This window comes from Nocardia sp. NPDC051990, assembly GCF_040680755.1.
In the GTDB taxonomy this organism is placed as follows: Bacteria; Actinomycetota; Actinomycetes; order Mycobacteriales; family Mycobacteriaceae; genus Nocardia.
Genome location: NZ_JBFAXH010000011.1, coordinates 111986 through 168479 on the forward strand (window position 1 = coordinate 111986; position 56494 = coordinate 168479).

Below are 56494 nucleotides of genomic sequence, written 5' to 3' on the forward strand. Positions count from 1 at the left end.
GGCTTCGCCTCGCGGACACAGATCGCTGCGTGGGCCAGCCGGAATCAGCTCTGACGCGTCAGTCGCCGGTCGCGCCGTCGATGCGTTCGCGCAGGAAGTCGGCGTGGCCGTTGTGCCACGTCACCAGCCGACTGTAACGCCGAACCCGCGGCCGGATCTCGTGAATTATCGCGACATCGGCCGGACATGATGTCTGTGTCGCCCCGGCACCGCCAGTTATAGGCTGGCGGCCGTGGCGGCGCGTCGGGAAGAAGTCCGGGTGATCGGAACAGTCGGAGGTAGGGGTTTATACCGCGTGCAGCAAATTCGAATCGGTGGTCGTCTCATACCGGTCCGGACCCCAGCGATAGCCGTAGCCGCGGATATTGGTGATCAATGCGGGGCGGTCCAATTTCGCGCGTAACGAAGCCATATGCACATAGAGTTTCCGCGATACGGCCTGCATCGAGTCGCCCCAGACGCAGTCCATCAATTGCTCACGGCTGACCGCGATTCCGGGCCGTTCGACCAGGACCCGCAGCAACTCGAATTCCAGCCGGGTGAGCGGAGCCAGTTCCCCGGCCACCTCTACCCGCCGCGCCGCGAGATCTATCCGGACGTCTTCGCTGGTCACCGTCTTACCCTGGGCGACACTGGCAACGCCGACCCGACGTGTGACCGCCTCCAGTCGCGCGACCAACTCTCCGATGCGCACGGGTTTGACGAGGTAGTCGTCGGCCCCGCTGTGCAGCCCGAGCACAATCGAACGCTCATCGTCGTCTTCGTCGAGAACCACCACCGGCACCGAGCTGACCTCGCGCAATTTGCGCAATACCTGCAACCCGTCCATATCCGGCAGGCCAACATCGAGGATAACGGCGTGATAGCCGTGATGCGCCAGCAGTAGGTCGGCCCCGCGATGCTTACGCTCCACCTGATGCCCGTGCAGTTCGAGCCCCTGTGCCAGGGTTGCACCGCCCTCGGCGTCATCGTCGATCATGATCAGCCGCATCCGTCTCACCTTCCCGCGCGATCCGCCGAATAGCAACGGACTTGCATGGTTGCCGCCGCCGCCCCAGCACGCAAAGTTATTCCATTGCCACCCTTGGGAAACGGCATTCCGAATGCTGACTGCCGAGGACCTGGTGGCCGCGGTACGTGACAATGTGAATCATCCGTGGAAGCCGGGTACGCGGGTGCGCTGAGCCACGATGTGATCCACGGTTTGGATATCACCGTCGCGCTCGGGCTCGACCGCATTGTCCCGGCCGATCGCATGCGGATGGTGCTCGGCGCGCTTTCGCCGAAGAATGTCAATTTCTTCGGCGTCGACCTGGACGGGATCGAACTGCGGGCCGACGATGTCGACTTCAGTTACGGCTCGGGATCGGTGCTCGCCGGGTCGGCCCAGGACTTACTGCTTGTGTTGTGTGGCCGGGCACTGCCCGCGGGAAGTCTGCGCGGCGATGCGGCCGAGAGATTCACCGTGCCGGTGTCACCATCGCGGTGACACCGGCATCGGCGGCATCTCACCTGTCGGTCAGCAGCTTCGCCTTCAGTGCGGAGAGCGTCGTGTCGTCGATGCCGAGCCCGTCGCTGAGGAAGCGGTCGAACGACCCGTAGGCCGCCTGGACCTGGTCGAAGGCCGCGTCCAGGAACTCGCGCTGCACAGTGAAGATCGGTTCGCGCAGCGTGCGATCGGTCACCAAGCCCTGGGCGACGCCACCTTCTGCGGTCGCAAAGCCGGCGCCACCGCCGCGCTACCACCGAGTGCTGATCCGATCAGCCCCGATTTGTCGCCATGGTTGCCACGTGAACGTCCATCGGCGTTTCCCGTCGCACCGTATTCATCGAGCGTAGAGGGCCTGGCGCGTGCTCTCGTATGTCGCTCGGATCCGTCGCCCGATCGCCCCACCGTCGCTCGGCGCACGGACCTCGGCGATGGTATGTGCGGGCCAACTCGGCGGCCGCCTGGTACCACTCAGGGCCCAGGCCGCCTGTCGGGCGGCCCCGAGTGCGGTGTACTCGTTCGGCTCCGGGACCGTGACTGTGAGCCCGAAGATCTGGGCGGTCAGTTCGGCGACCAAGGCGGAGCGGGCCGCACCGCCGATGAGCAGGACGCGCTGGATCGGGATTCCGGCGCTGCGCAGGTGGTCGAGCGCGTCGGCCACATTGCAGAGCATGCCCTCGATGGCGGCGCGTGCAATATGGCTGGGGCGCAAGGTTTCCGGTCGTAAACCGTGCAGACTGCCGGTGGCATTCGGCAGATTCGGGGTGCGTTCGCCGGATAGGTAGGGCAGCATGACGACGCCTTCGGAGCCCGGCGGTGCCTGGCGCGCAAGGGTTTCCAGGCCCGTGCTGTCGACGCCGAGCAGTGCGGCGGTCGCGTCCAGTACGCGCGCGGCGTTGAGCGTGCAGACCAAAGGTAGGAATGCGCCGGTCGCGTCGGCGAATCCGGCAATGGCCCCGGTGGCATCGGCACTGGGTGCGGCGGCGCGGAGGTAGACGGTGCCGCTGGTGCCGAGTGAGATGACGACATCGCCGTCCGCGATGTCCAAACCCAGTGCGGCACCGGCATTATCGCCGGTGCCCGCTGCGACGAGGGCGCCGCCGGGTGCGCGGCCGACCGCTTCGGCGGGGTCGGCGACCCGGGGAAGTTCCGGTGTTCGGCCCCGGAAGGCATGGGTGAGTACGTCTGTGCGATACCGGCCGGTCGCGGGCGACCAGTAGCCGGTGCCCGAGGCCTCGCCGCGATCGGTGGTCGGTTCGACGGTGGGATCCGACGGCCCACCCCGTAGTCGCCAGGTCAGATAGTCGTGCGGCAGCAGCACCCGGTGTGTGCGATCGGCGGCCTCGGGTTCGTGATCGGCCAGCCACCGCAGCTTGGTGACGGTGAATGCGGCCAGCGGCACACTGCCGACGGCATCGGCCCAGACCTGCGGACCGCCGAGTTCGGCGATCAACTCTTCGGCCGCGGCGGCGGATCGGATATCGTTCCACAGCAACGCATCCCGGACCGGCCGACCATCGGCGTCCAGCGTGACCAACCCATGCTGCTGGCCCGCGATCGCCACCGCATCGGCCCGATCCAGCAACCCGTCGCCCGCTGAACACAGTGCCTGCCACCAGGATTCGGCTGGTACCGCGGTGCCGTCCGGGTGTGGGGCGCGCGCCTGGTCCAGAATCTCGCCGGTATCCGCATCGCACAGTACGACCTTGCACGACTGGGTCGAGCTGTCGACTCCCGCGACGATGGCCATCAGGCACCCGGCCTGAGCTGGATCTTGCGGCCGGTGCCCGCGCGGAAAGTCTGTAGCGCTTTGCCGAATTCGGCCAATCCGAAGCCGTGGGTGATCATGGTGTCCGCATCGATCACGCCCTTGCCCATGAGCTCCACCGCGCGCCCGAAGCTGTGCAGCACTGCCATCGAACCCACTATGGTGATCTCGTCGTTGTAGATCCGGAACGGTGAGATCGATGCGGTCGCCGTGCCCGGCGCAACCCCGAACTGCTGGAACACTCCGCCCCGGCGCACCCGGCCGAGTCCGTCCTCGATGGCGGCGATCGCGCCCGTACAGTCGATGACCACCTCCCAACCCGGTGGGCGGTCGAATTCGTCGGCGGTGGTCGCAGTGGCATCCGCGCCGAGCTCGAGTGCCACCGCGAGTCGCGCGGTATTGATGTCGACCACCGACACCGACGCGGCCCCGGCGACCCGCGCCAGCTGCACCATGAGCAGACCCATGGTGCCCGCGCCGTACAGCAGATAGTGCGCGCCGAGCGCACCCGGCAGCACATCGAATGCGTGCACGGCACACGACAACGGCTCGACGAGCGCACCGTGCGTGGTCGACAGGGTCTCGGGCAGCCGATAGCAATTAGCGGCGGGCACCGCGACGTATTCGGCCATCGCGCCATCGACAGTGTCGCCGATCGCGCCCCACCGTTCGCACAGATTCCCGCGCCCGATCACGCAGTAATGACACGCGCCGCAGAACAGCGACGGGTCTACTGCGACGCTATCGCCGATCCGCACACCGTCGACGCCGGGGCCCAATGCCACCAACACACCGGCGAACTCGTGACCGGGCACGATCGGATACGGCGTCGGCGGGAATTCGCCGTCGGCAATATGCACATCGGTGCCGCATATCCCCACCGCATCCACCCGCACCACGACCTCGCCGGGGCCGGGCGTCGGATCCGGCACATTCTGGACGGCGAATTTCCCAGGCGTCTCGATAACGACTGCGCGCATAGCACTACTTTGCGCCCCGACACCGCCGACCCGTCGCATTTCGGCCCGCCATATCGCGAATTTCCGGATGAGGCAGACTGGCGCGGTGAACGACGACCCGGACCGGCACGCCGACGTGCACGTCCGCACGGGCGACGGAACCATACTGCCGGACCTGACGGATCCGCTGCTGGACGATCTGCTGCACGAACCACCCGACCCGAAGTATCCCGCCATCGTGCTGGAACGTGGCGAGCATGCCTACCTCCAGGCTCGTCTGCTCCCCGACGGCGTGTACGAACTCGAGCACCGCGCCGCCGGATCGGACGATTGCTTCCAGATGTACACCCCCGATGCCAAGCTCGTGCGCGATGTCATGTGGACGTGGATCGACGAAAACACTTGGTGGCGTGACAGTGTCGGGTGGTATCGCATCGATCCGGCGGTCGCGGAATTGGAAGCCGCCCGACGCGAATTGTCCGGTCTGTTGGACGGACTTTCGGTCATGGACGGCATCGAGTCGGCCATGGACGATGCATTGAACCGTGCGGACGAGCTGCTCGCCATGGAACTTCCGGGTGACGAGCTGGACCGAGGTTAGACATCCCAGGTCCGTAAGTTGTCGGGGCGAAGACCGGCCGGGGCACGATCCAACCCCGGGAATCGACACTCGTTCCAGGGTCGGGCAGTGCTCACCGGCTGGCGGCTCAGGCGATCAGCCTGCCGACCACCGACCACTACCGGCGGTAGGCTCGCCGATCGACTCCCATTAGGGTGGAGGTGTGAATGTCGATGTCACCGCCCTACCCGGGATCGGAGTACGCAAAGATTTCCAGCTGCGCTCGGGTCGCCGGGTCGGTGTGGTCGATCACCGAGACGGCGGTATCGACCTGATCGTCTCCAAAGCGGATGACCCGGATTCCTGCGCCGCGCAAGTGCCGCTGACGCCCGACGAGGCCGCGGTGCTCGCCAATCTGCTCGGGTCGCCACAGTTGGTGGCGAAGCTACATGAGGATCACCGCGACCTCCCCGGGATCACCACCCGCCAGCTACCCATCGGCGAGGATTCGCCGTACGAGGGCCGCACCCTCGGCGAGACCGGAATGCGCACGCGCACCAAGGCTTCCATCGTCGCGGTGATGCGCGCGGGGCAGCTGCATCCCTCGCCGGGACCGGATTTCACCTTCACCGGCGATGACATACTCGTAGTCGTCGGCACGCCCGACGGTCTGGACGCGGCCGCGAAGATCCTGACGCACGGGTGAGACCGTGAACGAAACCGCGCTGGCCTTTATCGAGCTCGGGGCGGTGTTATTTGTCCTCGGCATGCTCGGGAGGGTGGCGGCGCGCGTCGGTATGTCCCCGATTCCGCTGTATCTGCTCGGTGGGCTGGCCTTCGGCGAGGGCGGATTCGTCGAACTGGGCGCCGCGAACGAATTCAGCCATATGGCGGGCGAAATCGGCGTGGTGCTGTTGTTGCTATTGCTCGGCCTCGAATACACGGCGGCCGAATTGGTGACCGGATTGCGTCGCTCCTGGGCCGCGGGCCTGTTTGATCTCGTAGCGAACGCGACGCCCGGCGTGGTGGTCGCACTGTTGCTCGGCTGGGGGATGACCGGAGCCATCACCCTGGCCGGGGTCACCTACATTTCGTCATCGGGCATTGTCGCCAAGGTGCTGAATGATCTCGGCCGCCTCGGCAACCGAGAAACCCCGGTGATCTTGTCGATTCTGGTCTTCGAGGATCTCGCGATGGCGATGTACCTGCCGATCCTCACCGCGGTCCTGGCCGGTACGAGTCTGCTGAGCGGGCTGACCGTGCTCGGTCTGGCCCTGGCCACTGTCACCCTCGTCTTGGTCGTTGCGCTGCGATACGGCCGGTACGTCTCGGCGATCGTGGATAGCACCGACCGTGAGGTCTTCCTGTTGAAGCTGCTCGGCGCCGCGCTGCTGGTCGCCGGTCTGGCATCGGCGCTGAATGTTTCGGCAGCGGTCGGAGCATTCCTGCTCGGCATCGCGATCTCCGGTTCGACCGCCCGCGAGGCGACCAAACTGCTGGAACCGATCCGGGATCTGTTCGCGGCCATCTTTTTCGTGGCCTTCGGATTCAGCACCGATCCGCGGGCCATTCCGCCGGTACTCGGCTGGGCGATACTGCTCACGGTGGTCACCGTGCTGACCAAGGTCGCCACCGGCTGGTGGGCGGCAAGTCGGCAGGGCATCCGCCGGATGGGCCGGGCGCGCGCGGGCGTGGCACTGGTCGCGCACGGTGAATTCTCCATTGTCATTGCGGGTTTGGCTGTGGGCCTGGGTGCGGTCGACGGCCAGCTCGCCGCACTCGCCTCAGCCTATGTGCTACTGATGGCGGTGCTCGGCCCGATCGCGGCCCGCGCCGTCGAACCGCTCATCGGCATGGTGCGCCGCCACTCCAGACCCGCTGTCAGCACCGGATAGCGGCGGCGCCGTAGCGGAACTCGGTCCGGCAGCGTCACCGGCTACGGGAATCCGGTGCGCTGCAAGCGGATTCGTCGCCGAAACCGGCGTCGGCGCGCCGGACGTAGCCTCGCGTTCGGCACGGAGGCGTTCGATGCGCCGCCAGAAGATCGATGCGATGAATCCGACCAGCAAACCGATCAGGGCCGCGCACATATGCCCGTAGTCGGTGAAGGTCGGTCCGATCAGTAGCGCCGAGGTGAGGACCGCGACGATGACACCCGCCCACAGCACGCGGGCCACTCCGCGGAAGTGGAAGGCCATGGCCGCCAGCACCGCGGTGAATCCGTAGCTGGTGCCGACATCGGCCGCGTACTGCACGCGCACCGGGATGACGTGACGGTCGATGGCATGGCCGATCGCGGTGACGGTGAGCAGCGTCGCGCCGATATGTCCGGTGGCGAACAGCAGAATCCAGCGGCCGGTGCCGAGCCAGCGTTCGGCGAAGCCCATGACCACCAGAATCTCGGCGATGGTGACCCAGGGGAATTGCCCCTGAGTCCAGAATGCCGACGCCACCAGCACCTGCACCGGGTTGTGCTGCATGTTGTAGAGGTTGGTGGAGGCCGAGAAGATAAGCCTGCGCTCCACCGAATCGCCGACCCCGCGCAGCGTCCACCAGGTGACGAACAGGGTGAACGCGTAGGCCGTACTTGCCGGCGCCTCGGACAGGTGCTGGCGTAGTTCGGGCAGCAGTCGGCGCAGCAAGCGGGGCCGACGCAACCACGACCAGACCGTGCGCAACTCGTCACCGAGGTCGACGGTCTGCGTCCAGGGGGAGCGGATTCGGCGCAAAGTGGGGGCAACCACAATGTACAAGTCTGCCGGTTCCTGAGCGCTTCTGTTCGCAGACCCGCCACGTCTGTGTCCTGGCTCACCTGACCTGGTCGTTCCGCCGTAACGTCGATGCACACCCGGGCAATATCTGCTCCGCAGAATTGGTCTGCCGACCAAGAGGTCGACAGACCGGGGCCAGCAGCAAATATAACGGTCGACGAGCCCCGGATCACCCCACTGACCAGCGGCGAATCGCCGCACCCGATCGGCAGTGGGTGTTCGCGGCACTCACACGTGCGGCAGCGGAGCTCGGGTGACCCGCCACACCCTGGGCCTGCGCGGCACGCGATACGTTTTAGACGCGCCAGTGGAACTGCTCGCGAAGGTGACCCGATATTCGATCGCACCGCCGGTGATCATGGACAGCAATACGATTCGTCCGTCGTATTCGATGACCGCATCGGATTTCATCGCGTACATGCCGGAATAGTGCATGGCGCCCGGTGTACGCGGCCTCGCCGACATCCCGGTGCAGTGCGTGCCGCAGACCCGAATTGGTTGACGGGCCGGACACTGTCTCGGTTGCGGCCGCATCGCGGATCGGTTGCGTGGCAGAGTGCCGAAAGGGTCTGTCGCAGAATCTATTCGGTCAAAGACGATGGAAATTCCCGCGGGCACAGCCGGATTCGAGGGTAGCGGGACCGTACACGGATCGAATACCGGGCAGAGTTGCCGGTCGATGGGATGGCAAGAAGGGCCAGTCGGGTGCGAAAAGGAAGCGCCCGCGCTGTTGGGCGCGGGCGCTTCGGAATCGAACGAAACGAACTAGTCGAGGTAGTCGCGCAGGACCTGCGAGCGGCTCGGATGGCGCAGCTTGCTCATGGTCTTCGACTCGATCTGCCGGATGCGCTCGCGGGTGACCCCGTACACCTGTCCGATCTCGTCGAGGGTGCGCGGCTGGCCATCGGTCAGACCGAAGCGCAGCCGGACCACGCCCGCCTCACGCTCCGACAGCGTCTCCAGCACCGACTGCAGCTGATCCTGCAGCAGCGTGAAGCTCACCGCGTCCACCGCGACCACGGCCTCGGAGTCCTCGATGAAGTCGCCGAGCTGGCTGTCGCCCTCATCGCCGATGGTCTGGTCCAGCGAGATGGGTTCACGCGCGTACTGCTGGATCTCGAGGACCTTCTCCGGCGTGATGTCCATTTCCTTGGCCAGCTCCTCCGGGGTGGGCTCGCGGCCCAGGTCCTGGAGCAGCTCGCGCTGGATGCGGCCGAGCTTGTTGATGACCTCGACCATATGCACCGGAATGCGGATGGTGCGGGCCTGATCGGCCATGGCGCGGGTGATGGCCTGCCGGATCCACCACGTGGCGTACGTGGAGAACTTGTAGCCCTTGGTGTAGTCGAACTTCTCCACCGCGCGGATCAGACCGAGGTTGCCCTCCTGGATCAAGTCCAGGAATGCCATACCGCGGCCGGTGTAGCGCTTGGCCAGCGAGACCACCAGACGCAGGTTGGCTTCCAGCAGATGGTTCTTGGCGCGGTTGCCGTCGCGCACGATCCAGGTGTAGTCGCGGCGCATCGCGACCGGCAGTTTCTCACCCTGCTCGGCGAACTCGCGCACCTTCTCCGCCGCGTAGAGGCCGGCCTCGATCCGCTTGGCGAGTTCGACCTCCTCCTCGGCGTTGAGCAGTGCGACCTTGCCGATCTGCTTGAGGTAGGCACGCACCGAGTCAGCCGACGCGGTGAGCTCGGCATCCTTGCGGGCCTGGCGCAGCGCCTCGGATTCCTCCTCGTCCCAGACGAAGTCGCCGGAGGCCTTGTCCGCGGCGGATGGTTCGTCGGCCTCGCCCTCCTCGACCTCCTCGGCGACGTCCTCGACCAGTTCCTCGGCCTCGTCGGCGAGATCGTCCTCGGAAACCTCGAGATCGCCGAGATCCTCCAGATCCATATCCTCGGTCTCGAGGTTCTCGTCGCCGGGCTCGCCTTCCGGTCCGGCCTTCTTCGGTCCGGCCTTCTTGGCCGGGCTCTTCGTCGCCTTCGCGGCGGCCTTCTTGGCCGGAGCCTTCTTGGCGGCGGCCTTCTTGGCCGGAGCCTTCTTCGCGGCAGCCTTGCGGACCGGCCGTGCTTCGGTTACATCTGCGGAGTCGGCATCGGCTGATTCGGCGGTCTGACGGGTCGTGGCTACCACGTACGCCCTTTCGTGACGGTCTCGTGCGGCGTCACGCCAGAGTGGTGTTCCGGCGGAGCGGTCTGTCGGGTTACACCGGCTGAGCGCCGGGTCTGGGGTTTCCGGCTCGCGGCCGGAGTATGTTCCATTGTAACGATCGAACCAGGGTACCTACGGCACGATCCCAGCAACGACTAATGCCGTACCCTCCGCGCGTCTACGGTGCGATGCCCGCATCGATCGCCATGGCCGCTCCGACGATGCCCGCGGTGTTCTCCAGTCGGGCCGGAATCACCGGGGTTCGGTTGGTGAGTAACGGAATCCATTGCTCGGCATCTCGGCTGATGCCGCCACCTGCGACGAAGACCTTCGGCCAGAACAAATTCTCCAGGCCGTCGAGCACAATGCTGACCCGGCCGGCCCACTGCTCGTAGGTCAGGCCGTCGCGATCCTTGATCGAGGCGGCGGCGCGGTGTTCGGTCTCCATGCCGCCGATCTCGAGATGGCCGAGTTCGGTATTCGGCACCAGCGTGCCGTGGAACAGCAGTGCCGAGCCGATGCCGGTACCGAAGGTCAGCAACACCACCAGACCGTCGAAATCCTTTGCCGCGCCATAACGATCCTCGGCCAGACCGGCCGCGTCCGCGTCGTTGAGCACGGTGACGGTGCGGCCGTCGAGCGCCTGGGAGAACAGCGCCCGCGCGTCGGTGCCGATCCATGCCTCATCGATATTGGCGGCCGTCTGCGCGACACCGTCCAGCACCACCGAGGGCAGTGTGATTCCGACCGGGCCGTCCCAGCCGGCCTGGGCGACCAGTTTGGTGACCGCGTCGACGACCGCCTGCGGTGTCGAGGGATGCGGTGTCGGAATCTTGATCCGCTCGTGGACCAATGCGCCGGTGGCCAGATCCACCGCGGCGCCCTTGACGCCGCTGCCACCGATATCGATTCCGAATGCGTGCCCCCGAGCGGACATGACGTTCCCTCGTTCCTGTGCTGGCCGATGTGATGAACGCGCCGCCGCGCAGGAACTCACCACCGGCTGGTCGCGGAGCATGCGGTGATGTGCCCGACGACGGCGTTGTGTCGTGCACGACAAGAGTAATGGGCGGGCAGCGGTTCCCGTTCGCCGAGGATCTGTGATGGCATGGGGGTCATGCCGGAGACAACAGCGTCAGTTACCGCCCGACCGACCGCGACACCATCCGAGGATATTGCCGAATTGCGCCGGATCGCGGTCCAACTCGCCGAAACCGCGGCCGCGCATGTGCGCTCGCGCCGCCCCGAGGTATTCGGTCCGGAGGGTGCGCGCGATGGGGCCGTGCAGACCAAGGGACACCCCACCGATCCGGTGACGATTGTCGATACCGAGACCGAGGATCTGATCCGGCGCCTGCTCGACGAGACACGCCCCGGCGATCCGATCCTCGGTGAGGAGGGCGGCGGCAGCCTGGACGACGGTACCGGGGACACCGTGCAGTGGGTGGTCGACCCGATCGATGGCACTGTGAACTTCCTGTACGGCATTCCGGGCTATGCGGTTTCGGTGGCCGCAATGCGCGACGGACAACCCATTGCCGGTGCGGTGGTCGATGTCGCGCGGGCGGCGACCTACAGCGCCGCACTGCGGATGGGGGCCACGAAGGTTAGCGGTGACGGCACCGTGGAGCATCTGCGCTGCACGCCGGTGCGATCGGCGTCGATGGCCTTGGTAGCCACCGGATTCGCCTACGGCAAGCACCGCAGAGCCAGGCAGGCGGAGCTGGTCGCGCAGATCCTGCCGGAAATCCGGGATATCCGCCGCCTGGGCGCGGCGGCACTGGATCTATGCTTCGTCGCCGAGGGCCGCATCGACGCGTACTACGAGCACGGACTCAACGCGTGGGACTGGGCAGCGGGCGCTTTGATAGCCGCCGAGGCGGGTGCGCAGTTGCGCTTGCCCGCGGCGGTCAGCCCGGGTGCGGCGGGTGAGTTGGTCCTTGCCGCCGCACCGGGCGTGGCGAACGAGTTGACCGAACTGTTCGAACGTGTCGGCGCGACCGCCGCGATCCCGGACGCCTGAATAACGGATCGCCCCGGTCTGCCGAAGCGGCACACCGGGGCGATGAAGGTTGGTTCGGGGATGTCGGTCAGCAGCGCGCCACGCGCGCCGCGGACAGCAGTTTGGGATCGATCGACGGGGATCCGCCCGGAGCCGGATTCTTCAGCGATTTCAGCACTTCCTCGGCGTCCGGGCTCGGCCGCAGCGATTCGCCGAATACCGAGCCGAGCACCAAGTCCACGGTGTCGTCGTTGCGCTGATCCTCGATCAGCTCGGCGCACGGCGCGACCAACTGGACCGAGGCGGCGGCCGGTCGACCGTTCACACCGAAGCGGATCTGACCGGTGCAATTCAGGTCGCCGTTGACGAAGACCGTATCGTTACCGAACTGCTGCCCCGGCGCACCCGCGAAGCCCAGATCGCCGAGCGCCGACGCGATGTGAGAGGCCTGACCACTCTTGTTGTTCGCATTCAGCACGCGGACCTTCGAGGAAGCCAGCGGCGCCGGTTCGACATCGGTCAGCCGCGACTGGCCGACCCGCTGACCCAGCGGGGCCGGTTGGGGCGATTTCGCATCGGTGGCCGGGCCCGGCGAATTGCACGCCATCGCGGTTCCGCTGCTGTCCTCGGTGGTCAGGGCCTTGACCCACACCACGGTGCAGATCAGGAGTAGGACGCCGACCAGGATCAACCATGGCTGGTTGCGTCTCCGGACGAAAGGTTGACCCGCTCGATCCGTTGCGCTGCCTTCGGTGATGAGTGAAACCACGTGCACACTCTACGAAAGTGTTTCGGGGTCTGAGGGATGGCAGGTCGGTGGGTTCGGCCGGCGTGGGTAAAAGGCGTGGGTAAAAACAGTGCGTAAGGTCTCGGTGAGCTCACGGTTGGTGTCGATTACCCCTCAATTTCGAATCGTCTGTGTTTTGATTGCGACTTTTGCCGTGGCGTCCGCTATTGTCTGGCGGCCCAGATCGAATCATCGCAGCCTGAATCGGTGGTCGGTCGCGGGAACAAGAAGGGCATGTCCTGCGTTTACCGAGCGCTATCAAAGGTGGGTCCGCATGGTCCGCCCTGATAGGGGACCGGTGTACATGTGACGTGCACCACTGGCGGGGCGGTGCTGGTCATTCCGATTCGAGGGAATCGGGGTGAGTGGCCCGGTCCGGGATATACGGAGTAAGGACGAGGGGAAGACGACATGGCAACCGACTATGACGCACCGAGGCGCACTGAATCCGACGAAGTGTCGGAAGATTCGCTGGAGGAGCTGAAGGCTCGTCGCAACGAGGCACAGTCCGCCGTCGTGGATATCGACGAATCCGATACCGCGGAGTCGTTCGAGCTTCCCGGCGCGGACTTGTCCGAGGAGGTCCTGACAGTTCGGGTGATCCCGAAGCAGGCCGACGAGTTCACCTGTTCCAGCTGTTTCCTGGTCCATCACCGGAGCAGGCTGGCCAGTGACAGTGGCGGTCAGCTGATCTGCATGGACTGTGCAGCCTGATCTCCGGCGCGAGATCTGATCTCCAGACCGAGATCAACGGCCAGCCCGCGCTCGGCACGCCCGGCTTCAGCCAGGTATGCCAAGCGCGGCCAATACCCGGTCCGGCCGTCGCGTACTGATCAGCCAGTACGGCGTCGGATCGTCCGGGTCGTCGAGTACAAGTAGCACCATCGGCCCCACCCATGGCCGATGGTGGACATAGGCGGCGGGGTCGAGCTGGCGGCCCAACGCTGCGCTCTTGGCGGTGGGGGCCACCGTGGCCGATTTGGCCACGAAATTCACCGGCAGATGTGCGTGATCGGCGCGGAGTTCACGGATGCCGGAGGCATCCTCGGCGACCTCCACCCGATGGCGACTCAGCCACAACAACACCCACACCGGCATGGGAAACAACAACGCGTAGGGCAACCAGGCGCGCAGGCCCGGTGCGGCCATATGGATTTCGGCGGCTAGCAACCCCGTGATGCCGAACGCGATCGGCCACCACCACAGCGGCACCCACAGGCGCTCGCGGTAGGGCTCGAAGCTTCGGGGTTGTTGGTCCATAGTCACTGGGTTGGGCTGGTCCGACACGACTCAACACTAATTCACTGAGGTCGAGGGCATACGCGTAGGCTCGGGCAATGTGAGCGAGCGCAGCGAGCGATTAATCAACACAGCAACCTGGGCGGTTATGACGGAGCCGAGTGTTAGCGAGGCGCAGTCATGAGCGCCCTTGCACCGATACCTTTGCTGCGGCTTGATCCCGGCATCCCCGTGCCGACGCGTGCCCACCACGGCGACGCGGGCGTGGACCTGTGCACCACAGAGGACGTCATCATCGAACCGGGGGAACGTGTGCTGGTCGGCACCGGCGTCGCGGTCGCACTGCCGGTCGGCACGGTCGGCCTGATCCATCCCAGGTCCGGGCTGGCCGCGAAAACCGGTCTGTCCGTGGTGAATACGCCGGGCACCGTCGATGCGGGCTATCGGGGCGAAATCAAGGTGTGCCTGATCAATCACGATCCGCGCACCCCGATCGAATTGCGCCGCGGAGATAGGATCGCGCAGCTGCTGGTGCAGCGGGTGGAACTGGTCGATTTCGTGGAGGTCGATGTCCTCGACGACACCACACGGGGTGCGGGCGGATATGGGTCGAGCGGTGGCCATGCGAGTCTGGCCGCGCCGGCCGACGAGGCGGGCACGCTCGGCAAGGAGGCATGATGGGAATGTTCGGGAAGAGACACAAGTCCGGCGGACGTGACGAGTACGCCGAGGATCGCTACGACGACGATTACGCCGACGAATACCGCGAGTACGCCGCCTACGGCGACGCGGATTACGACGATGAGCCGATCACGGACGAGAACCCCATCATCGATCCGATCACGGACGAGAATCCCATTATCGATCCGATCACCGACGAGAATCCGATCGTCCCAGCCGATTACATCGCTGCGCACTACCGTGACGAACCCGATTACGACGACGGACCGGATGACGACTACGACGATGACAACGTCGCGGAGATGCCGAAATCTGGCCCGTACGACTACGACGAGGTCGCCGAGCTGCTGGACAACGTCTCCGATCAGCGCCTCGATCTGGGCTCGGTGATCCTGCCGGTGCCACCCGGCGGCCAATTGCAGGTCGAGATGACTCCGGACGGCACGCCGCAGGCGGTGCACCTGGCGACCGAACACGGTCGGATCACCGTCGCGGCCTATGCCGCGCCCAAGTCGGCGGGCCAATGGCGTTCGGTGGCAGCGGATCTCGCCGAATCGCTACGCAAGGACGGCGCCAGGGTCGCGGTGGAGACCGGACCGTGGGGCCGGGAAGTGCTCGCCATCACCGAGGGCGCGGATCTGCGCTTCATCGGGGTGGATGGTCCGCGATGGATGGTGCGACTGGTGGCCGCGGGTCCGCAGGGCGCGGCCGATGACGGCGCTCCGCTGGTGCGGGCCGCGCGTGCGATCTTGACCGAGACCGTGATTCGACGCGGTGAGAATCCGATGCCGGTGCGTGAACCGCTGGCCGTCGTGCTGCCACCGGAGCTGGCCGAGCAACTGGCCGCCGCGCATCAGGCGCAGGTGGAGGCCCAGCAGCAGGCATTGGCCGCACAGCAGGCCGCTGTCCAGCCCACACCCCAGCCGCTGATACCGCCGAGCATGCCGAATGAACCGCGCCGCGGCGCGGACGGCTCCGCCATGCAGCAGCTCGGTCTGAACTAGAACGCAGCGAGTCCCGCGGTTCCGAGAATCGCGGGATCCGCACCGAGCTCATCGAGGGTGATCCGGATCAACGCGGCACGCGGGATCAGCTCGGCCCATTCCTCGGCGACCGACAACGGATGCACCGGATCGTCGACGGCGGTGACGATCGCGACGGGCACCTCGACGGTGCCGAGGCGTTCGGCATCGGGCCACTTGTAGTCGGCCGCCTCCTGCAGCGCCGCCGGCAGTTGCGGCCATTGCGAATGCCAGGACTGGGTGAGCGCGTCGGCGAGCCAGCGCGGACTGCTCGCGCGCATCCGTGCCACGACCGTGTCGAGACCGTCCGCACGCAACTGGGCCGCGGTGGCGGCGGCGCTCAGCGCGGCCGGGCAGGCGGCGGTATCGGGTCCGGTCCAGGCCGGTAGCGCCGCCACGACGCCGGCTGCCGCCTCCGGATGTTCAGCCGCCCATTCGAGCGCGACCGCCGCACCGAGGGAGATCCCGGTGGCCAGGACCTTGCCGCGGCCGGCGGCTGCGTCGAGCGCCGCCCGGTAGCTGGCAACTACTCCGCACGGATCGGGTTCGACGGCGATGAATTCGATTCCGCGTGCCGCACAAGCCGGTCCGAAGGCACGGCGCGCGAAGTCGGAATCCGAGCCGGTTCCTGGCAACGCCACGGCGATCGGGGCGCGGCGGCCGAGGTCCGGCGCGAAATGTGGGGAGTCGAACACCGGTCCGAGCGTAGCGGGGGGAGGGTTGCGCATCTACAGTGGCGGGTATACGGCCAATAGCCGGTCGTTACCGGAACAACCACGATGACGTGTGACCCACGTCGTCTTGCTCCACGCAGGAGAGCGTTACATGTCATCCGCTGCCTCAGGTTATTTTCGCCGGCTGAGCCGCAGGCTGACCGAAGATATCGATCAATTGGACGCCGAGGAACTCGCCGAATCGGCTGATGCGTCAGGTGCCTGCCGGGCTTCGGACTGTCAGCGCGGTGACGAGGCCACCATGCTCGGCCGACTACGCAGTGTCGAGGCGTGTCCGAAGTCCGTCGGCGCCAGTGTGCAGGCAGAGTTCTTCGACGGCACCGATGCCATCAGTCTGGTGTGGATCGGTCGCCGACGCATTCCCGGTATCGAACCGGGACGCAAAATCCTCGTCCGCGGTCGAGTAGGTGACCGGGATGGCCGTAAAGTGATCTACAACCCCTACTACGAACTGCGTGAGAACAGCTGACGTATGCCATCGAGCAACGAGAACGCCGCCGAGATCCACACCCAAGGTCGTGAGCCGTTCGACGCGGGCCCAACCGACGTCGTGGATCGCTTTGTCGACGCGGAAACCGAAGAGGCCGAACAAACCCTGCTCGAGCAGTTGGGCGGTTTCAGCGGCCTGATCTACTCGACCCTGCCGGTGCTGGTCTTCGTGCCCATGAACACCTTTGCCGGGCTCACTGTGGCGATCTGGTCGGCACTCGGCGTGGCCGCCGCGATTCTGGTGTGGCGGCTGGTGCGGCGCAGTCCCATCCAGCCCGCGATCTCCGGTTTTCTCGGGGTGGGCATCTGCGCGTTCATCGCCTATCGGATGGGTGAGGCGAAGGGCTTCTTCCTGTTCGGCATCTACACCAGCCTGGTGTACGCCGGGGTGTTCCTGGTGTCGATGCTGGTGCGCTGGCCGCTGGTCGGCGTGGTCTGGGGTGTGCTCAACGGCCACGGCACCGAATGGCGGTCCGATCGCCGCGTCGTGTGTCTCTACGACCTCGCGACCACCACCTGGGTGGTCGTGTTCGGCGCGCGCTATCTGGTGCAGTCACAGCTCTACGACACCGATCGCACCGGCTGGCTGGCCTTCGCACGCATCGCGATGGGCTGGCCGCTGACCGCCGTCGCGCTGGCCGTCACCGTGTGGGCGGTGCGCCGGGCCGGACATCTGCCGGTGAGCCGGGGTACGGCCGCCGAAACGGCCTAGAGATTCCCGCCCCCGTCTTCGAGGGGGCGCGCCGGGGTGTCAACGAATCGCCGCCGGAGGTGGGGGAGTACCCACCCTGGGGTGCCTGGTTGGGCCATCGAGTTCGTCAGACGATCAGTGCAAGCAAGAAAGCACGATCGACGAGGAAGGACTCGGAAGTTGGCTACCGAGCACAACATTGCGGCGCCGTCGAAGAAACAACCCGACCACAATCCGGCCCTGTCGGAGAGCCGTCGAGTATCGGCCGAACTGGATAAGTTGATCGGTCCGGCCGCCGCGGGCGACCGTGCAGCGGTCGCCGAGATCATCCGGCTGATCCACCCGATCGTGCGCCGGTATTGCGGTGCGCGCCTTGGCAATACCGCACATCTGTACGTCACGGCCGACGATGTGGGGCAGGAGGTCCTGCTGGCCACCGTCAATGCCATTCCGCGCTATCGCGATCAGGGCAAGTCGTTCCTGGCCTTCGTCTACGGAATCGCGGCCAATAAAGTGGCCGACGCGTTCCGGCGTTCGCAGCTGCACCCGATGTACCCGGTCGACGAGGTGCCCGATACTGCATCGACCGCCGCCGGTCCGGAGGAATGGGCGATCGCGTCCGAACGTCGCGAGGCCACCCGGGAATTGATGAAGATCCTGGCCCCCGCCCACCGCGAGGTACTGGTGATGCGGATCGTGCTCGGCTGGACCGCGGCGCAGACCGCCGAGGCCATCGGCACCAGTCCCGGCGTGGTTCGGGTGATGCAGCATCGCGCGCTGAACAAGCTGCGCGCGCAGCTCGCGGCCGCATCCTGAGGGCGGAGCTGATCCGCATCAGCCCCGTCGGGGAGTCAGGGCTTGATGCCGTGCGTGGCCAGCGCCACCCGCAGGTCTTCCTCGGCCTCCACGGAGGTCACGAACAACAGCTCGTCATCGCCCTCGAAGGGGTCGTCGGGCTGCGGCACGATCACCCGGCCACCGCGCAGAATCGTCACCAGTGCGGCGTCGCGCGGCAGGGTGAGCGTGCGGACCGGCCTGCCCGCCAACGCGGTGTCGCTGGGCAGGGTGATCTCGACCAGATTGGCCTGACCCTGCCGCAGCGTCATCAACCGAACCAGATCGCCGACCGAGACCGCCTCCTCCACCAGCGAGGCGAGCAGCCGCGGCGTCGACACTGCGACATCGACACCCCAGGAGGCGTCGAAGAGCCATTCATTGCGCGGGTCGTTGACGCGCGCCACCACCCGGCGCACACCGAATTCGGTCTTGGCGAGCAGGCTGTGCACCAGATTCGCTTTATCGTCGCCGGTGGCGGCGATGACGACCTCGTAGGTCTGCAGACCCGCGTCCTCGAGCAGCGCCAGTTCGCATGCGTCGGCATGGACCCAGACGGCATCCGGGATGGCGGCAGGGTCGATGTGGTCGAGCTGGCGCTCGAGCAGCATTACCCGATGGCCGCCGCGCAATAGCTCCCTGGCTATCGATCGGCCGACGGCGCCGGCTCCGGCGATCGCCACTTTCATTTCAGTCCTCGCTTGCTGGGGGCTTACCGGCCAAGGCGACGGCCTCGCCGACGGAGCCGGAGGTGGCTGCGACATAGACGATGTCGTCGGCTTGGACCACGGTCTTGCTGTCGGGCAGCAGGCCCTGACCGAACCGGATGATGAATGCGACCCTGGCGCCCACATTGCGCTCCAGATCGCGCACGGTGCGCCCGTACCACTCCTCGTGCAATACCAATTGGGCCACCGCGACGGTGCCCGTCGGATCACGCCAGGTGGTGGTGCCACCGTCCCCAATCAGCGTGGTCAGGAAGCGGTCGGTGGACCATGGCACGGTGGCGATGGTCGGAATGCCGAGGCGCTCGTAGACGGCGGCGCGTTTGGCGTCGTAGATGCGTGCGACCACACGCTGCACGCCGAACGTTTCTCGGGCCACCCGCGCGGAGATGATGTTGGAGTTGTCGCCGGAGGAGACCGCGGCGAAGGCATCGGCCCGCTCGATTCCCGCGCGGGTCAGCACATCCCGGTCGAAGCCGACGCCGACCACCCGCTCGCCGGGGAAGTCCTCGCCGAGGCGCAGGAAGGCGCTGGGGTCCCGGTCGATCACGGTGACCTCATGGCCGACTCGGACCAGGGCGCGTGCCAGGGACGAGCCGACCCGTCCGCAACCCATGATCACTATGTACACCGCAACCTCGTTCCTGGAAACTGTGTTCAATTGGCGGCGCTCGCGAGCCCTGCGTGGCTACGCAAGCTTCCTCTTCCGGGCCGTGAACTCACGCCGCAGGGCGTTCGGTTTGCTCTCTCTGGCATCGAACCGTACCCGCCGGATGTTTCCATGGCCCAACTTCCCCCTCCGCCGGTAGACCAAACATACGTCGCGAACCGGCCGAGGGAGCGCTCCATCCTGCGGGGATCTATGCTCGATCCGGTGTCCAAGTTGACGACGGCAGCCAAACGTGTGCTGCTGGGCAGGCCTTTCCGTAGCGATGCGCTGGGCCATACCCTGCTGCCGAAGCGAATCGCACTCCCGGTGTTCGCCTCCGACGCGATGTCCTCGGTGGCGTACGCACCGGAGGAAATCTTCCTCGTCCTTTCGGCGGCAGGCATTTCGGCCTACGTCTATGCGCCCTGGGTGGGTCTGGCCGTCGCATTCGTGATGGCGGTGGTGGTCGCCAGCTATCGGCAGAATGTGCACGCCTACCCTTCCGGCGGTGGTGACTACGAGGTAGCCACCACGAATCTCGGGCCCAATGCCGGGCTCACCGTCGGCAGTGCGCTGCTGGTCGACTATGTGCTCACCGTGGCGGTATCGATCTCCTCGGCGGCGTCGAATATCGGGTCGGCGATACCGTTCGTCGCCGACCACAAGGTGTTGTTCGCGGTGGTCGCCATCGCCGTGCTGACATCGATCAATCTGCGCGGCATCCGGGAATCGGGTGTCACCTTCGCGATTCCGACCTACGCCTTCATCTTCGGTGTGTTCGCGATGCTGGGGTGGGGACTGTTCCGCATCTTCGTGCTCGGCGACGATCTGCGCGCCGAATCGGCGGGCTTCCAGCTCAATGCCGAGGAGGAGCACCTATACGGACTCGCGTTCGCCTTCCTGATCGCGCGGTCGTTCTCCTCCGGCTGCGCCGCATTGACCGGTGTCGAGGCGATCAGCAATGGTGTGCCCGCATTCCGGAAACCCAAGTCGCGCAATGCCGCGACCACGCTGCTGATGCTCGGCAGCATCGCGATCGCACTGCTCATGGGCATCATCATCCTGGCCCAGAAGATCGGGATCGTGTACGCGCACGACGAATCCGAGTTGATCGGCGCGCCCGCGGGCTATCACCAGAAGACGCTGATCGCGCAGCTGGCCGAGACCATATTCCACGGGTTCCCGCTCGGCTTCTACTTCATCACCACGGTGACCGCGCTGATCCTGGTGCTCGCGGCGAACACCGCGTTCAACGGCTTCCCGGTGCTGGGTTCGATTCTGGCGCAGGACCGTTACCTGCCGCGGCAGTTGCATACTCGCGGCGACCGGTTGGCGTTCAGCAACGGCATCCTGTTTCTCGCAGGTGCGGCCATCGCCTTCGTCGTGCTGTTCGGCGCCGAGGTGACCAAGCTCATCCAGCTGTACATCGTCGGGGTGTTCGTCTCGTTCGTGCTCAGCCAGACCGGCATGCTGCGGCACTGGACCCGGTTGTTGCGCACCGAAACCGATCCATCGCAGCGAGCGCGGATGATGCGTTCGCGGGTGATCAACGCGATCGGGCTCAGCGCCACCGGGACGGTGCTGGTCATCGTGCTGATCACCAAGTTCTTCGCCGGCGCCTGGATCGCGATCTGCACCATGGTTGCGATCTTCGTTGTGATGAAACTCATTCGACGGCACTACGATTCGGTTTCCCGCGAACTCGATGAGCACGAATGGGACGGCGTACTACCGAGTCGGTCGCATTCGATCGTGTTGGTATCCAAACTGCACCTGCCGACGCGTCGGGCGTTGGCGTACGCACGCGCGACGCGCCCCGATACCTTGGAGGCCGTGACGGTGAACGTCGACGACGCCGATACCAGGGCACTGGTACGGGAGTGGGAGCGCAGCGATATCACGGTGCCGCTCAAGGTGATCGAATCGCCCTATCGCGAAATCACCAAGCCGGTACTGGATTACGTCAAGCGGGTGCGGCGCGATTCGCCGCGTGATGTGGTGACCGTATTCATTCCGGAATACGTTGTCGGACACTGGTGGGAGCAGATTCTGCACAACCAGAGCGCGTTGCGGCTGAAGGGCAGGTTGCTGTTCGAGCCGGGTGTCATGGTGACGAGTGTGCCGTGGCAGCTGACGTCGTCCGCGAAGGCCAGGCAGGCGGGTGTGGTGAATGCGCCGGGTGCGGTGCGGCGCGGGTATGAGGACCGAGGATGACCGACTGGCGTTCGAACACCTTCGAGGTGCGGCTCGGGCCCCCCGGGCACGGCGGATTCTGTGTCGCACGGCATGAGGGCCGAGTGGTCTTCGTGCGCCATGGGCTGCCCGATGAGCTGGTTCGAGTGCGGGTCACCGAGGATCGCGGGGGTTCGTTCTGCCGGGCCGATGCGATCGAGATTCTGGAGCCATCCCCGGATCGCGTCCCCGCCACATGTCCTGTTTCGGGTCCCGGCGGCGCGGGCTGCTGCGATTTCTCCTTCGCCACCCCGGCGGCGCAGCGGGGACTGAAGGCGGTAGTGGTCGCGGAGCAGTTGCGTCGCATCGCGGGAATCGAACGGGATATCGTCGTGGAGCCGATCGCCGGATATCCGGCCGACGCCACGGGCGGCTGGCGCACCCGCGTCCGCTTGGTCGTCGACGCCGAGGGTCGAGCCGGAGTGCACGGATACCGCAGCACCGAAGTGATCACCGATCTGCGCTGCCCCCAGCCGGTTCCCGGTGCGATGGATAGTATCGCGGACCGACTGTGGACGCCCGGTGCGGATCTGGTGATCGCGGTGGACGGAGATGGGATGCGACACATCGTCGAGCTGGCCCCGTCAACGGTCGCGGGTCGGGCCGAGCGTGGGAGTGAACGGCCCTCGGCGCGAGGTGGGGATCGGCGCGGCAAACGGGAGACAGACCGCAGCTCAGGAAAACGGCGCGGCGCGGCGCGAGGACCCGGTGGCGACCGAAGCAGTGCCGAGTGGTCGCACACCGGCGCACGCGGGCACCGCGACGAAGGCCAACGGGATGGGTCGGAATGGCGGCGTCCCGATGACGGTGACGGCTCGCGCGGCAGCGATCGGCCCGGATCGGTTGGGGGCGAGGGGGTTCGGCGGCGGGCTGCGGCGCGGCGGGCGGCGACGCATGCGGCTCGGGACGAGTGGGTGATGGGCGGAAGCGGTCGGACGGTCGAATATGTGGCCGGGCGGCGGTGGGAGCTGGCGGCGACCGGGTTCTGGCAGGCGCATCGTGGTGCGGCGCAATGTTATTCGGATCTGGTCGCTGGCTGGGCCGGGCTCGGTTTCGGGGGGCGGGCCTGGGATCTGTACAGCGGCGTCGGGGTTTTCGCGGCCGCGTTGGCCGGACAGGTCGGTCCGACCGGTTCGGTGCTCGCGGTGGAATCTACGCGGTCCGCGGTCGCCGACGGCAATGCAGCGCTGCGCGATCTGCCCTGGCTCGACCTGCGCGCCCAGCGTGTCGAACACTGGCTGGGCGAACACGCCAGTAGCGCCGCCCCGGATGTGGTCGTCCTGGATCCACCCCGTGCGGGCGCGGGTAAAGAGGTCGTCACCGCCGTGACCACCAGCGGCCCGTCCCGGATCATCCACATCGGCTGCGATCCGGCCGCCTTCGCCCGTGACCTCGGCCTCTACCGGTCGGCGGGCTACCACCTCGCCCAGCTGCGCGCTTTCGATGCGTTCCCGGCCACCCACCACGTCGAATGCCTCGCCCTCCTCGAGCGTTGACCCGTCATGCCATGGCCCGCACAGGCTGATCAAGATCAGGTGGAATCCCCATGGCGGCATTCGTCGATCAGACACGATCAGGCCCTCCCTACGCCCAAGCAAGAGTTAGGTCAGATTGAATCAGCCGAGCTGCCAGGTCGCGCGGATGGTCGCCGAGATTTCGGATTCGCCGAGTTCGACGGGAACCGGCGCACCACCGTACGACTCGTTCAGTGGGGCCGATACGGCCATGAGCCGGGGCGTGGCGGGCGGGGCGGAGGTGGTGTTCTCGGTGATTTCGAGGACCGGTCCGAGGGTGCGCTGCGCACGGTCCGCATACTGTTCGGCCTTGGCGAGCGCATTGTCCCAAGCGGCATCGCGAGCGCGGATGAGCAGGCTCTCCCGATCGGCGAAACCGAGATCGAGACCGCCGAGGCGGACATCGTCACCACCGGCGTCGACACAGTTGGCGATGATCGTGGCGGGGCCTGGATCGGCCGTTTCGCCGATATCACGCAGCACGACGGTGAGATCGGTGGTCGCGATATAGCCAGTGATCTTGGAGCCACCGCCTTCGAGCCATACGGTGTCGGTGCGCACCGACAGTCCGCTGGTGGCGATATCGGTGCCGGGAACGCCATCGGAGCGCAGCGAATCGGTGACGGCGGCGACGCGCTCACCAGCCTGACCGTAGGCCAGCGCGACCTTGCTGGCCCGGGTTTCGATGGAAATGGTGACGCGCATCAGATCAGGGGTGGCACGGGCGCTGCCGAACCCGAAGGTGGTGACCGTGCCCGCGGTGTCGTCGGACTTGTTCTTGCTCACGGCGCTCTCCTGACTTCATCGGTTTCCGATACAACGGTCGCTGCGTCGGAAATGTCCCCTTGGGCCGGGCGAAACCGGTCAATAATCGCCGCCGCGCACGGCGATCGCGCGCACGGCCGCATCCATCTGCGCATATGCGCCGACGGCCAGTCGCTCTAGCAGTGCGAGCTTCAGTGCTGGTGCTCGCTCGGTCAGCACGTCGAACCGCTCCGGACGCAGCACCGCGACGCGCACCGGACTTTCGGCACGTGCCTCGTTCACGAACGGTGTCCCGACCAGCATCGGGATCTCGCCGAAAGACATTCCCGCCGTAAGTGATACCAGCCGATGAATTCGGGCATCCGTGCCCTCGAAGGTGATCCGGACCCGGCCCTCGAGAATCAGATACAAACCGGAGCGGGTGCTGCCGCTCGCGGCGATGACCTCGCCGCGAGCGATGGTGCGCACCTCGAAATCCTTGGCCAACCGAGCGCGATCGTCCGGCGCGAGTGCAGCGAGCGCTGGGTGGTCCTCGATCGGCAGGGACGTGCACGCCGGTTCGTCGGCGGGCCGATGGTGGTCGAGGACGATGTCCTCGCACCATTCGGTCGCGATATCGCGATCGATGAATACCCGCCCGCGCGGGTCGGCCGGATCGAGGCTGGAGACCAGATGCCCCAGTTTGCCGTCCGGGTCGACAATGGCGACGCGGCATCCGGTCGCGGCGAGTTCGGACTGCAGCGCATCGAGCATCCGCATCGCGATCCGGCTCACCTCGCCGACCCGCCGCAGGTCCACGACCAGTGCCTCCAATTCGCGCGCCTGCTCCTCGATCGCGCGCACCGTCCGCTCCGCACCCGCGAAGAGTAGGTCGCCGTGCAGTTCGTAGACGCGGGCCCGGTGCCCGTATTCGGCGAGAACGTCCAACTCATCGGTAGTGCGTCGCAGCCGCGACGGCACCTCGGCCACCGTGTACGCGGCCCGGATCGCGGTGCGTGCGGACCGGGTGACGTGCAGGAAGTGCAATTCGAGCCGCTGCGAAAGGGCCCGGCAGGCCGCGGCACCGCGCACGCTGTTGCCGTGTGGATCCAACCGAGGGGAGTAGACGGCGATGCCGATCTGGCCGGGCAGTACGGCCAGGATGCCGCCGCCGACACCGCTCTTGGCAGGTAGGCCGACGGTGGCCACCCAGTCGCCCGCGGCGTTGTACATGCCGCAGGTGGTCATCACGCTGAGCACGCGTTCGGTGAGCGTCGCGGTCAGCGCACGTTCGTGGGTCAGCGGGTTGAGTCCGTTATTGGCCAGGGTCGCGGCCATCAGCGCGAGGTCACGGCAGGTGACATCGATCGAGCACTGTCGGAAGTATCGGTCGACCGCCTCGTCCGGATCGGATTCGATGACGCCGAAGGAGCGCAGCATGTAGCCGATGGCGCGATTGCGGAATCCGGTGCGTGCCTCCGATGCGTACACCGCCTCGTTCATGCTGAGTTCGCGGCCGGCGAAGCGGGAGTAGCAGCGCCGGATGCGTTCGAAGCGGTCGGCCGAATCGTGGCCGTTGATGAGTGCGGCCGCGGTGATGGCGCCGGCGTTGATCATCGGATTGCGTGGGCGTTCGGTCACCGGGTCCAGGCTGATCTCGTTGTACGCGTCGCCGGAGGGTTCGATATCGATATGTTCGTCGACGGTCGCGATGCCCCGATCGGCCAGTGCGAGCGCGTAGGTGAAGGGTTTGGAGATCGACTGGATGGTGAACTCGGTGGTGACGTCGCCGGTACCGTAGACGCGCCCATCCGCGGTGGCCAGGCACAGTCCGAACGAATCGGGTTGTACGGCAGCCAGTTCGGGGATGTAGTCGGCGAGTTCCCCGGAATCGTCGGCGCGGCACAATTCGTAGACATCGGTGACGATGCGTGCCACGACGCCGGGGTCGGCCGTTTGCGGAACCTTCTGCTCGGGCAGGGCCACAGGTCCACTCTAAGCTGGGTAACGTCGGGCGGACCGGCGAACTCGTCCGCCCGAGCATGTCTTCGGATGGGCCGGCGATTCGTGTGGAGGCTCACACTTCTGCGCGAAGTCGACTGGTGGCGAGACATTGTCGTGCGGAGCCGCTGGCGCGGCTCCGTAGACTGATCGGATCAGATGCGTTATCCGGAGGGAGCGAGTTCACGTGGGAGTGCTTTCCCGGGTCGATACACCCGAAGATTTGCGACGGCTCACCGTTGCCGAATTGGGTGAACTGGCGGAGGAGATTCGCGAGTTCCTGGTGCAGAAGGTCGCTGTCACCGGCGGGCACCTCGGCCCCAATCTCGGTGTGGTCGAACTGACGATCGCACTGCACCGGATCTTCGACTCGCCGGCCGATCCGTTGATCTTCGACACCGGGCATCAGGCCTACGTTCACAAGATCCTCACCGGTCGCAAGGATCAGTTCGATACGCTGCGCAAGCAGGGTGGGTTGTCCGGCTACCCGAGCCGATCCGAGAGCGCCCACGACTGGGTTGAGTCCTCGCACGCCTCGGCCTCGCTGTCCTATGCCGACGGTTTGGCGAAGGCCTTCGCGCTGACCGGGCAGGACCGGCATGTGGTCGCGGTCGTCGGCGACGGCGCGCTTACTGGTGGTATGTGCTGGGAGGCGCTGAACAATATCGCCGCCGCACCGGACCGGCCCGTCGTCGTGGTGGTCAACGACAACGGCCGCTCCTACGCGCCGACCATCGGCGGCCTCGCCGACCGGTTGACCGCGCTGCGCACCCAGCCCGCCTACGAGCACGCGCTGGATGCGGGTAAGCGGATCCTGAAAAGCATACCGGGCGTCGGTGAGTCCGCGTACTCGATGGTGCATGCGGTGAAAGCCGGGATCAAGGATGCGGTGAGCCCGCAGGAGCTGTTCAGTGATCTCGGGCTCAAGTATGTCGGGCCGGTGGACGGTCACGACACCGTCGCGTTGGAGGCGGCGCTGCGTCGAGCAAAGGATTTCGGCGGGCCGGTGATCGTGCATGTAGTGACCCAGAAGGGGCGCGGATACTCGCATGCCGAGAACCATGTCGCGGACCAGATGCACGCTTGCGATCCGATCGATCCGCTCACCGGCCGACCGCTCGGCGGGCCGAAGGCGCTCGGCTGGACCTCGGTGTTCTCCCAGGAGCTGATCGCGCATGCGGAGAAGCGTGACGATATCGTCGCGATCACCGCGGCCATGCCAGGACCGACCGGTCTGGCCGCATTCGGGGAACGCTTCCCGGAGCGGATGTTCGATGTCGGCATTGCCGAACAGCATGCGATGGCCTCGGCCGCCGGACTCGCCCTCGGCGGCATGCATCCGGTAGTGGCGATCTACTCGACGTTCCTCAACCGTGCCTTCGACCAGTTGCTGATGGATGTTGCGCTGCTGAAGCAGCCGGTGACGGTGGTGCTGGATCGTGCCGGAATCACCGGCCCGGACGGCGCCTCGCACAATGGCATGTGGGATCTGGCGGTGCTCGGCATCATCCCCGGAATGCGTGTCGCGGCCCCGCGCGATGCGGCGACTTTGCGTGCGGAGTTGGCCGAGGCGCTCGCGGTGAATGACGGACCGACCGCCATTCGTTTCCCGAAGGGCAGTGTGGCCGAGGATATTTCGGCCGTCGAGCGGCTCGACGGGGTCGATGTGCTGCGGCTGCCCGAGCGTGACGGCGGCTCTGCCCGAGCTCAGCGTGGTGATGTGTTGCTTGTCGCGGTCGGGCCTTTCGCGTCGACTGCGGTCGCGGTGGCGAATCTGCTGGAGCCGGAAGGCATTTCGGTCACCGTTATCGATCCGCGTTGGGTGCTGCCGGTTTCCGATACCGTCGTCAAACTCGCTGAGAATTACCGTCTCGTGGTGACTCTGGAAGACGGCGGTTTGCAGGGCGGCATCGGCTCCTCCGTCTCCGCTCGGTTGCGCAGCGCGGGGTTGGATGTGCCGACCCGCGATCTCGGTGTGCCGCAGCACTTCTTGGACCACGCATCGCGCAATGAGGTGCACGAGGAACTCGGGCTGACCGCCCCCGATATCGCCCGCCGCATCTCGGGCTGGCTCGACGCGCGCTGAGCGAGCTTGCTGCTCGGTGCCGACTGGGGTGGGCGGCACCATCATCGGTGCGTTCGACCGGTGATCGCGGGTTCGGTAGGCGGTGGTCGTTCCGCAGTGCCGGTCCGTTTCGGCGGTGCGTTGTCCCAGGGGGGGTGACGGCCGCACGCCGACGGCAGCCGTTTCGTCTGGATCCACGACACCCTGCCGCACGAACTCGCCGACGCATTCGGCGTGTCCATGGAAGAGGGCCTGCGAGTGTTCAAGCAGACCGTCGAGAATGCGGTCTCGACTATGCCCTGAAGTCGAGGCGCGGCCTACTCGTCGGAGGTCGGGGTCAAGGCGGCGGCGAGCCGGGGGATGGCGAGTTCGCGCTGCCACGGCCGGGCACCGCCCGACTTGAGGAATCCGTCGATCGTGGCGGATAGGTCGTCCGGCTCGCCGCCGCGGTCGTAATCGGGGAGTCCGTCCCAGCACAGACGGCGTACCAGGTCGGGGGACAGCAGATTCTCCACCGGAATCGCGTACTGGGTGGACAGTTCGCCCATCGCCGCGCGCGCTCGAACCAGCCGAGCCGCGGCGGCCGGATCGCGGCGCTCCCAGCGGTTCACCGGCGGCGGTCCTTCGAACGGTTGGGTCAGGGGTGGCAGGTCGGTATCCAAGAGGGTGCGCCCACGGTCGATGGCGGCAAGCCAGTCACGGGAGTAGCGGCGTTGGCGTGGCCCACCGAAGACCGGCAGTGTGCGCAGTTGGGCGATCGTGCGCGGTTCGGCATTCGCGGCGGCGACGATCGCGGCGTCCGGGAGAATGCGGGCGGGTGCGATATCACGGGTGCGGGCAAGGGTATCCCTGGTGTTCCACAGTTCGCGCACGATGGCCAGTTGGCGGGTGCGGCGCAAGGTGTGGATGCCAGAGGTACGCCGCCAGCGGTCGGCCTTCGGCGTACCGGGTTCCGTGATCCGGACATGCTCGAATTCCTGTGCGGCCCAGTCGGTCTTGTGCTGGGCACCGAGCGAGGTCGCCACCTCGTCGCGCAGCTCGAGCAGCAATTCGACATCGAGTGCCGCGTAGTTCAGCCAATCATCGGGTAGCGGCCGGGTCGACCAGTCGGCCGCTCCGTGACCCTTGCGCAGCGCCCGGCCGAGCAGCCGCTCCACCATGGCCGCCAGTCCGACGCGCTCGAAACCGGCCAGTCGGCCACCCAATTCGGTGTCGAACAGTCGCGCGGGGCGCAGACCGAGTTCAGCGAGTCCGGGCAGATCCTGATCGGCCGAATGCAGTACCCACTCCAGATCGTTGATCGCGGTGGCCAGCGGTGCGAGCGCATCGGCGACCGGAATCGGATCGATCAAGAAAGTGCCCGCGCCCGCGCGCCGCAACTGGATCAGATATGCACGTGCCGAGTACCGGAAACCGGAGGCGCGTTCGGCATCGACGGCCAGCGGACCGGTGCCTGCCGCGAGCCGAGCGGCGGCATCGGCGACCTCATCGGCGGTGACGAGCACGGGCGGCACACCGTCGGCAGGCACGAGCAGCGGTTCCGCTGTGCTTTCTGGTGGTGTGTTGCTTTGCTCGGACTCGTCTGCTAACGGCATAAACCTGAACTTTACGTGGCGATCAGGTGTGGTCGTTGCTGGTATACGACTCCGGTCGCAGATGGGTGATTCCAGCGGGTGGCAAACCGGCCGCATAGGCCAGCACTTCGCAGAAGCCTTCCACATGCGGGCGCATGTCGGTGGTGATCGCGGTCCAGGAGGCGCGCAGCTCCAATTGGTGTGCGCGCGGTGGTCCGGCGATATCGCCGTAGCGCACCGAACTGGTGGAGGTGACGGTGCCGCCGAGTGCGGTGAACGGTTCGGCGCGGGATTCGAGTGCGTCGACCAGCCAGCTCCAGGCGACCTCCGGCAGCAGCGGGTCGGTGGCCAATGCGGCATCGATATCGGCCTGGATGTAGGCGACCAAGCGGAAGACACCGTGCCAGGCCTCGGCGCCTTCGGGATCGTGCAGCAGGATCAGCCTGCCGAAGGCGTCGCCCTCGGAATCGACCGGCACCACATTTGTTTCGGGGTGTTTGACTTCCGCGCCCAGTGCGTACGAAAACGGTGCCAGGCGTTGTGGGGGTCGGATCGGTGCCAGCTCGATTCGAGGGTGCACGGTTGCGGTACCCATCGCATCGACCGCGGCGCGAAACTGAGCTGGCTCGCCGTTGGGTCCTTCGGTCGGTGCGGCTCCGTCGCGGAAGTCGAGCGGTGTCACGGAATCGACGGTAGACCTTGTGTGCCTCGCGCAGTCGGAGGCGCGCCGCTAGCGGGCCCTGCGGGCCGCATACGATAGGCGGTGATGAACACTCAGACCCGCCGCCGGTTGACCGATGCCCCGTTCCTGGCCGCCGCCACTGGCGCCGCACCGAGCCGTCGTCCGGTGTGGTTCATGCGACAAGCCGGTCGGTCGCTGCCCGAGTACCGGGAACTGCGCAAGGGCATCGGCATGTTGGAGTCGTGCTTCGATCCGGAGCTGGTGTGTGAGATCACCATGCAACCGATCCGGCGCCACGGTGTCGATGCGGCGATCTTGTTCTCCGACATCGTCGTTCCGCTCAAGGCCGCTGGTATCGATCTCGATATCGTGGCCGGCGTCGGGCCGGTGATCGCCGCGCCGGTGCGCACCATCGCGGACGTGCGCGCGCTGCCGCGGCTGCGGCCCGAAGAGGTGGGCGCGGTGACCGACGGGGTGAAGCTGCTGACCGACGCGCTCGGCGACACACCGCTGATCGGCTTCGCAGGTGCGCCGTTCACGCTGGCGTCGTACCTGGTCGAGGGTGGTCCGAGTAAGAATCACGAGCGCACCAAGGCGATGATGCACGCCGACCCGGTGACGTGGCATGAGTTGCTCGGCGTTCTGACCGATATCACCATCGCTTTCCTGCAGGCGCAGTTGGCCGCCGGCGTGGACGCGGTGCAGTTGTTCGATTCCTGGGCCGGTGCGCTTTCGCTGGCCGACTATCGCGAATTCGTGCTGCCGCATTCGGAGCGAGTATTCGCGGAGGTCGCCGCCGCCGGGGTGCCGCGGATCCACTTCGGCGTCGGGACCGGTGAACTGCTCGGTGCGATGGGGGAGGCGGGCGCCGATGTCGTCGGCGTCGATTGGCGGGTGCCGCTGACCGAGGCGGTGCGGCGGGTCGGACCCGGAAAAGCGTTGCAGGGCAACCTGGATCCCGCTGTTCTGTTCGCCGGGTCCGCCGCCATCGAAGCCGAGGCGCGGCGCATCGCACATGAGGCCGATGAGGCGATCACGATGGGCGCGGCCGGCCATATCTTCAACCTCGGACACGGTGTGCTGCCCGATACCGATCCCGGCGCGCTGACCGCCCTGGTGCAACTCGTCCACGAGCTGTGACGGATTAGTCGTGGCTGCTGATCCGCGGCCGACCTGTGCTGTTGGGTAGGAGTCCGGTGATCGAGGAGATTGCGGGTCGGATCGCCACCACTGCGCCGCGACTCGGTTCGATCCGCCTGGTGGCGGTAGACGGACCGGCCGGGGCCGGAAAGTCGACGTTCGCAGCGTCTTTGGCGGTGTTGTGCGATGCGCAGGTGGTGCATACCGACGACTTCGCCGACGGAAACAACGAACTCCCGGGGTGGGCACGGCTGGAGGAGCAAGTGCTCGAGCCGATCGCGCAGGGTCGCCCCGGCCGATATCAGCGATTCGACTGGGATGAGCGGGCTTTGGCCGAATGGCACGATGTCGTGCCCGGGGGAGTGCTCATTCTCGAAGGCGTCTCCTCGGCCCGCGCCGCCGTCCGCGATCGGCTATCGCTGGCGGTCTGGATCGACACACCCCGCGCGCTGCGTCTGGCACGCGGTCTCGAACGTGACGGTGCCCACACCCTGCCCCTGTGGGAGCAATGGATGGCAGCCGAAGACGAGCACTTCGCCACCGACCACACCCGAGACCAGGCAGACCTGATCATCTTCGGTGCGGCCTGACCGCCTCCACAAGCGGATGACGGTGTCGCACAACCGGCAGCTGCCTCGCAGGTTGCACCTGCTGCGCGGCAGTTGATGGTCGTGTGACAGCGCAATTTCGGGAGGTCGGGTTCGCTCTGGCCGAGCGTCAGGTGGTTGCCGTAGGAATACGGTGTGGATGGTGTGCTCGGTCACGAAGACGAGGGTCGTGGGCGGTGCGAATTCGCGGGAGAGTTACGGTCGCGACATGAGAATCGCGGTGGTCGGTGGCGGGATCAGCGGGCTTGTCGCGGCATACCGGTTACGAGGGCTGCTGGGGGCGCGAGCGGAGATCGTGGTCATCGATCGGGGCGCGCGGCTGGGCGGAATTCTGTACACCGGCGAATTGGCCGGGGAGCCTTTGGATCTCGGGGCGGAGGCGTTCGTCGGGCGGCGGCCGGAGGTGCCCGCGCTGCTGCGTGAGCTCCGGCTGGAGTCGCAGTTGGTGGTGCCCGCGGGGTTGCGGCCGCTGGTCTGGGCGCAGGGAAGCGCGCATCCGCTGCCGGAACGCACATTGATGGGCATTCCGTCCGATGCCGAGTCGATGCGCGGATTGGTCGATGCCGAGACGCTCGAGCGGATCGATGCGGAGTCGCGGCGGCCGCTGGCCTGGTATCCGGACGCCGACATCGATGTCTACAGCCTGGTCGCCGACCGGTTCGGCGCACAGGTCGCCGAGCGCAGCGTCGATCCGCTGCTCGGTGGCGTCTATGCGGGCAGTTCGCGCTCCATCGGGGTGCGCGCCGCACTGCCGACCCTGGCCGCCGCCCTCGACAACGGTGCGTCGAGCCTCACCCAGGCGGTGGCCGCCGCCATGCCGCCACCCTCGAACGCGCCGGTTTTTGGTGGCCTTCGCGACGGCTACCGGGTCCTCTTGGACAGATTGGCCACGAAGTCCGGGGCGGAATTCGTCACCGCGACCTCGGCCACCCATCTGACCCGCGCGACCCATGGCTGGGTACTCGAACCGGTCGGCGCGGTGGACGCGGTGGTGCTTGCGACACCCGCTCCGGTGACCGCGAACCTGCTGCGTCCCTTCGCGCCCGCCGCCGCGTCGGCCGCCGCTGGCATCGAACTGTCCTCGTCCGTCGTTGTGGCCCTTGCTCTTCCGTGTGACACCGCACTGCCACAGAACTCCGGCATCCTGGTCGCAACGGGAGAACCTTTGCGTGCCAAGGCCTTCACGTTGTCGAGTCGCAAGTGGACCCATCTCGCCATACGTGAAACCGCCGCCGTCCGAGTCTCATTCGGCAAATTCGGCGACGACTCCACGCAAACGTGGTCCGACGCCGACCTGATCGCGGCCGCCACCGAAGACCTCGCCGCCGTCACCGGCGCCACCATCGAACCGATCTCCGCCGTAGTGCAACGCTGGCCCGGCGGCCTCGCCCAATATGCCCCTGGCCACCTCGACCGCGTCGCCGAAATCGAATCCACCACAGCCGATTTCGACGGACTCGCCATAGCAGGCGCCTACCTCCACGGCGTCGGCGTCCCCGCCTGCGTCGCCTCCGGCACCGCCGCCGCCCACCGCATATCCGCCGCCCTGACCCATACCGTGCCCTGATCGAGTCCGACGCGACGCGACCGCGATTCCGGGGATTGCCGCTACGGGGTAGCAATAGCCGGTTACCGGCATGGGCAACCGGGCCGGCGGGCCGGGATGCGGCGCAGGTGTTCGCTCAGATGCCAGGCATGTGATGTGCATCCCGCGCAAAGGTGACAGGTCCGGTAACGGGGCATTGTCCCTGGACCAAAAACCGCACAATATCGCGTAATTAAGGACACCGTCGCTGGGGGATGTGGCGGTGGTTGCCCGCCGGTAGCGTCGAGCTCATGCAGCTCTCACGGTTCACCGATATCGGCTTACGGGCCATCATGCGGTTGGCGGTGAGTGACGAGGCCGACGGCCGGGTGACGACACGACTCATCGCACGGCAAGTGAATGCTTCCGAACACCACGTGGCCAAGGCGGTTTCTCGACTGATCGATCTCGGCCTGGTGCAGGCACAGCGCGGTCGCACGGGAGGGTTGTTTCTCACCGAGGCCGGGCGCTCGGTCTCGATCGGGTGGTTGATCCGAGAACTGGAGGGGGATCGGGAGGTGGTCGTCTGCGAAGGCGACTATCCGTGCCCGCTGGTGAGCGGTTGCCGGTTACGCCGGGCGCTGGCCGAGGCCAAGCAGGCGTTCTACCGGGAATTGAATCGGTACACCCTCGAGGAACTCGTCGACGCGCCGACGGCCGGATTGCTGCGTCTGCTCGCCACATCTGCGGCGGGCGGTTCTGTGAACAAGGAGTTGTCATGAACAGCACGGTCCGTAGCGAACCGGAACTCGAAGCACATCACGCTGAAGTGATCCGCGCCACATTGCCTTTGGTCGGCGCGCAGGTGGATGCGATCACCACGGTGTTCTATCGAACCTTGTTCGGCAACCATCCCGAACTGATCCGCGACGTGTTCAATCGCGGCAACCAGTCGCAGGGCTCCCAGGCCCGGGCCTTGGCCGCATCCATCGCGACCTTCGCCACGTATCTGGTCGACCCGCAACTCCCGCATCCGGCCGCCATGCTCGCGCGTATCGGCCATAAGCACGCCTCGCTCGGCATCACCGCCGAGCAGTACCAAATCGTGCACGACAACCTGTTCGCTGCCATCGTGGAGGTGCTCGGCGCGGACGTCGTCACCGCGCCGGTAGCGGCGGCCTGGGATCGCGTCTATTGGCTGATGGCCGACATGTTGATCGACTTGGAGAAGCAGCTCTACGTGGCGGCCGGGGTCGAGCCGGGCGATGTGTTCCGGGATGTCACCGTTATCGACCGCACCAACGAATCGTCGTCCGGTGTCGCTGTCTTCACCGTCGAATCCGCCGATTCGTCCGCACCACTGCCGAGTTTTCTACCAGGCCAATACATTTCGGTCGGCGTGCGGCTACCTGATGGCGCCAGGCAGTTGCGTCAGTACAGTTTGGTGAATGCGCCGGGCGAGGGCATGCTGTCCTTCGCGGTGAAACGGATCGATGCCGGAGACGGTTGCCCGGCGGGCGAGGTCTCGTCATGGCTGCACCAGACCGTGCGGCCCGGCGACACACTGGAGGTCACGCTCCCGTTCGGCGATATCGTCATCGACACCGCGGCTACCACCCCGCTGGTGCTGATCTCGGCCGGTATCGGCGCGACACCGATGATCGGAATCCTCGAACACCTCGCGGTCAACAGCCCGGACCGGCGCACCGTCGTGCTGCACGCCGATCGTTCCCCGCAGACGCATCCGTTGCGGGCGCGTCTGCGGGAGCTCGGCACCCGGCTGCGCGCCACCACGGTCGAGCTCTGGTACGAGCAGGACGCCGAGGGCGCCCATCACGGGCTCCTCGACCTGTCACTGGTCGACCTGCCCACCGACGCCGATATCCATGTCTGCGGCGGTCCCGGGTTCCTGGAGTCGGTGCGTGCACAGGTGCTGGCAGTCGGGGTGCCCGAGGAACGCATCCACATCGAGCAGTTCACGCCGACCGACTGGCGTGTGGACGCCTGCCCGGTGTAATACGCAATCTGCTCGCGCCGGAAACCGCGGCGCGAGCATCCGCGTCGGGACGGCCCGGGCGGAGATCCGAACCAACCGCAGTGGCACGATAGGAATCATGGCGCGACTCGATTATCAAGCACTCAATTCCACCATCCGCTACCTGATGTTCTCGGTGTTCCAGGTGCAGCCGGGGGTGCTGGGGGACGACCGTGCGGCCGCCATCAAGGAGGCGCGGGCGTTCTTCGATGGGCTCGCTGAGCGCGACGTCGTGGTGCGCGGCATCTACGACGTCGCGGGAATGCGCGCCGATGCCGACTTCATGATCTGGACGCATGCCGAACGGGTCGAGGACCTGCAGTCGGCGTACGCGGATTTCCGGCGCACCACCGAACTGGGCCGAGCCAGCGCGCCGGTCTGGAGCAATGTGGCGCTGCATCGGCCCGCCGAATTCAATAAGAGCCACATCCCGGCGTTCCTGGCCGGTGAGGATCCGGGCAACTACATCTGCGTCTACCCGTTCGTACGCTCCTACGAGTGGTATCTGCTCCCCGACGACGAGCGCCGCAAGATGCTCGCCGACCACGGCAAGGCCGCACGTAACTACCCGGATGTGCGTGCCAACACCGTGAGCTCCTTCGCTCTCGGTGATTACGAATGGATTCTGGCCTTCGAGGCCCCGGAGCTGGATCGCATCGTCGATCTCATGCGCGACCTGCGCGCCACCGAGGCCCGCCGGCACGTCCGCGAAGAGGTCCCCTTCTTCACCGGCCCGCGCGTCGAAATCGAAAAACTCATCGCCGCGCTCCCCTGATCGAGGGACCGGCCTGGTCCAGGGGCCGGCCCTATCACCGGCCGCTCGCGCATGCCCTAGTTTTTCGGGGCGTGCGCAACAAGCCGGTCGGTCTGTATCTTTCGTTCGGCGCCACAGTCGCTCTACTCCACTGCACTGCCCGAGGGGTGCAGCTGCAGGGCGATGGAGTTGATGCAATAGCGCTTATCGGTGGGCGTGTTGTATCCCTCGCCCTCGAAGACGTGGCCGAGGTGGCTGTGGCAATTCGCACACAGCACTTCGACCCGGCGCATGCCAAGTGTGTCGTCGGAGCGCAGAATCACCGCCTCCGACTTGGCAGGGTCGAAGAACGACGGCCAACCGCAATGCGAATCGAATTTCTCGGTGCTGCGGAACAACTCGGCCCCGCACGCCCGGCACATGTAGACACCCTCGACCTTGGTGTCGGTGTATTCGCCGGTGAACGGACGTTCGGTCGCGGCCTGTCGCAGCACCGCGTATTCCTCCGGATTCAGCTTGGCCTTCCACTCTTGCGGGGTCAGCTGGATCCGGGGCGCGGGTAGGGACGTGTCGGCGTCAGAACTCATTGCTCCACGCTAATAGGTTTTCGACGCCTGCGCCGACTGCTCCGTCGTTACCTGAATGCACTCGCCCGCGGTTCGTCCCGCAATTGGCCGCCATTCGTCGCCGCGTCGAGAGTGCTTTCCTTTGCCGTCTCAGGCTCAACCGGCCGCGGCGCGTCCCCGGCATCCCGCGAATTCGGCGCCGAGCGCATCCACTCCGGATCGATTCCGAATTGCAGCCGACCTTCCCGGCGCGCCGCCAGATACCGATCGACGAGCACGCAGGCGATGACGATCAGCAGCAGACCCCAACCGAAGGTGATGCGCAGATACTCCAGATCGCGCCCGAGGCCCTGCCAGCGATCCGAAAGCCACTTGTCGTAGGACATGAATCCGAATACCGCCAGCCACGCCGGCCAGTTCCGCATCACCGAATTGCGCAGCACCACCGACATCAGCAGCGGGAACAGCATCATCGAGTAATACATCTGCCCCAGCGAGGACAGCAGGAAAAACGCGGTCATCAGCACACCGGAGGAGGTCGTCACGAAAAACAGTTCGTCCTCGCGGTAGTAGCGGTACAGCAGCCACAGCGTGATCGCGACGGCGACGCCCATGATGATCCTGATGCCCCAGGTCAGCCACAACGGCAGACCGTAATACGCGGCATTGCCGACGATCGCGCTGTTGAAGTAGTCCCGGGATTCGAAGAGGTAGCGCGCCGTCCTGGTGAAGAACTGGTCGGCGTCCTTCGACAGCGGCCAGGCGATCGCGGTGAGCGCCAGCGGGACACCGACGGCGGTGTAGAACACCTTCCACTGCCCGCGCGCCGCCGCGATCAGAACCAGCGGTGCGAGCGTCGGTTTCACCGCGATACTCAAACCCAATATCGCACCGGCCCACAGGTCCCGTCGCGCGAGCAGCAGCATGATGAAGGCCACCTCGGCCAGCAGTATGCAGCCGTTCACGTTGGTGAAAACCAGTGTGTTGATGACGGTTTCGGAGCTGAACATGGCCAGCAGCAGCACCGGCGCCGCCACCGACGACACCGTGAATTTGAACAGCTTGAGCAGCAGATACCAGGCCAGGATGATGGCGGTCGCGTTCAGCAGGATGAAGCACCAGCGCGACTTCTCCGGATCGATCAGCGCCAGTGGCGCGATCAGCAGTGTGCCGCTCGGCGGATACAGGTAGTGCGGATCCACCATGTTGTAATTCGCCGTGTACACCGGTCGGTGGTTGAGGAATGCCAACGACGCGTTGTAGACCGGTTTGAAGTCATCGGTGATGAACCCGTTGACTGCCTTGATGAAGACCCGGTTGAGCACAGTCATGACCGCGAGGGGCCAGAGTGCGAACTTGATCACCTCGGCGGTGGTGCGAGCGGTGCGAGGCTCGAGCTGTCGAAGTAACACTGGGGCACGGTACACCGGATCCGCACGCGACGTTTGCCGGGACCTACCCGGCGCGCCCCTTCAGGGGAAATGACTGCGCCTCGCTAGCGCTCGGCTCCTAAAAGGGCTGCGCCTTCGCTGCGCTCGCTCATGCGGGGCATGCCGTTCCATCAGCGGGCAGCTTGGCGTCCTTCAGATAGTCGGTGAGAGCCCGCTGCGCACAACCGGAATGGGCGAAAACAGGATGTCCCCAACCCTGCCAGGCGATGGCGGCCTTGCGCGCGCCCGCGGCGCCGAGCGCACCGGTCACCGAGGCTTGACCGCCATCGCCGACCAACGGATCCGCGACCCCACCGAGGACGAGAACCGGCAGGTCCAGCTTCTCCGGCAGCGGCGGTGCGGCAGTGACCGGCCAGGCGACACATGCCATCATCCCGATCGCGGCCGACCGGCCGAAGACCGGATATTTGCTATCCCAGGTGTCCGCCAGTTCCTTGGCCTTGCTGGGGCTCGGCGGCAGCTGGTTATCGGTGCAGCGGTTGACGAACTGACCGTCGGCCGCGGTGGCGGCGGCTTCGCGCTGGATCAGCGCCCCGAGCGGGCCGCGATCGCCGCGGCCGGCGACCGAGAGCGCGTCGGCGAGTTCGGCGAGATGCGCGGATTGGTCGCGTGGACTGGTGAGGAAGCCCGACAAGCCGGTCAGCAGCGCATTCGCGGAAATATCACCGAGTCCGCCGCTGCTCGCCTTGCGTACCAGATCGATGATCGCCGCACGTGGGTCGGCGCCGAGTGAGCAACCGATTCCTGTGCAACGCTGGGCGAAGGCGGTAACCGCCGCCTCCGCGCCCTGGACGCGCTGTTCGGTGCGGGTAACGGCATCGGTGCTGACGGCCTCCGGTGAATCGAGCACCAGTCGCGCCAGGTGGTCGCCGAATTTCCGCGCGTAGCTGAGCGCGACCTTCGCGCCATTGCCCGAACCGAGTAGATCGATCCGATCGACCTGCCACTGCCTGCGCAGCTGCTCGATGTCATCGGCGGCGTGCTGTGCGTCGAAGGTGCCCTCATAGGGTTGCAGGAAGTCGCGGCAGGCGATGGTGGCGTCCTGGCTGTACCCGGTTACCGCTTCGACGGGATCGCTTGCGCCCGGCCCGAATTGCCCGTTATCGGCCAGACCGCGGCGGGCCTCGACGGTCATGCAGTCGATCGGTTGTGAGGTGCCGATACCGCGCCGGTCTACGGCGACGATGGGGCGACCGGCCAGCAGCCCGTTGCCCGCGCCGACGGCGAGCCCGGCCAGTGTCGCGGTGGAGGAGCGGTCCGAGCCGGAGGTGATGACCAGCGGCGCGACATCGGTCGGGGTATGCGCCAGCCGCGCCCGCATAGCGCCCGTGCGGAAGTTGCCGAGCACACCACCGGTCGAGTCGATCGGCGTGGTGTATTCAGCACAGTCCAGGACCAGGCCGGACGGCGCGGGGCCGAGGTCGAGTTGATCGAGCGTCGGTGTGGTGCAGTCGCGCCAGGTGAGATCGGTTTTGGGAACGCCGGCATCCGGCGTCGGCGCGATGACCGTGGTCGGGTGCGGAACCGCCCCGCCCTGCGGTCCGCGCTCGACGGCGACGCCGGGGCGATCGGAAGGTCCAGCACCGCATCCGGCGGTCATGATCGAGAGTGTCGATGCCAGCACGACGGCACGAGTCCAGCGCATGCGTTACAGCCTGCCAGGTTCGTGTGGTTTGTTCATGAACGGGTCCAGCGGGTCAGCATGGTGCCGTCGTCGTCGAGCAGGATATGCCTGCGCACCATCGGTACCCGGAACTCGTGTGCGGACAGCGAGATTCGGCGGGCGGTGCCGCCGACCAGGATCGGCGCGGTGGTGACGCACAGCTCGTCGACCGCATCGGCCTCGAGCAGCTCACCGAACAGATGCGGACCGCCCTCGCACAGCACGCGCCGCAGTCCGAGGTCGGCGAGGGTGTTGAGCAGGCCCTGCGGGGTGATCGCGACACCGCCCGCCTCGATCACGCGCGCGCCCACATCGGCGAGTTGCTGTTTGCGTTCCTCCGGCGCTGTGCTGGTTGTCAGGACCAGCGTCGGTACTTTGGTTTCGGTGAACAGTCGCGCACGCGGCTCCAGCGAAGCGCTCGCGGTGACCACGGCGATCGGTGGCGGTGCGCCGTCGCGATGTCCGCCGATGCCGCGGTCGTACAGTGCCTGCCGGAAGACCGGGTCCGTCCCCGCGCCACCGTAGTTCTCCGCCCGCGCGGTGCCCGCACCGACCACGATCACATCGGCCAATTGGCGCAGCATCATGAAGACGGTTTTGTCGGCGGGGGTGCCGAGGCCTTCGGAGAGATTGCCGCTGGTGGCGGAGCCATCGATGCTGGAGATGAAATTGGCACGGACCCAAGGGGCCCGGAGTTCGGTGGGGTAGGCGTATAGGTCGGCGAGCTCGTCCCGGCTCAGTCCTGTGAGCTGGATCGCATTGTGGACACGCTGCATGAAGAAAGATCACACCACGTCATTAGGCTTCCAGCATGCAAGAGCGCCTTGTCGATCGCCATCCGGAGGTTCCGGCGGACCAGTTGGTCGCACAGATGGTGCCACCGCCCATGTTCGACGAGGTCAGTTTCGCCTCCTACATTCCCGATCCCAAAGAGCCGACCCAGGCGGCCGCGGTTCGCAAGGCCGAGGATTTCGCCGGTCAGGTCGCCAAGATCCATCAGGCGGTGAACAGGAAGAGCCTGTTCGGGAAGAAGAAACCGATCAGTGGCGCGGGGCTCTACCTCGACGGCGGCTTCGGTGTCGGCAAGACCCACCTGCTGGCCTCCATCTTCCACAGTGCGCCTGCACCGAAATCCTTCGGCACCTTCGGTGAGCTCACCAACCTCGTTGGCGCACTTGGCTTCAACAATGCTCTCGACCGACTCGCGGCGAACAGCGCGCTGTGCATCGACGAATTCGAACTCGACGACCCCGGCGACACCATGCTGGTCTCGCGGCTGCTGACCGAGCTGTCGGCGCGCGGTGTCTCCATTGCCGCCACTTCCAACACCCTGCCCGGCCAGCTGGGGGAGGGGCGCTTCGCCGCCCAGGACTTCCTGCGCGAGATCAAGAAGCTCGGTTCGATCTTCGAGGCCGTGCGCGTCGACGGTCCGGACTACCGGCACCGCGATCTGCCGCCCGCGCCGGAACCCACCTCGCCAGAGCTGCTCACCGAACGTGCCACTGCCACACCGGGTTCCACGCTCGACGATTTCGACGCGCTGCTGAAGCATCTGAGCACGCTGCACCCGTCGAAGTACGGCGCGCTGATCTCCGGTGTGTCGTCGGTATTCATTTCGAATGTCCATCCGGTGACCGATCAGGCGGTCGCGCTGCGGATTGTCGTGCTGGCCGACCGGCTGTACGACGCGAGCGTTCCGGTCACGGTTTCGGGTGCGAAGCTGGACGAAATCTTCTCCAAGGAGATGCTCGACGGCGGGTACCGCAAGAAGTACCTGCGCGCGATCTCGCGTCTGCTGGCGCTTTCGCGCTTCGAGGTTGCCGTCTAGCGGATTGCCGCCGCTGACACCGAGGTGTCGTTCACTCCGATGATTGGAGCACCGTAATGGTCCGTCGTTCTGTTCGGATTCCGGTGGCGCTCGCCGCCGGTTTCACCGTCGCCTTCGGGCCGGTGGCAGGCGTCGCGCTGGCCGACCCGGTGAGCGTCGCTGATCCGGTCACCTTCGACCGCGCGCTGAACCTGCAGGGCGTGCGGAACGGCCGCGACGCGGGCGGCTACCACACCACCGACGGCCACTGGGTGCGCACCGGGCTGGTCTATCGCACCGGCCAGCTCGACAATGCGACGCCGGCCGATCTGGCTGTGCTGACGAACCGTCGGGTTCGCGTGGTCGACGATCTGCGCACCGTTTACGAGCGCACCATCGCGACCGACCGTGTCCCCGCCGGTGCGGTCGCGAACTGGAACGACGTCATCGGCCAGGCTCCGCCGCAAACCCTGGTCACCATCCTCACCGGCGGCAACGACCTGTACCGCGCGTTCATCACCGCGCCCGGCGCGAACGAAGCCGTTGCCTCGGTGCTGCGCGACATCATCGACACCGATGGCGCCGTGCTCTTCCACTGCACCGCGGGCAAGGACCGCACTGGCTGGACCTCCGCCGTCCTGCTGTCCATTCTCGGCGTGGACCGTGACACCGTCACGCAGGATTTCCTGCTGTCCAACCAGTACCGCAATGCCGGCCCGAACGATCCGCTCAACGGCGTCTCGGCCGCATGGCTGGATGCCGCCTTCGAGCAGGCGAACCAGAGCTACGGCAGTTTCGACAACTACGTCCGCGATGGCTTGCGATTGTCGGCCACCGATATCGCCAGACTGAAGGCGAAGCTGCTGGCCTGATTCAGCAGGGATGCTCCGCGTACCACCGATCGATCAAGGCCGGCAGCTCCTTACCCATCCATACGAAGAACTCGTGCATATCCCGAACCCGTTCGGCGCCAACACCGTTCGGGTCGTCGAATAGTGCGAGTCCGCGCGCGGTCATCTGGGTGAGGTCGGTGTACATGCTGCTCTGCTGACGGGTCAGCTCCGGCAGAATTCCGGGCCGGATCGAGTAGTAGTCCCTGCGATCGCCCGGCTTGGAGATCTTGTCCACCCAGCGCATGGTGACCAGCGTCTTCAATGCCGACGAAATGGAACCCTTGGACGCCTGCAGCACATCGGCGATCTCGCCGAAGGTCTGTTCCGGCGGATCGCTGACCAGCAACCACCCCACCGCTCGACCCGTCATCCGTACCAGGCCCATCCGCTCGAGTACAAGCGCGAAATCCTCGACGAATGCCAACTGTTGCGGAGTCGGCGCGGTTGTCTGCTCGTTGTCGGTGGTGCCCATCGGAGAAGTATCCCTTCCAGAATGTGGATAGCGGTAAACGGGGCGGACCGTGTCGGCCCGCCCCGTATCGGTCGATCAGACCGCCAGATCGCGGCGATCGAAGGCGCCCACCGCCATTACCAGGGCGACGGCGGCCACGACGGCCAGCACCGCCAGGTGGATACCGTTCCAGCCGTGCACCAGCGGCGCGCCGCCATTGGCCCAGTAGAAGGGTGACAGCTTGCGTACGAAGTCGCCACCGAGGTTATTTGCCAGATAGCCCGCCACCGCGAGCAGCGATGCCGAACCCAGTGTCACCGAACGCTTTCCGGTGGCCGCGCCGACCAGCAGCGTGATCGCGCCGACGACCAGTGCCAGCAGTCCCAGCCCCGCGCTGGCGGCCGTGATATTGCCGGTCGGGACACCCAGCCCACCCGCTTCGACCCCGGCGATCACGCTCAGGGTGAGCACGGTGGTGGCGATCGCGATCTGCACGGCCAGCGCGGCGAATCGCTGCAGCAACAGATTCATCCGGTTGATCGGTTGTGCGAGAAGCAGATCCAGCATCCCGTTCTCTTCCTGCGCCACCGAACGGCTCGCGGAGATGACCGCGAAGATCAGCATCAGCAGCAGACCCATCAGCGAATACACTGTCGCATTCAGATATCCACTGGCGCTGGCGAAATCGCTGATGCCCATGGCTTCGTACATCTTGTTCTGTTTGATATCGAGTGTGCCCTGCTCCTTCAGCGACTGGTAGGAGGGCAGATACATCATCGGAATGATGGCGAAGCCGATCGACCAGCCGAGCAGGCCGCGCCGCTGTTCTTTCAATGTCTGGGTGAGGACCGATCGAGTCATGGCGAATTCTCCTGTGCGATAAACGTTTCGGGTGATGGGGATCAACGGCCGTAGCTGCTGAAGAAGATTTGTTCGAGATCCGGCTCCGTGGACAGCACGCTCATCAGTTGGTATTTCGCGGCCATCTTGAACAGACCGTCGACCTCGCCTTCGGTGGTGCAGCGCAAGGTTCTTCCGTCGACGGTCAGATCGCGCACGCCGGGCAGTCTGGCGAAGTCGTCGCCGAAAATGTCTTCGCCGAAGACCAATTCGACCGAGCGCGGCGAACGCCGGCGCAGATCCTCGACATTCTCGCTGCCGAGCAGTTGGCCGGCCCGCATGATGACCGCCCGATCCGCGGTCTGCTGCACCTCGCTGAGAATGTGCGAGGACATGAACACCGTCTGCCCGTTGCGCTTGGCCGCGCCGACCAGATCCAGAAAGCGTTGCTGCAGTAGCGGGTCCAGCCCGGAGGTGGGTTCGTCGAGAATCAGCAGATCCGGATCGTGCATGAACGCGGCGATTATGCCGACCTTCTGCTTATTGCCCTTGGACATCGCGCCGACCTTCTTGGACAGATCCAGATCCAGTAGATCGGCGAGGTCGGCGATCCGCTTCGGTGCGACATCACCACGTAGATCGGCGAGGAAGGTGAGCAGGTCACGTGCGGTATTGCGACCTTCGATCGCGAGTTCGCCCGGCAGGTATCCGATGCGCTTGCGCAATTGCGCACCGCCGACGCGTGGCTCGATGCCGAGCACCTCGACCCGGCCCGCGGTCGGTCGGATCAGATCCAGCAGGATGCGGATGGTGGTCGACTTGCCTGAGCCATTGGGCCCGAGGAATCCGAACACCTCGCCCTGGTCGACCTCGAGGTTCAGCTCGGTGAGTGCGACATGTTTGCCGTAGTGCCTGGTCAGGCCCTCGGTGCGGATCGCGGCGGTGGTCATGATGCTCCTTCGAGAAGGTTTCTAGTTCCGACATGTTCTGTAAGAACTGATGTGTTCAGTAAAGACTGAACTTGCAGAACTTGTCAACCCATCGTTCGGATGCGATCCGGACATGACGACATTCGAGACCTGGGACGGGCTGGAGTTCAACTACCGCCTGTGGGAGGCGAAGGCATCCCGGTCGTGCTGCACACGGGGGTGTGGCAGTTCACGGTCTTGCGCCAGAACGTGGCGTAGATGGGCGCAGTCGGGTGGCGGCGAAAACCAAGCTGCCAGTCGCGCCGAGTCCGATCGACTCGCGTCCGCACTATCCGACGCTGCGTTGCGGATCGTGCCCGGCGATCACCTGAGGGCCGTGGTGGATCCGGCTTCCATGCGGTGTTGGTCGAGTTCGCCGCCTGATCCGGTCAGAAAACCCGCCGCATGATGAAATCGTGAAACAACTGGCTACCCACGGTGAAGGTCTTGGTACCGACCCGCTCGAACCCGTGCTCGAGATAGAACCGCTGGGCGCGCACATTCTCCTGGTTGACCCCGAGCCACACCCCGGCGACCGCCTCGTCGCGGGCCTGCTTCAGCGCCGCGTTCATCAGCGCCTGCGACACCCCGGCTCCATGGTGGTCGGGCAGGACGTACATTTTGCTGATCTCGATGGTCGGCCGCAGGTTGATGGCCTTGGCGACCTCGGAATCGGCGGGATCCCCGTAGTGCAACATCGCGTAGCCGACGATATCGCCGTTCGCCACCGCCTTGAGCACGATCCGCGCGGGGTCGGTCAGATATTCGCCGAAACGTTCACCGGAGAGCACCTCGGCAATGAAGCTCTCGATATCGTCCGCGGTGGCGTGCGGTGGGCAGGCGAGTGGAAAGGTCGCGGCCGCAACGTCACTGAGGGCTTCGGCGTCCCATAATCCGGCCCGGTCGACGGTGACTGGGATGTTGCTCATGTGTCCAGTACAGCACGACCTTCGCTCGAAGCGCGAAGGTCGTCCGGTTCGAAACGGGCATGGAATACCCGGGCGAGCCCGATAACGACCGCCATGAACACGACCGGGATCACGAATCCGATCCGATGTCCGAACCCGGCGGCTATCGCGCCGACCAGCCCGCCACCGACGAGCGTGCCCACGTAGTTGAATAGATTCAGACGCGCGATGAGTGCGTCCAACTGCCGTCCACTGGTCAGCTGTCCGGCCTCGCTGAAGCACAGCGGTGCGACAACGCCGGTACCGAAACCGCCGATCAGGAAGCCTGCGATCGCGACCGCCGGGCCGGGCGCGACCACCGCGACGGCCAGTCCGAGCACGCCGATCGCCCCCGCGATGCGCACCACCCGACGTCCGCCGAGCCGCCGCACCCAGAGATCTCCGCTCAGCCGGGCGGTCAGCGACGCGCACTGGTAGACCGCCAACGCCAACGCCGCGGTGGCCGAACTGGCGAGCAGATCCTCCTTCAGATACAACGCCGACCAGTTGCTGACCGTGAGATCGATCGCGAAAACGAGCGATGCGGCGATACCGAAGGCGAGGTACATGCGGAGTGGAACCATGCGGGATGCTGCGGATTTGCTGTCGGCCACCTCAGCTGGACCGGACTCGGCCGCCGCGGCGTCGAGCAGGCGGGGGCCGAGCACCAAACCGATCACGAGAACGATGCCCGCCGCCGCCAACAGCGATTCGCGCAGCGTGATGTCCAACGCCTCGCAGCCGGATACGAACAGTGCGCCGAGGATCGATCCGGCGCTCCACACCGCGTAGAACGAGGACAGGATGAATGTCCCGTATCCGTGCTGAATGAAAACGCCCTGCATATTCGTGCTCGCATCGACAATGCCGACCGTGATTCCGTAGCACCCGAGGGTGATCAGCAGCACGGGCGTATTGGGAGCCAGGGCGATGGCGCATCCGGTGACCGTGATGCCGAGCAGTCCGATCCGCACCGTGACCCGGCTCGACCATCGCGTGGCCACTTGCTCGGCCGCCACACTGCCGACGCCGGCGAGGATCGAAACCAGCACAACCGAACCCGCGATCAGGCCATCGGACAGGCCGAAGCGGTCCTTCTGCTGGGGCAGTTCGGTGAGTACCACCGCGAAGAAAAAGCCCTGCAACCCGAATGCCAACGAATTCGCGATCCGGGCTCCGCGCAGGACAGGAGAAATCGGTCCCATCTGCGGAGAGTATCGGCCCGGCCGTCGCCGTGTCCGGTGAAACGGCCGCGGTCATCCTTTCGTCGGATGCGGCGCGCGCGGCGTTCATCCTTTGGTCAGATTCGACCGCTACGGTCGGCGCGCGGGTGCACGAGATCGGCGTCGTGTGCCACCATCGAAGGGGCGCAAGACAACTCGCGAACGGGGAAGGGCCGTCGAACGATAAAGCTGCCGCAGGACTTCTTCGATACACCGTCTGCCTTCTACGAAGAGCTACGCGCCGAAGGCCCCGTACACCCCATCGAGTTGAATACCGGCGTCCGTGCCTGGCTGGTGGTGGATCTGGACGTCGCGCGCGCGGTGCCGCGTCATCCGGCCATCCACAAGGACCCGCGCACCGACGCCAGCCGCAAGGCCCGTGGCCTGCCCACCGATGACACCGGTGTCGGCCTCGGCGCCGGATTCTCGCTGATGGAGGGCACCACGGTCCTGCGCGAGATCCTGTCCCGCTACACCCTCGCCCCGCCGGAGGGCGCGAAACCCGAACGGGAGCGGGTGCGCAATATCACCATCGTGCCGCGTGACAAGGCCAGGATTGTAGTCACCCCCCGTTCAACTTCGTGAAATCGCACCGAGGCTTTGCCGCATTCGCGCGAGCGACGTAATCTCCGTGCCATGACGAGCGGGAACCGCGTCGCGATCGTAGGTGCGGGCATCGCAGGCCTCGCCTGCGCGAAGGTGTTGCGCCAGGAGGGATTTCCGGTCGAGGTATTCGATCGGACCCCGGATGTCGGCGGAGTGTGGAGCGCGACGCGCCGGTACCCCGGCCTACGCGCACAAAACAGCAAACACACGTATCACTTCTCCGACTTCCCGATGCCCGACGACTATCCGCGCGTGCCGGACGGACAGCAGATGCAGCAGTACCTCGACGGGTACGTGCGGCACTTCGGCTTCGGTGAGAGCGTGCGCCTCGGCACCGAGGTGGTCGCGGCCGATCCGGTGGACAGCGGCTGGTTGCTGGAGATCCGCGACCATGTCGGTGTCCACCGCACCTCCTGTGACCATCTGGTCGTCGCCAACGGAATATTCAGTGAGCCCGCGGTGCCCGACTATCCCGGCGTCGAGCGGTTCCGGCAGTCGGGCGGGCAGATCGGGCACGTCTCGGAATTTCTGGATGTCGAATGGGCGCGCGGTAAATCGGTCGTGGTGGTCGGCTACGGTAAGTCGGCCTGCGATATCGCCGAGGCGGTCAGCCATGTCGCGGACTCGACGAATGTGGTTGCCCGCCGATTGCTGTGGAAGATGCCGCGCAGGTTGGCGCGTGGGCTGGTCGACTATGAGCGGCTGATGCTGACCAGGCTGGGAGAGGCGCACTTCCGCTATCAGGAACTCGGGCGGATCGAGCGGTTCCTGCACGGTTCCGGGCACAGCTTCCGCGACAGCAACCTCGATGTGATCCAGGAACTCGTCACCGAGAAGGCACATCTGCGCGAGCTGGGGCTGGTGCCGGAGGGGCGCTTCGAGGCGATCGCGGACAGCACGGTCAGCCTGATCACGGAGGATTTCTTCGAGCGGGTGGGGATGGGACTGATCGCGGTGCACCGCGACAGCACCATCAGCGAGCTGGCCGCGAACCAGGTGCGACTGTCGAACGGTACGACCCTGCAGGCCGATATCGTCATCTGCGCGACCGGATTCCACCAGCGGGTGCCGTTCCTGACCCCGTATGTACAACGTCAACTCACCGACGACGACGGCAATTTCCGTCTGTACCGGCAGATCCTGCCGATCGGCGTGCCGAATCTGAGCTTCGCCGGGTACAACTCCTCGGTCATCAGCACGCTCAGCGCTGAGGTCGGCGCGCATTGGACCGCCGCACTGCTGCGCGGCCGCCTCGCTCTGCCGACGCAAGAGGAGATGACCGCGCATGTCGACGAGCGGCTGCGCTGGATGGCCGAACGCACGGGCGGCCATCACGCGCATGGCGGCGCCATCACCCCGTTCTCGATCCACAATATCGATGAGATGCTCGCCGACCTGAAATTCCGGTTGCCGCGCAGAACCCGTGCGGCGCAATGGTTCCGCATGATCAAGCCGTCTTCGTATCGCGGGCTCGCGGAGCGCTCGAAGGGGTCGGCGGTAACCGTGGCGCCGGAGGCAGCGCCCCCGGTCTCGGCCGAACAGCACACATCGTAGGTCGATTGCCCGCAACGCGCCCGGGAGGGCCGGGCGTTCCTGAGAACGTTCGCGGATTATCACCGACGCAATGTCGGTGACCAGTCATTCCATTCTGGATAATCCAGGTGTGGATGCCCTGGATATGAATCTGCTGGTTGCGCTGGATGCGCTGCTGGAGACCAACAGCGTTACCCAGGCCGCCGACCGGCTGCACACCTCGGCACCCGCGATGAGCCGAACGCTGGCCCGGCTGCGTCGCGTGCTCGGCGATCCGCTGCTGGTGCGCGCGGGCCGCAATCTGGTGCCGACGCCGCGTGCACTCGAATTGCGTTACGAGGTAAGCGTTCTGGTGGAGCGGGGACGGACGCTGCTCACCCAGCGCGGCACACTCGACCCGACCACGTTCAAGCGTGACTTCGCCGTGCGGGTGGGCGATATGGTGCTCGGCGAATTGGCGACGCCGCTGCTGGACGCCGTCCGCGCGCAGGCGCCCGGCGTGACACTGCATCTGCTCCCGGACCGCGACGAGGGTACCGCCGCGCTCCGCGACGGCCGCGTCGATATCGAGGTCGGTGTCATCGAGCACACCGATCCGGAGACCACCGTGCAACGCGTACTGCGCGACCGGGTAATCGGCGTTGCCGCACCCGAACATCCGCTGATCACCGACCGCGTGACGGTGGCGCGATTCGCCGCGGCCGCCCACCTCGGCATCTCCCGCCGCGGCCGCGCCCGCGGTCCCATCGACGACCGCCTGGCCCTGCACGGCCGCACCCGCCGCGTCGTGGCCACCGTCCCCGACCTAACCAGCGCGCTACTGGCCGTCCGCTTCGGCGATCTGATCTGCCCCGTCCCCGCCGCTCTCACCGCGACAACTCGCACCGCACTCGGCTTGTGCGCCTTCGAAATTCCCCTACCCCTCCCCGAAATCGCCATCGCCATGGCCTGGCACCCCCGCAATACCGCCGACAACGGCCACCGATGGCTTCGTGAATTGATCCGCGACACCCTCGCCGGGCTGAACGCTCCAGGCCGGTAAGTTGCTCAGCCCTCGGTGCGGATCGCGAAGCTCGGGTCGACGCCGGGTAGTTCGTTTTGCGCGGAGGTCGGTTCGGGGCGGCCGAAGGGGCCGTTGGGGTTGCGCTTGAGTTCATCGAGCATGGCCTGCAGCTTGTCGACGTGGGAGGTATCCTCGCCCGCGCGGTGCGCGCCAGGGGTGAGTGTGGCGTTGTCCTCAGCGCGGGGCGCGGTCATGCCGGTGTCGGGACGGGTTGTGGGTGTTGGGGATTCGTAGCCGTTGCTGGGTGGGGAGGCGAGCGGCTCCAGGCGGCCGTTGCTCGCGCCGATCGAGCCGTATTCGAGCCGGTCGCCGGTAGTCGTGGGTTGCGAGTTGGTGTAGGTCGGCGCCGCAGGTTCGGCGCTCGCCGGTGTGGCCGAGTCGAGCCAATCAGGGCGGGTCGTTGGTGCCGAGGTCGGTTCGCCGCGGTAGGTCAGGGGGACCGCGGGCGATATGGGCTGCGGTGTCCGCGAGGGGAGGGGCAGGGAGTCGTTGGGCGTCGCGGGTCCGAAGGGGTCGAGGTGTTCGGTACGGGTGATAGGCGCGGTGAATTCGGTCCGTGCGGTGCGGGGCGCGGTATCTTCGGGCGCTTCGAGGCGCTCGCTGCGCCCGGTCGGGGTGTCCAGACGTGCTGTCGCGGTTGCTGGGCGCCCGTTGGGGCCGGTCGTCGGTGTGACGCGCTCGTAACGACCGGTCGCGGGTTCGAGGCGCTCGTTTGTTCCGGTGGTATCGGGGCGGTTGTTACGCCCGATCGGCGTTTCGCTGGGTACGGTCGTGATATCCGGGAGGCCGTTGCGTCCGGTCTCGGTGTGCGGGCTCGTGCTGCCGGCGTGCCCGTTGACGGCATCGAGGCGGTCGCGATGTGATGGAATCGGTTCGCGTCGTTCCTTGGACACGGAAGCGGGTTCCGGACGGATCCGCAGCGCGGGCTCGGCCGATTCGCCACTCGGCTCTATAACGATGACCTGTTCCAGCCGTGACCCGATCTTGGAAACATCCTCTCCGGTACGGAAAGCCCACGCCTCCAACTTGGCCAAGCGGTCGGCCAGATTACGATTGTCGTCCACGTGGGCCGCGACCGCGTCGAGCTTATCGCTCACCTCGCGCAGGGTCGTCGCAAGACTCGACAAGATTGCGCCGATCGATTCGCCACTCCGCTCGTCGCGGTCCATCCCATACCTTCTTCCCCGTATTGCCCGAAACTCCGTTCGTGACCGGCCGATTCTATCTGTCGATCGGGTACCGACGCGGTCCGAGTACCTGCTGCGTACGCGCGGTGTACTTTTCGTCCAGTTATGCGGCGACTCCCAACCCGCTGACTCGGCGGCATCGGTCCGGGGCCGGCCGTGTCCCAGGAATCGCCGCAACTATCAATCATCGGAATAACTGTGGCAATGCTCTCGCGTGTCGCAAGGAAATCGCTTGTGAGGCAGCGCACATCGGCTGGTCGGAGCGTGGTCGCGGGTGGTGGCGCACCCGAGCGCGGGGTATAGGGGGCTGGCGGGCGCGCCAAAGCTGGCGCACTCTTTATCTATGGCGTAGGTGGACGACCTGCGGTGGTTTGGGCAGGGGTGAGGTTGCGTGAGAACGAAGCAGCGCGTCGAGCGGGCGTGCGGGCGTCGGGCGATGCTCGCCGAATTGGGGTTGTCGGACAGTCGCGTCGCGGGCAGCCGGGTGCTGGATGGCCGCGCACTCGTCGGCACAGCGGTGGGAGGCGGGGGATATGGCTGCACATGTCCGGAATGTGCCGCCGCGCAATGGGATATCCAGCGACTGAAGTATTGGCTGTGCGGTCGGCTCGCATCCTTCGGTGCGGACGTGGCCGAGGTGGACCGACGGGTGGGTGGTGTCCCGGTGGACGTGCTGTGGCGCAGCGGTGAGCGGCAGTACGCCATCGAGGTCCGCACCGGCCCGCTGGATCGGGAATCGGCGCAGCACCACACGACGCGGCTGCGTGCCTCCGGATGTGACGGGGTGCTGTGGCTGTGCCCGCCGGGCTCTTGGATCGAGCATCTGCCCGCGCTCGGCATCGCCGATTTCGCACCGCCGGCCTGCGATTACCGGGCCGAAGCCGGCATGTTGGACGCCTCGAACAGTGCGGTCGCCGTGCCGCGCCGTGAACCCTATGAACTGCGCGATTTCCTGTGCCGATGGGTGCGAGGCGAAATCGCGTGGGGCTACCGCGATGTGATGACAGGAGGATGGGCCACCGTGACCGACTGGGAACACCACACCAGGACTCAGGCCAGCGTCATCGCCCGGCAGCGCCAGGAGTTGGTCAACCAACGCACGACCCTGGCTCTGTCCCGAAAAACCGTGCGGGACAAGCAGAAACAGATCATCAAGCTCACCACCCGGTTGGAACGGGCCGAGGAGTCCGCACAGGAATACGCGGACTCGCTGGCCGAGGTCAGGCGCAAGCTCGACGATCACCACCGCGTCGACGCCAGCCTGCGCGCCGCCATCGTGAGCATGCAGAAGGTAATCGGTCACTGGCAGCTGATCACCTACTGCGCGATGATGCTGATCGTGACCTTCATCGCGGGGGCGATGTTCGTGCGCTGAGCGGGTTCAGTCGGGGTGACTGCCGGTCAAGCGGAACGGCGCACGGTCCCAACCCCATTCGTTGCGCAGCACCAGCGCGATCAGGTCGAGCAGTTCCAGCTCGACCTCCGCGCGCAGCTGCCGCAGCGCCGGCCAATACACCGGTCCGCATTCGAGCAGCTCTCGGAGTCGACTCTCGGCCTCCGCGGGTACCTTGCGCCGCAATAGATCTGGGATCCCGATCTTGCTGCCGGTCCACACCAGCCAGCCCCAGCTGTTGGCGTGCGCATGGGCGCGCCCTGCCGCGGACTTGGTCCGGTTGATGCGGAAGCCGACATGTCCCAGCGGTTCGACATCGATCAGGACCACGCGGCCATCGGCCAGCCGTGCGGCGATGGTGGGGTAATAGATGTGTTCCGAACCGGCTGTTTCGAAGGTCACCGCACTTGGTTGCTCCTGGAACGTCTCGACCAGATCGCTCGCGTTCACCGTCCGCAGCAGCCGAGCGTCCAGGCCGGAATCAAACCTGATATCGCGTCCGACCTTGTCGAGATAGAACCGCCCGCGGCCTTCGTCATCGCCGTCGACCGTGCGCGCCGATGCGATCGGCAGCGGAGCAGGATCTGCTGCGGAGATCGGCCAATCGACGTGACCCAGCCATGAATTCAGCTCACTCGTCGCCAGCGGCTCGTGCAGTTTCGCCAACCGCCGGTTCGTCTTCTTCTGCCACGCCATGATCCGCTGCATGACATATCCGGCGACCCGCTTCGCATCCGCACCCGCGTGCCCCGCCAACCGCAGCTTCAGATACGCCAACTCATTGGCGGCCAGATCGGTATCCGTCGCATAGGTCTCCACCAGTAGCGCCCGTACCAACTGCTGATCGCGAGCCCCTACCGGATACCGCGCGCCGAACACCTCGGCCGCTCGATGTCCACTCGACTGCGCTTCCCGCAGCATCTGGGCCACCGCCCGGGTGTGCAACTGTCGAACCCGATCCCGCGACAGATCGAATCGAGCACCGATCCGCGCCAATGTCTCCGGTGCCTCCCCGCTCACCCCGAGCCGGAATGCCACGATGTCGGCATCGCGCCGCTTGCGTTCCCCCCGCAGCTCGATCAATTCCCCCAATAGCTCGTTGATCTCCTCCAGATCGAACGACACGTCCCCGGCGATATCGTCCAGCATCTCGGGGTCGGCATCGTCAGCGATCCGATCCCGCCCATCGGCCTCGCTTGCCGCCACCTATACCCCTGACCACGACTCGGCTCCACTCGACATGTGCGTCAAAGCCTAACGCCGACCGCCGACAGCTCGGCCATCCCACCGATCAGCCGCCGGATCGCGCCCGTCCGCGTCCGCGCGACTCGGCAGCGCTGTCCAGACCGTCGCCGATATTCCCTGATCGCACCGTGCAATGGCTCTATGCTCACGTCGTGGGTCGTTTCCGCAGTCACGCCGAGCCGGCGCTGTGGATCAGCATCGCGGCGGTCGCTTATTTCGCGGCTGCCGAGGTGGGGTTGCGGATGGCCTTGGTCGGCAATCAGGTCACGCCGCTGTGGCCGCCGACCGGTGTCGCCGTCGCGTGTCTGTTTCTATTCGGCCTGCGTGTCTGGCCGGGGATCACGCTGGGCGCGTTGGCCGCCGATGCCCTGCTCGGGCCGACCCTGCCCGCAGTTGTCATGATCGCCGCCGGTAACACGGCAGCTCCGGTGGTCGCGTACCTGTTGCTGAAGAGGGTTGGGTTCCGCAGCGATTTCGACAGCGTCCGCGACGCAGTCGAACTCGTCTTCCTCGGTGCGCTCGCCGCTATGTTGATCAGTGCGACACTCGGCACCGTGACCCTGGTTGTCGCCGGTGCGATTTCGGCACACGGTTTCTGGGGCACCTGGTCGGTGTGGTGGACCGGTGATGCCATGGGGGTGCTGCTGATCGCACCGTTGATCCTAGTCGGCACGCGGCTGCGAATACCCAAGACACTGAGCCCATTACGAGAGTCGACTTGGGTCACCGCATGGCGGCGAGGTTGTGCCAGAGGTGCTCGAGGCTGTCGGTGCCGCCGAATAGTGTGGTGAAGTTGGTTGAGTCGATGAGCACGATGTCACCGGTGCGTTCGCCATTGGGTGGCATCCAGATCAACGCGTTGAATTCGGTGTTTCCGGCCGCGGTGAACGGATGCGGGCGCCTGGGTTCCACGCGCTGGCGGCCCAGCACTCGCAGCGAGTCGCTTTCCGGTGCGGTGAGCTCGTAGTGCGGCAGATGGGGGTGGAAGTTGAATGTGGTGACATTGTCCAGCAGCCGGATCGAGTCCAGATCGCGGAAGCCGGTAAGTGCGGCAATCTCGTTGGTGTCGTCGACGACCGCGGGCCGCAGTCCCCATATGTTGTGCACGGGGACATCGAGTGCTCGCATCAGCGAGCGGGTGTATTGGCCGAATCGTTGCTGTCGAGGTACCAGCGGGTCGCCATGATGCTCGTATTCGACTTGTCGCTGCGCGAGGTCGTCGGTGAATCCGACGTCGTGATGGGGCGCCAAGAGCAGGCAGGTGCCTTCGCGTTGCAGCCATTGCCGGATCGCGGCGATCTCGTCGGGTGCGGCTTCCTGCTCGGAGAGGACATGATCGAGCCCGAACACCATCAGCGTGTCCGTGTCGGCCAGGATCCGCTCGTCGATCGGCAAGGGGTAGCCGGCCTGGTCGATGCGCTGGAACACGGCGACGGGATGACCGGTCGCTTCGCCGGCCAGCCGCTGAAACGCCAGCGTCGAGCGATGGAACAGCTCCAGTGTGCCGGCGATGCCTTGCAGGAAATGGGCTGCGTCGTATTCGGGAGTCTCGTAGCCCGGCCACGCCACGTTGCGGACTTCGGTCATGGTGGAGAAGCGGTTGTAGATTTCGGCGGGATCGCGTTGAGCCTCCCAGGGATAGCTCCACGTCCAGTAGATGCTCATCCGCCGCCGTCCGTCGTGTTTGCGCGGAATGTGGTTCTGGTTGTAGGTGCGTGCGGGCGACAGGTCACTCATAATGTCACCTCTCGGGTGTCGAGCGTGGCCAGGTATCGCAGGGCACTGATACCCGGCAGGAAAAAGTACGCGCCGCCCCGCAGCGTGGTGAAGGCCGGAAGGCCCGCGAGCACCTTGCGGATGGGCCGCTTGGGGATGGTGAAGTCCAGGGTGCCGTCCTGGCTGCCGCAGATGGGGTCGTGTTCATTGCCGAGCTCATGGAAGGTCTTGTCGTTGATCCAGACGTTCTGGGCGAACTCGAACTGGCGGACCAGGCTCGCGCAGATGAGGAACGCGGCAATGCCCCGATCCACCCCGTCATCGGGGGCGCCCTCCGGCAGCGCAGGTCCATAGGTGGCGCCGCGGCGAATCATCCTGCGGCGGTTCATATTCACCGCCGTGTCGCGTGGGTTGAGTCGCCGCGCGTGCGAGCCGAGCGGTGCCGCGTAGCCGTGCGGGTCCATCTCTTTGTAGTTGAAGTCATTGTTGCGCAAGGGATCCGCGGCGAGTGCCGGGTC

58 protein-coding genes (2 of these 58 cut by a window edge) are annotated in these 56494 nt (G+C 66.1%); 28 read left to right on the plus strand and 30 right to left on the minus strand.

Translation table 11 applies throughout. The features are described from left to right. A protein-coding gene (locus AB0L63_RS20925) for a LuxR C-terminal-related transcriptional regulator (protein ID WP_364503221.1) crosses the window boundary here: on the plus strand, positions 1-54 show its 3' end. The gene continues 2226 nt to the left of window position 1, outside the view; 54 of the gene's 2280 nt are visible here — the last part of the coding sequence; its start codon lies beyond the left edge, outside the window; its stop codon occupies positions 52-54. A gap of 232 nt (positions 55-286) precedes the next feature. Here AB0L63_RS20925 and AB0L63_RS20930 read toward each other — a convergent pair whose 3' ends face one another. Continuing rightward, positions 287-991 (minus strand): response regulator transcription factor, encoded by a 705-nt coding sequence (locus AB0L63_RS20930; RefSeq protein ID WP_364503224.1) that lies wholly within the window; start codon positions 989-991, stop codon positions 287-289. A 165-nt stretch (positions 992-1156) separates the two neighbouring features. Between AB0L63_RS20930 and AB0L63_RS20935 the strand changes: the two genes are divergently transcribed. Continuing rightward, positions 1157-1489, plus strand: coding sequence for a hypothetical protein (locus tag AB0L63_RS20935; RefSeq protein WP_364503227.1), 333 nt, complete (start codon positions 1157-1159; stop codon positions 1487-1489). Between the two features lie 19 nt (positions 1490-1508). On the opposite strand, the gene AB0L63_RS20940 is transcribed toward AB0L63_RS20935, so the two are convergent. The 3 genes from AB0L63_RS20940 to AB0L63_RS20950 form a co-directional block, all read right to left on the minus strand. Beyond that, positions 1509-1685, minus strand: coding sequence for a tyrosine-protein phosphatase (locus tag AB0L63_RS20940; RefSeq protein ID WP_364503230.1), 177 nt, complete (start codon positions 1683-1685; stop codon positions 1509-1511). 141 nt (positions 1686-1826) lie between these two features. Next, a complete protein-coding gene (gene xylB, locus AB0L63_RS20945; RefSeq protein WP_364503233.1) occupies positions 1827-3239 on the minus strand; it encodes a xylulokinase in 1413 nt (470 codons plus the stop codon). Next, positions 3239-4237 carry a zinc-dependent alcohol dehydrogenase family protein gene (locus AB0L63_RS20950; RefSeq protein WP_364503236.1) on the minus strand — a complete coding sequence of 333 codons (999 nt, stop codon included), beginning with the start codon at positions 4235-4237 and terminating at the stop codon, positions 3239-3241. The genes xylB and AB0L63_RS20950 overlap by 1 nt, the downstream gene beginning before the upstream one ends. Before the next feature lie 67 nt (positions 4238-4304). Here AB0L63_RS20950 and AB0L63_RS20955 point away from each other — a divergent pair, with 67 nt between their 5' ends. The 3 genes from AB0L63_RS20955 to AB0L63_RS20965 all read left to right on the plus strand — a co-directional run bounded on the left by AB0L63_RS20955 (position 4305) and on the right by AB0L63_RS20965 (position 6670). Continuing rightward, positions 4305-4817 (plus strand): hypothetical protein, encoded by a 513-nt coding sequence (locus AB0L63_RS20955; protein ID WP_364503239.1) that lies wholly within the window; start codon positions 4305-4307, stop codon positions 4815-4817. A 181-nt stretch (positions 4818-4998) separates the two neighbouring features. Beyond that, positions 4999-5481: a cation:proton antiporter regulatory subunit gene (locus AB0L63_RS20960; RefSeq protein WP_364503242.1), complete on the plus strand. Its 483-nt coding sequence runs from the start codon at positions 4999-5001 to the stop codon at positions 5479-5481. Positions 5482-5485: 4 nt separating this feature from the next. Further along, positions 5486-6670, plus strand: coding sequence for a cation:proton antiporter (locus tag AB0L63_RS20965; protein ID WP_364503245.1), 1185 nt, complete (start codon positions 5486-5488; stop codon positions 6668-6670). Here AB0L63_RS20965 and AB0L63_RS20970 read toward each other — a convergent pair. The 4 genes from AB0L63_RS20970 to ppgK form a co-directional block, all read right to left on the minus strand. Then, entirely contained in the window at positions 6572-7519 is a 948-nt protein-coding gene (locus AB0L63_RS20970; RefSeq protein WP_364503248.1) for a rhomboid-like protein, read from the minus strand. The two genes, AB0L63_RS20965 and AB0L63_RS20970, sit on opposite strands and share 99 nt — an antisense overlap. 255 nt (positions 7520-7774) lie before the next feature. After that, positions 7775-7981, minus strand: a complete 207-nt coding sequence (locus AB0L63_RS20975) for an MHYT domain-containing protein (RefSeq protein ID WP_364503251.1) — start codon at positions 7979-7981, stop codon at positions 7775-7777. Positions 7982-8311: 330 nt separating this feature from the next. Then, positions 8312-9679 (minus strand): RNA polymerase sigma factor, encoded by a 1368-nt coding sequence (locus AB0L63_RS20980; protein ID WP_364503254.1) that lies wholly within the window; start codon positions 9677-9679, stop codon positions 8312-8314. Between the two features lie 196 nt (positions 9680-9875). Beyond that, positions 9876-10634, minus strand: coding sequence for a polyphosphate--glucose phosphotransferase (ppgK, locus tag AB0L63_RS20985; protein ID WP_364503257.1), 759 nt, complete (start codon positions 10632-10634; stop codon positions 9876-9878). 180 nt (positions 10635-10814) lie between these two features. On the opposite strand from ppgK, the gene AB0L63_RS20990 reads away from it, so the two are divergent. After that, the gene (locus AB0L63_RS20990) at positions 10815-11720 is read left to right on the plus strand and encodes an inositol monophosphatase family protein (RefSeq protein ID WP_364503260.1); all 906 of its coding nucleotides are present in this window, start codon (positions 10815-10817) and stop codon (positions 11718-11720) included. A 67-nt stretch (positions 11721-11787) separates the two neighbouring features. On the opposite strand, the gene cei is transcribed toward AB0L63_RS20990, so the two are convergent. Further along, complete coding sequence (gene cei / locus AB0L63_RS20995; RefSeq protein WP_364503263.1) at positions 11788-12468, minus strand: envelope integrity protein Cei; 681 nt, start codon at positions 12466-12468, stop codon at positions 11788-11790. Positions 12469-12897: 429 nt separating this feature from the next. Here cei and AB0L63_RS21000 point away from each other — a divergent pair, with 429 nt between their 5' ends. Then, on the plus strand, positions 12898-13200 hold the full coding sequence (locus AB0L63_RS21000; RefSeq protein WP_364503266.1) for a DUF4193 domain-containing protein: 303 nt from the start codon (positions 12898-12900) through the stop codon (positions 13198-13200). 66 nt (positions 13201-13266) lie between these two features. Here the strand turns inward: AB0L63_RS21000 and AB0L63_RS21005 are convergent, their stop codons facing one another. Further along, a complete protein-coding gene (locus tag AB0L63_RS21005; RefSeq protein WP_364503269.1) occupies positions 13267-13746 on the minus strand; it encodes a DUF3093 domain-containing protein in 480 nt (159 codons plus the stop codon). A gap of 159 nt (positions 13747-13905) precedes the next feature. Here AB0L63_RS21005 and dut point away from each other — a divergent pair, with 159 nt between their 5' ends. Beyond that, a complete protein-coding gene (dut, locus tag AB0L63_RS21010) occupies positions 13906-14403 on the plus strand; it encodes a dUTP diphosphatase (protein WP_364503272.1) in 498 nt (165 codons plus the stop codon). Continuing rightward, positions 14403-15410 carry a DUF3710 domain-containing protein gene (locus AB0L63_RS21015; protein ID WP_364503275.1) on the plus strand — a complete coding sequence of 336 codons (1008 nt, stop codon included), beginning with the start codon at positions 14403-14405 and terminating at the stop codon, positions 15408-15410. The genes dut and AB0L63_RS21015 overlap by 1 nt, the downstream gene beginning before the upstream one ends. Here the strand turns inward: AB0L63_RS21015 and AB0L63_RS21020 are convergent. After that, positions 15407-16123 carry an alpha/beta hydrolase gene (locus tag AB0L63_RS21020; RefSeq protein ID WP_364503278.1) on the minus strand — a complete coding sequence of 239 codons (717 nt, stop codon included), beginning with the start codon at positions 16121-16123 and terminating at the stop codon, positions 15407-15409. The genes AB0L63_RS21015 and AB0L63_RS21020 overlap by 4 nt on opposite strands. A 130-nt stretch (positions 16124-16253) precedes the next feature. Between AB0L63_RS21020 and AB0L63_RS21025 the strand changes: the two genes are divergently transcribed. From AB0L63_RS21025 to shbA, 3 genes are all read left to right on the plus strand, one after another. Further along, positions 16254-16631 (plus strand): OB-fold nucleic acid binding domain-containing protein, encoded by a 378-nt coding sequence (locus AB0L63_RS21025; RefSeq protein WP_040692536.1) that lies wholly within the window; start codon positions 16254-16256, stop codon positions 16629-16631. A 3-nt stretch (positions 16632-16634) separates the two neighbouring features. After that, positions 16635-17363, plus strand: coding sequence for a DUF3159 domain-containing protein (locus AB0L63_RS21030; RefSeq protein ID WP_364503281.1), 729 nt, complete (start codon positions 16635-16637; stop codon positions 17361-17363). Between the two features lie 159 nt (positions 17364-17522). Continuing rightward, entirely contained in the window at positions 17523-18158 is a 636-nt protein-coding gene (gene shbA / locus AB0L63_RS21035) for an RNA polymerase sigma factor ShbA (protein WP_364503284.1), read from the plus strand. A 35-nt stretch (positions 18159-18193) separates the two neighbouring features. Here the strand turns inward: shbA and AB0L63_RS21040 are convergent, their stop codons facing one another. Then, entirely contained in the window at positions 18194-18865 is a 672-nt protein-coding gene (locus AB0L63_RS21040; protein ID WP_364503287.1) for a TrkA family potassium uptake protein, read from the minus strand. 1 nt (position 18866) lies between these two features. Next, a complete protein-coding gene (locus tag AB0L63_RS21045; protein ID WP_364503290.1) occupies positions 18867-19532 on the minus strand; it encodes a TrkA family potassium uptake protein in 666 nt (221 codons plus the stop codon). Between the two features lie 243 nt (positions 19533-19775). Here AB0L63_RS21045 and AB0L63_RS21050 point away from each other — a divergent pair, with 243 nt between their 5' ends. Together AB0L63_RS21050 and AB0L63_RS21055 are read left to right on the plus strand one after the other, a co-directional pair. Beyond that, positions 19776-21764, plus strand: a complete 1989-nt coding sequence (locus tag AB0L63_RS21050; protein ID WP_364503293.1) for an APC family permease — start codon at positions 19776-19778, stop codon at positions 21762-21764. Then, positions 21761-23278, plus strand: a complete 1518-nt coding sequence (locus AB0L63_RS21055; protein ID WP_364503296.1) for a TRAM domain-containing protein — start codon at positions 21761-21763, stop codon at positions 23276-23278. The genes AB0L63_RS21050 and AB0L63_RS21055 overlap by 4 nt, the downstream gene beginning before the upstream one ends. A gap of 120 nt (positions 23279-23398) precedes the next feature. Here the strand turns inward: AB0L63_RS21055 and AB0L63_RS21060 are convergent, their stop codons facing one another. Together AB0L63_RS21060 and glsA are read right to left on the minus strand one after the other, a co-directional pair. Next, entirely contained in the window at positions 23399-24082 is a 684-nt protein-coding gene (locus AB0L63_RS21060) for an SIMPL domain-containing protein (RefSeq protein ID WP_364503299.1), read from the minus strand. A gap of 78 nt (positions 24083-24160) precedes the next feature. Beyond that, positions 24161-26026: a glutaminase A gene (glsA, locus tag AB0L63_RS21065; protein ID WP_364503302.1), complete on the minus strand. Its 1866-nt coding sequence runs from the start codon at positions 26024-26026 to the stop codon at positions 24161-24163. A 202-nt stretch (positions 26027-26228) separates the two neighbouring features. On the opposite strand from glsA, the gene dxs reads away from it, so the two are divergent. Continuing rightward, entirely contained in the window at positions 26229-28127 is a 1899-nt protein-coding gene (gene dxs / locus AB0L63_RS21070; protein WP_364503305.1) for a 1-deoxy-D-xylulose-5-phosphate synthase, read from the plus strand. A 296-nt stretch (positions 28128-28423) separates the two neighbouring features. On the opposite strand, the gene AB0L63_RS21075 is transcribed toward dxs, so the two are convergent. Beyond that, the gene (locus AB0L63_RS21075; protein WP_364503308.1) at positions 28424-29701 is read right to left on the minus strand and encodes an HRDC domain-containing protein; all 1278 of its coding nucleotides are present in this window, start codon (positions 29699-29701) and stop codon (positions 28424-28426) included. A gap of 22 nt (positions 29702-29723) precedes the next feature. Then, positions 29724-30362 (minus strand): DUF3000 domain-containing protein, encoded by a 639-nt coding sequence (locus AB0L63_RS21080; protein WP_364503311.1) that lies wholly within the window; start codon positions 30360-30362, stop codon positions 29724-29726. Between the two features lie 84 nt (positions 30363-30446). On the opposite strand from AB0L63_RS21080, the gene hemE reads away from it, so the two are divergent. From hemE to hemQ, 6 genes are all read left to right on the plus strand, one after another. Further along, entirely contained in the window at positions 30447-31502 is a 1056-nt protein-coding gene (hemE, locus tag AB0L63_RS21085) for a uroporphyrinogen decarboxylase (protein WP_364503314.1), read from the plus strand. A gap of 56 nt (positions 31503-31558) precedes the next feature. Then, positions 31559-32092: an aminodeoxychorismate synthase gene (locus AB0L63_RS21090; protein WP_364503317.1), complete on the plus strand. Its 534-nt coding sequence runs from the start codon at positions 31559-31561 to the stop codon at positions 32090-32092. 226 nt (positions 32093-32318) lie between these two features. Then, positions 32319-33677 carry a protoporphyrinogen oxidase gene (locus tag AB0L63_RS21095; RefSeq protein WP_364503320.1) on the plus strand — a complete coding sequence of 453 codons (1359 nt, stop codon included), beginning with the start codon at positions 32319-32321 and terminating at the stop codon, positions 33675-33677. A 269-nt stretch (positions 33678-33946) separates the two neighbouring features. Beyond that, positions 33947-34417: an Rrf2 family transcriptional regulator gene (locus AB0L63_RS21100; protein WP_364503323.1), complete on the plus strand. Its 471-nt coding sequence runs from the start codon at positions 33947-33949 to the stop codon at positions 34415-34417. Further along, positions 34414-35652: a globin domain-containing protein gene (locus tag AB0L63_RS21105; protein ID WP_364503326.1), complete on the plus strand. Its 1239-nt coding sequence runs from the start codon at positions 34414-34416 to the stop codon at positions 35650-35652. The genes AB0L63_RS21100 and AB0L63_RS21105 overlap by 4 nt, the downstream gene beginning before the upstream one ends. A gap of 97 nt (positions 35653-35749) precedes the next feature. Continuing rightward, positions 35750-36445 (plus strand): hydrogen peroxide-dependent heme synthase, encoded by a 696-nt coding sequence (gene hemQ / locus AB0L63_RS21110; protein WP_364503329.1) that lies wholly within the window; start codon positions 35750-35752, stop codon positions 36443-36445. A gap of 122 nt (positions 36446-36567) precedes the next feature. Here the strand turns inward: hemQ and msrB are convergent, their stop codons facing one another. The 4 genes from msrB to AB0L63_RS21130 all read right to left on the minus strand — a co-directional run bounded on the left by msrB (position 36568) and on the right by AB0L63_RS21130 (position 40880). Further along, the gene (msrB, locus tag AB0L63_RS21115; RefSeq protein ID WP_364503332.1) at positions 36568-37011 is read right to left on the minus strand and encodes a peptide-methionine (R)-S-oxide reductase MsrB; all 444 of its coding nucleotides are present in this window, start codon (positions 37009-37011) and stop codon (positions 36568-36570) included. A gap of 47 nt (positions 37012-37058) precedes the next feature. Then, the gene (locus AB0L63_RS21120; RefSeq protein ID WP_364503335.1) at positions 37059-38402 is read right to left on the minus strand and encodes a glycosyltransferase family 87 protein; all 1344 of its coding nucleotides are present in this window, start codon (positions 38400-38402) and stop codon (positions 37059-37061) included. Positions 38403-38529: 127 nt separating this feature from the next. After that, positions 38530-40086, minus strand: a complete 1557-nt coding sequence (locus AB0L63_RS21125; RefSeq protein WP_364503338.1) for an alpha/beta hydrolase — start codon at positions 40084-40086, stop codon at positions 38530-38532. Positions 40087-40118: 32 nt separating this feature from the next. After that, on the minus strand, positions 40119-40880 hold the full coding sequence (locus AB0L63_RS21130; RefSeq protein WP_364503341.1) for a pyrimidine reductase family protein: 762 nt from the start codon (positions 40878-40880) through the stop codon (positions 40119-40121). Positions 40881-40915: 35 nt separating this feature from the next. On the opposite strand from AB0L63_RS21130, the gene zapE reads away from it, so the two are divergent. Together zapE and AB0L63_RS21140 are read left to right on the plus strand one after the other, a co-directional pair. Beyond that, positions 40916-41932 (plus strand): cell division protein ZapE, encoded by a 1017-nt coding sequence (gene zapE, locus AB0L63_RS21135; protein WP_364503344.1) that lies wholly within the window; start codon positions 40916-40918, stop codon positions 41930-41932. A gap of 56 nt (positions 41933-41988) precedes the next feature. Further along, positions 41989-42783, plus strand: coding sequence for a tyrosine-protein phosphatase (locus AB0L63_RS21140; RefSeq protein ID WP_364503347.1), 795 nt, complete (start codon positions 41989-41991; stop codon positions 42781-42783). Position 42784: 1 nt separating this feature from the next. Here AB0L63_RS21140 and AB0L63_RS21145 read toward each other — a convergent pair whose 3' ends face one another. The 5 genes from AB0L63_RS21145 to AB0L63_RS21165 all read right to left on the minus strand — a co-directional run bounded on the left by AB0L63_RS21145 (position 42785) and on the right by AB0L63_RS21165 (position 47215). Then, positions 42785-43276, minus strand: a complete 492-nt coding sequence (locus AB0L63_RS21145; protein ID WP_364503350.1) for a MarR family transcriptional regulator — start codon at positions 43274-43276, stop codon at positions 42785-42787. A 75-nt stretch (positions 43277-43351) separates the two neighbouring features. After that, on the minus strand, positions 43352-44116 hold the full coding sequence (locus tag AB0L63_RS21150; protein WP_364503353.1) for an ABC transporter permease subunit: 765 nt from the start codon (positions 44114-44116) through the stop codon (positions 43352-43354). A gap of 41 nt (positions 44117-44157) precedes the next feature. Next, positions 44158-45045 carry an ABC transporter ATP-binding protein gene (locus AB0L63_RS21155; RefSeq protein ID WP_364503356.1) on the minus strand — a complete coding sequence of 296 codons (888 nt, stop codon included), beginning with the start codon at positions 45043-45045 and terminating at the stop codon, positions 44158-44160. Positions 45046-45452: 407 nt separating this feature from the next. After that, on the minus strand, positions 45453-45983 hold the full coding sequence (locus tag AB0L63_RS21160) for a GNAT family N-acetyltransferase (RefSeq protein WP_364503453.1): 531 nt from the start codon (positions 45981-45983) through the stop codon (positions 45453-45455). Between the two features lie 5 nt (positions 45984-45988). After that, positions 45989-47215 carry an MFS transporter gene (locus AB0L63_RS21165; protein WP_364503358.1) on the minus strand — a complete coding sequence of 409 codons (1227 nt, stop codon included), beginning with the start codon at positions 47213-47215 and terminating at the stop codon, positions 45989-45991. A 285-nt stretch (positions 47216-47500) separates the two neighbouring features. On the opposite strand from AB0L63_RS21165, the gene AB0L63_RS21170 reads away from it, so the two are divergent. The 3 genes from AB0L63_RS21170 (at position 47501) to AB0L63_RS21180 (ending at position 50414) form a co-directional block, all read left to right on the plus strand. Further along, positions 47501-47818: a hypothetical protein gene (locus AB0L63_RS21170; RefSeq protein WP_364503361.1), complete on the plus strand. Its 318-nt coding sequence runs from the start codon at positions 47501-47503 to the stop codon at positions 47816-47818. A gap of 51 nt (positions 47819-47869) precedes the next feature. Then, positions 47870-49393: an NAD(P)/FAD-dependent oxidoreductase gene (locus AB0L63_RS21175; protein WP_364503363.1), complete on the plus strand. Its 1524-nt coding sequence runs from the start codon at positions 47870-47872 to the stop codon at positions 49391-49393. Positions 49394-49469: 76 nt separating this feature from the next. Then, positions 49470-50414, plus strand: a complete 945-nt coding sequence (locus AB0L63_RS21180) for a LysR family transcriptional regulator (protein ID WP_364503366.1) — start codon at positions 49470-49472, stop codon at positions 50412-50414. A gap of 5 nt (positions 50415-50419) precedes the next feature. Here the strand turns inward: AB0L63_RS21180 and AB0L63_RS21185 are convergent, their stop codons facing one another. After that, entirely contained in the window at positions 50420-51604 is a 1185-nt protein-coding gene (locus AB0L63_RS21185; RefSeq protein ID WP_364503369.1) for a hypothetical protein, read from the minus strand. Positions 51605-52013: 409 nt separating this feature from the next. Between AB0L63_RS21185 and AB0L63_RS21190 the strand changes: the two genes are divergently transcribed. Continuing rightward, entirely contained in the window at positions 52014-52997 is a 984-nt protein-coding gene (locus AB0L63_RS21190) for a hypothetical protein (protein WP_364503372.1), read from the plus strand. A gap of 6 nt (positions 52998-53003) precedes the next feature. Here the strand turns inward: AB0L63_RS21190 and AB0L63_RS21195 are convergent, their stop codons facing one another. After that, positions 53004-54221 (minus strand): sigma factor-like helix-turn-helix DNA-binding protein, encoded by a 1218-nt coding sequence (locus AB0L63_RS21195; RefSeq protein WP_364503375.1) that lies wholly within the window; start codon positions 54219-54221, stop codon positions 53004-53006. 191 nt (positions 54222-54412) lie between these two features. Here AB0L63_RS21195 and AB0L63_RS21200 point away from each other — a divergent pair, with 191 nt between their 5' ends. Continuing rightward, the gene (locus AB0L63_RS21200; protein ID WP_364503378.1) at positions 54413-55051 is read left to right on the plus strand and encodes an MASE1 domain-containing protein; all 639 of its coding nucleotides are present in this window, start codon (positions 54413-54415) and stop codon (positions 55049-55051) included. Here AB0L63_RS21200 and AB0L63_RS21205 read toward each other — a convergent pair. Both AB0L63_RS21205 and AB0L63_RS21210 read right to left on the minus strand, forming a co-directional pair. After that, positions 54984-55997 (minus strand): hypothetical protein, encoded by a 1014-nt coding sequence (locus AB0L63_RS21205; protein WP_364503381.1) that lies wholly within the window; start codon positions 55995-55997, stop codon positions 54984-54986. The two genes, AB0L63_RS21200 and AB0L63_RS21205, sit on opposite strands and share 68 nt — an antisense overlap. After that, positions 55994-56494: the end of a peroxidase gene (locus tag AB0L63_RS21210; RefSeq protein ID WP_364503383.1), read on the minus strand. The gene runs 834 nt beyond the window's last position; the window shows 501 of its 1335 coding nt (coding positions 835-1335); its start codon lies beyond the right edge, outside the window — the gene reads right to left on this strand; its stop codon occupies positions 55994-55996. Before AB0L63_RS21210 ends, AB0L63_RS21205 begins: the two co-directional genes overlap by 4 nt.

Excerpts from the sequence above, each read along its gene's own strand:
- AB0L63_RS21125 (WP_364503338.1), bottom strand. The coding sequence starts at position 40,086 with ATGCGCTGGACTCGTGCCGTCGTGCTGGCATCGACACTCTCGATCATG.
- AB0L63_RS20930 (WP_364503224.1), bottom strand. The coding sequence starts at position 991 with ATGCGGCTGATCATGATCGACGATGACGCCGAGGGCGGTGCAACCCTG.
- AB0L63_RS21140 (WP_364503347.1), top strand. The coding sequence starts at position 41,989 with ATGGTCCGTCGTTCTGTTCGGATTCCGGTGGCGCTCGCCGCCGGTTTC.
- AB0L63_RS21055 (WP_364503296.1), top strand. The coding sequence starts at position 21,761 with ATGACCGACTGGCGTTCGAACACCTTCGAGGTGCGGCTCGGGCCCCCC.
- xylB (WP_364503233.1), bottom strand. The coding sequence starts at position 3,239 with ATGGCCATCGTCGCGGGAGTCGACAGCTCGACCCAGTCGTGCAAGGTC.
- ppgK (WP_364503257.1), bottom strand. The coding sequence starts at position 10,634 with ATGTCCGCTCGGGGGCACGCATTCGGAATCGATATCGGTGGCAGCGGC.
- msrB (WP_364503332.1), bottom strand. The coding sequence starts at position 37,011 with ATGAGTTCTGACGCCGACACGTCCCTACCCGCGCCCCGGATCCAGCTG.
- AB0L63_RS21185 (WP_364503369.1), bottom strand. The coding sequence starts at position 51,604 with ATGGACCGCGACGAGCGGAGTGGCGAATCGATCGGCGCAATCTTGTCG.
- AB0L63_RS21030 (WP_364503281.1), top strand. The coding sequence starts at position 16,635 with ATGCCATCGAGCAACGAGAACGCCGCCGAGATCCACACCCAAGGTCGT.
- AB0L63_RS21025 (WP_040692536.1), top strand. The coding sequence starts at position 16,254 with ATGTCATCCGCTGCCTCAGGTTATTTTCGCCGGCTGAGCCGCAGGCTG.
- hemE (WP_364503314.1), top strand. The coding sequence starts at position 30,447 with ATGAACACTCAGACCCGCCGCCGGTTGACCGATGCCCCGTTCCTGGCC.
- AB0L63_RS21175 (WP_364503363.1), top strand. The coding sequence starts at position 47,870 with ATGACGAGCGGGAACCGCGTCGCGATCGTAGGTGCGGGCATCGCAGGC.
- AB0L63_RS21130 (WP_364503341.1), bottom strand. The coding sequence starts at position 40,880 with ATGCAGCGTGTCCACAATGCGATCCAGCTCACAGGACTGAGCCGGGAC.
- AB0L63_RS21205 (WP_364503381.1), bottom strand. The coding sequence starts at position 55,997 with ATGAGTGACCTGTCGCCCGCACGCACCTACAACCAGAACCACATTCCG.
- AB0L63_RS21150 (WP_364503353.1), bottom strand. The coding sequence starts at position 44,116 with ATGACTCGATCGGTCCTCACCCAGACATTGAAAGAACAGCGGCGCGGC.
- AB0L63_RS21145 (WP_364503350.1), bottom strand. The coding sequence starts at position 43,276 with ATGGGCACCACCGACAACGAGCAGACAACCGCGCCGACTCCGCAACAG.
- hemQ (WP_364503329.1), top strand. The coding sequence starts at position 35,750 with ATGGCGCGACTCGATTATCAAGCACTCAATTCCACCATCCGCTACCTG.
- AB0L63_RS21155 (WP_364503356.1), bottom strand. The coding sequence starts at position 45,045 with ATGACCACCGCCGCGATCCGCACCGAGGGCCTGACCAGGCACTACGGC.
- zapE (WP_364503344.1), top strand. The coding sequence starts at position 40,916 with ATGCAAGAGCGCCTTGTCGATCGCCATCCGGAGGTTCCGGCGGACCAG.
- AB0L63_RS21005 (WP_364503269.1), bottom strand. The coding sequence starts at position 13,746 with ATGGACCAACAACCCCGAAGCTTCGAGCCCTACCGCGAGCGCCTGTGG.
- AB0L63_RS21000 (WP_364503266.1), top strand. The coding sequence starts at position 12,898 with ATGGCAACCGACTATGACGCACCGAGGCGCACTGAATCCGACGAAGTG.
- AB0L63_RS20955 (WP_364503239.1), top strand. The coding sequence starts at position 4,305 with ATGAGGCAGACTGGCGCGGTGAACGACGACCCGGACCGGCACGCCGAC.
- AB0L63_RS21105 (WP_364503326.1), top strand. The coding sequence starts at position 34,414 with ATGAACAGCACGGTCCGTAGCGAACCGGAACTCGAAGCACATCACGCT.
- AB0L63_RS21075 (WP_364503308.1), bottom strand. The coding sequence starts at position 29,701 with ATGCCGTTAGCAGACGAGTCCGAGCAAAGCAACACACCACCAGAAAGC.
- AB0L63_RS21165 (WP_364503358.1), bottom strand. The coding sequence starts at position 47,215 with ATGGGACCGATTTCTCCTGTCCTGCGCGGAGCCCGGATCGCGAATTCG.
- AB0L63_RS21015 (WP_364503275.1), top strand. The coding sequence starts at position 14,403 with ATGGGAATGTTCGGGAAGAGACACAAGTCCGGCGGACGTGACGAGTAC.
- AB0L63_RS21040 (WP_364503287.1), bottom strand. The coding sequence starts at position 18,865 with ATGAAAGTGGCGATCGCCGGAGCCGGCGCCGTCGGCCGATCGATAGCC.
- AB0L63_RS21095 (WP_364503320.1), top strand. The coding sequence starts at position 32,319 with ATGAGAATCGCGGTGGTCGGTGGCGGGATCAGCGGGCTTGTCGCGGCA.
- AB0L63_RS20950 (WP_364503236.1), bottom strand. The coding sequence starts at position 4,237 with ATGCGCGCAGTCGTTATCGAGACGCCTGGGAAATTCGCCGTCCAGAAT.
- AB0L63_RS20990 (WP_364503260.1), top strand. The coding sequence starts at position 10,815 with ATGCCGGAGACAACAGCGTCAGTTACCGCCCGACCGACCGCGACACCA.
- AB0L63_RS21100 (WP_364503323.1), top strand. The coding sequence starts at position 33,947 with ATGCAGCTCTCACGGTTCACCGATATCGGCTTACGGGCCATCATGCGG.
- dut (WP_364503272.1), top strand. The coding sequence starts at position 13,906 with ATGAGCGCCCTTGCACCGATACCTTTGCTGCGGCTTGATCCCGGCATC.
- AB0L63_RS20975 (WP_364503251.1), bottom strand. The coding sequence starts at position 7,981 with ATGCACTATTCCGGCATGTACGCGATGAAATCCGATGCGGTCATCGAA.